Origin of the sequence: Burkholderia sp. BE12, from assembly GCF_002959955.1 — a bacterium.
In the GTDB taxonomy this organism is placed as follows: domain Bacteria; phylum Pseudomonadota; class Gammaproteobacteria; order Burkholderiales; family Burkholderiaceae; genus Burkholderia.
This window is the reverse complement of the sequence record NZ_PREY01000020.1, coordinates 1-54,419: the sequence shown is the minus strand read 5'-3', so window position 1 is coordinate 54,419 and position 54,419 is coordinate 1. Positions and strand designations below refer to the sequence as shown.

Sequence of the window (54,419 nt, the reverse complement as noted above, 5' to 3'; positions counted from 1 at the left end):
GCCGCAGCCTCGATCGCGAACGCGGTCACGCGTCGGCCGCGGCGCCGCAGGCGGCCGACGCTAGCGCCGCGGTCGCCGTGCGCTGAGACGCCGAGCGCGATAGAGCGCCCCGGAATTATCCATCTCACTGATTCCGGCATCGCTTTTTAATCGATTTGATTTATGCGATGCCCATCCCTATTCTCGATCGCATGACGGCGCGGGGCTCTGCCGCGCCGCTTTCCTCGACCCCTCGGAATTTCCCATGCAAGCGAACCGCCACCAGGTCCGGATCGACGCGCTGATCGACGCGGCGCAGGACATCCGCTGTTTCCGGGTCTCGCGCGTCGACGGCCAGCCGTTCGACGCGTACGAACCGGGCGCCCATATCGACGTCACCGCGCCGTCCGGCATCACGCGACAATACTCGCTGTGCGGCAACCCCGACGAACGCGGCAGCTATCTCTTCGCGGTGAAGAAGGAAGCGCGGTCGCGCGGCGGCTCGCGTTCGCTGCACGACGACGTGAGCGTCGGCGCCGAATTGTCGATCGGCACGCCGCGCAACCTGTTTCGTCTGACGGATGACGCGAGCGAGCACGTGCTCGTCGCGGCCGGCATCGGCATCACGCCGCTGCTGTCGATGGCGTATGCGCTGAACCGGCGCGGTGCGCGCTACCGGTTACATTACTTCGCGCGCAGCCGCGACCACGCCGCCTTCGTCGACGAACTGTCGGCCGAACCGTTCGCCTCGCACGTGACGTTCCATTACGGCGTCGAGCCCGACGCGCTCGCGGCCGAACTCGGCGGCTGCGTCGCATCGATCGATGCGCACGCACATGTCTATACGTGCGGCCCGGGGCCGTTCATGGACGCGGTCGTCGCCGCGGCCGCCAAGCGCGTTTCCGACGAGGCGATCCATCTCGAACGCTTCGCGGCGGAACCCGCAACCGCCGATGCGAATGGAGACGTCGACGCGGGCACCGGCCCGGCCGACGGTTTCGAAGTACGCCTTCAGCGCAGCGGGCATTCGGTACGCGTCACGCCGGACACATCGATCGTCGACGCGCTTGCGCGCATCGGCATCGAAGTCGATACGTCATGCGGCGAAGGCGTGTGCGGCACCTGCATGGTGCCCGTCGTCGACGGCGAGCCCGATCACCGCGACCACTGCCTGAGCAAGGCCGAGCGCGCGAGCAATGCGGTGATCTGCTGCTGCGTGTCGCGCGCGCGCTCCGCCGTGCTGGTGCTCGATCTCTGAACGACGCATCCGGCGCGCGCCGGCCACGTCACGCGTCGTCGAAACGCTCGACGATCTCGGCGAGCAGCGCGCGCATCCACGCGTTGCCCTCGTCCTCGTGGAAGTGCTCGTGCCAGTGCATCGTCACCGGCGCGGGCGGCAGCGTGACCGGCAGGTCGTACAGACGGAATGCGTTGTCGCGGTTCAGGATCTGCGCGAGCCGCTTCGGCAGCGTCGCATAGAGATCGGTGACCGACAGTACGCTCGGCAGCGCGACGAAGTGCGGCACCTCGAGCGCGATGTTGCGGCCCACGCCCTGCGCGCGCAACGCGTCGTCGAGCGCGTGGTGGCTGTGCTCGACCGACTTCACGTTGACGTGCGCGGCGCGCACGAATTGTTCGAGATTCAGCGCGGCGGCCGTCGGCAGCCCTCGCCGGCGCCCGGTCATGCACACGTAGGTTTCCTCGAACAGCACTTGATGACGCGTGCGCGGCATCAGCTCCGGCAGGTTGCCGATCGCGAAATCGAGCCGGCTCGCGCGCAGCGCTTCCTCGATCTCCTCCACCGGCAGCGGCTGCACGCTCAGCGTCACGCGCGGCGCACGGTCGCGCAGCGCCTGGCAGATCGCCGGCAGGTACGCCATCTCGCCCGCATCCGACAGCGACAGCCGGAACGTGCGCGTGCTGGTGGCCGGATCGAAGCGCTCCGCGTAGCGCAGCGCGACGCGCACCATGTCGAGCGCCTTGCCGACGATGCCCGCGAGTTCGAGCGCGACTGGCGTCGGCTGCATGCCCGAACGCGTCCGCACGAACAGCGGATCGTCGAACAGCGTGCGCAGCCGGCCGAGCGAATAGCTGACCGCCGGCTGCGACAGCGCGAGCCGCTCGCCGGCTTTCGTCAGGCTGCGTTCCTCGACGATCGCCTGGAACACGCGCAACAGGTTCAGATCGAGATGATCGACCGACGTCATCGCACCCTCCTTCATTTGCCGTATTTATTCGATGATCAATTTTAGATCAATTTGACGGATATATAGCAGGAGACGAGACTGGTTCCCGGACGCTGCGCACGGCGCGGCCCGTTTTCGCGACTCTTTCCCCACGACGACGATGAGCGACATTCCCTACCAGACGATCGACACCCGCGCGTTGCATGGTCTCGCGCAGCCCGACCGCATCGCGCCCGCGATGTATCACGATCCCGCGCTGTTCGAAGCCGAGCTCGACCGCATCTTCTACCGCACCTGGATCTGGGTCGCGCACGAGAGCGAACTGCCGAACCCGGGCGACTTCATCACGACGACGATCGGCCGCCAGCCGGTGATCGTCGTGCGCGACAAGACCGGCGAGATCAACGTGCTGCAGAACCGCTGCCGCCATCGCGGCGCGACCGTGTGCGAAGCGCACAAGGGCAACGCGAAGGGCTTCACGTGCCCGTATCACAGCTGGTCGTACGCGCTCGACGGCACGCTGCGCGCGCTGCCGTACGGCGACGGCTACGAAGGCGTGTGCGAGAAAGGCGATCTGCCGCTCGTGAAGCTGCGCGTCGGCGTGTACCAGGGGCTGATCTTCGCGAGCTTCGACGATGCGATCGAGCCGCTCGAGGATTTCCTCGGCGGCGCGAAGCCGTGGATCGACCTGTTCATGAAACAAGGCGCCGGCTACCCGATCAAGGCGAACGGCGAGCACAAGTTCAGGTTCAAGGGCAACTGGAAGATCCAGCTCGAGAACACCACCGACCTCTACCACTTCCCGGTCGTGCACAAGTCGTGGATGAAGTCGATCGACGACGAGACGGCCGCCGCGATCACGAGCTTCATGACGAGCGAGGACGCGTTCTGCCGCGCGCTCGGCAACGGCCACAGCCTCGCGGTGCTGATGCCCGAGCTGATCGATCTCGACGAGGACGACGGCGCGCCGCTGCCCGAGCGCTTTGCACCGCTCGCCGCGAAGCTCGCCGAGCGCCATTCGCCGGACGAAGTGCGCCGCATCGTGCGCTCGCTGATGGGCGTCGGCTTCAATCTGAACCTGTTCCCGAACCTAGCGCTGTCGATGGCGTTCTTCCGCGTGCTGCGGCCGATCTCCGCGAACGAAACCGAGATCCGCCACGTCGCGCTCGCAATGGACGGCGGCCCGGACGAAGCGAACCGCGAGCGGCTTCGCATCCATGAACACTTCCAGGGCCCGTTCGGCTTCGGCAGCCCTGACGACGCGGAAGCCTGGGAACGCGTGCAGCGCGGCGCGCACGCAGGCCGCGACGTGCCGATCCTCGTGAATCGCGGGCTGAACCGCGAGACGACCGCCGCGAACGGCGAAAAGACCGCGCACGCGACCGACGAAACCGGCATGCGCGAGGCCTACCGGCAATGGCACAACATGATGGAGCAGCAATGATGGACGACCGCAACGCTCTCTTTTCCGAGCAGACCTTCGCCCGCGCGGTCGAATTCGTGTGGCGCGAAGCCGAGATGCTCGACCGCCGCGACTACCGCGCGTGGCTCGACCTGTGGGATCCGGCCGGGCACTACGTGGTGCCGATCGATCCCGACACGACCGATTTCGCGGCGACGCTGAACTACGTGTTCGACGACCGGGACATGCGCGAGAAGCGCGTGCAGCGGATGGTGTCCGGCTATTCGGCGTCGGCCGTCGACGCGGCGCGCACGGTGCGCACCGTGTCGCGCTTCACGCTGGAAAGCAGCGGCGCCGACACCGTCGAGCTGAAATCGGCGCAGGTCGTCGTCGCATACAAGCGCGGCGTCGCGACGCTGTTCGCGGCCGACGTCACGCACAAGCTGCACGTCGATGCCGACGGCGAGATGCGGATTGCCGAGAAAGTCGTGCGCCTGATCGACTCGACCGAGGCGCTCAGCGCGATCGGCTTCCTGCTGTAAGCCGTGACCGGTTCACCGCTGCACGTGCAAAGGTGAACCGGTCACCTTCACCTTTCCGGACCACCATGCCCACACTCGAAGTTTTCCTGCCGGCCGGCCATGACGACGCGCGCAAGGCCGAGCTGATCGCCAGGCTGACCGGTGCGACCGTCGACGCGATCGGCGCACCAGTCGAATCGGTGCGTGTGCTGCTCACCGAATTGCCCGCGGCACATATCGGCCTCGGCGGCCGCAGCGCCGCGGACGGCGCGCCGCCATCGCTGCCGGTGATCGTCGCGATCCTGATCGCGGGGCGTACCGACGAACAGAAACGCGCGCTGATCGCCGCGCTGTCCGACGCCGGCGCGAACGTGCTCGACGCGCCGCTGCACGCGACGCGCGTGATCATCAAGGACATCCCGAACACGGACTTCGGCATCGGCGGCCGGACCGCGCGGGCGCTGGGGCGCTGACCATGCGCCGCGCGTCGCTGGCCCACCGTGATGCGACGCAGCCGCTAGGCCGGTGCGTCGGCGAGCGGCAGCGTCACGCGGCAGTCGAGCCCGCCGCCCGCGGCCGGGCTCGCGGCAATTCGCCCGCCGTGGCGCGTGACGATGCTCTTGCACAGCGACAACCCGATCCCGTTGCCGCCCACCTTCGACGACGAGAAGCCGTCGAACAGCCGCTCGTGCGCACCGGCTTCGATGCCCGGGCCATTGTCGATCGCCCGCAACTCCGCATGGCCGGCCACGTTCGCGGTGCCGAGCGTCAGCGTGCGCGACACGCGCTCGCAGCTGGCGAACGCCTCGATCGCATTGAACGCGAGATTCAGGATCACCTGCCCGATCAGCACGCGCTCGCAGCGGATCGGCAGCGGCGCGTCGGCCTGCACGATCGCGACCGTCACGCCGGCCTCCTTCGCGCGCAGCTCGATGAAGTACGCGACGTCCGCGAGGATGTCGCGCAGGTCGGCCCGCGCCACGGCCGGCTCGCGCTTCACGATGAATTCGCGCACGCTCTTGATGATCAGTGCCGCATGTTCGGCCTGCCGGTCCGCGCTGCGCAGCCCCCAGATCGCGTCGTCGACGGCGCCGTTGCCGTTCAGCCGCCGCACCGCGCCTTCGATGAAATTGCGCACGGCCGCGAGCGGCTGGCTCAGTTCGTGCGCGATCACGGTCGCCATCTCGCCCATCGCGTTGTAGCGGCCCGCGTATTCGAGCATCCGCGCCTCGGCGCGCCGCGCGTCCTCGATCGCGACTTCGTCGCTCACGTCGCGGAACTGCACGAGCAGCCCGTCGAGATCGTCCTCGATCTCGACCTGCCGGCACAGGATGCGCAGCCAGCATGCCGAGCCGTCGCGCCGCACGATCCGGTAGCGCTGCGGCGCGGACGGATGCGCCGACGGTGCATCGCGCAACTGCGCGACGAGCCGGTCGCGATCGGCCGCGCAGCAATAGTCGAGCACCTCGCCGGGCGGATCGTCGGGCGCGAGCCCGAGCAGGCGGCGGCCCGACTCGCTGATGAACTGCACGCCGCCGTGCGGCGTCACGACCGCGATGCCTTCGTCGAGATCCTGCATGAACTCGCGCAGCCGCGCCTCGTAGCGACGCAACTGCTGGCGAACCGCCTCTTCCGCGCTGATGTCGCGGAACTGCACCATCACGACGTCGCGCCCGCGCAGCGGCACGTAGGTCGCGGTGGCCTCGGACAGCATGTCGACGCCCGTACGCGATCGATAGCACCATTCGTACACCTGCGGCCCATCCACGAGCGCACGATCCCAAGCACTGACCGCGATCTCGCGGCGGTACTTCGGCTCGGGGCGCGTCATGTCCGGCGCCTTCAGCGGCAGCAGTTCCTCGACGGAAAAGCCGAGCGCGATGCACGCGGCGCGATTCGCCCACACGATCGCCCTGGTGCGCGCGTCGTGCAGCAGCACGCAAGTGGTCAGCGCGTCGAGCAGCCGGTGGAAATCGTCTTCGTCGGGAAAACTCATGATCGGATTCGGAAAAAGGCGCGCGGCATCGCACGGCCGGAAACCCAACATAGCACCGGCGCGCGCCGCTCGCATCTGAAGATTTCTTTAGGCCGGCACGGAGCGTCACCAGTCGCGCGGCCCAACGCACCAATTGCTGCGTGTTTTCGGCGTTTCTAGACTGGTTGCATCGTCTTTGCATCGTCTTGCCCCCGCAACCGACACCGACATCGCCCCATCCCCAGGAGACTTTCATGCCGCAAGCCGCCCTCGCCATCGAATCCGCGCCGACCTCGCCGCCCGCGGCAAGTCCCGCGGCCGGGCAGTTGTCGCCGCTCGACGCGGTGATCGAAACCGTCGCCGCGCGCCGCGAGGAATTCGACCGGCTGTCGCACGTGCCGCGCGACGTCGTCGTCCTGTTCAAGCAGGCCGGCATCTATCGCGCGGGCACGCCGCGCCGCTTCGGCGGCGACGCGCTCGCACCGAGCGCGTTCCTCGACATGATCGAACGGATCGCGACCGCCGACGGCTCGGCCGCGTGGGTCGCGAGCTTCGGCTCCGCGAACGTCTACCTCGCCGCGCTGCCGCTCGAGACCCAGGCCGAGCTGTACGCGAGCGGCCCCGATCAGGTGTTCGCGGGCGGCCTGTTCCCGGTGCAGCCCGCGCTGGCCGCGCCCGGCGGCTGGCGCGTGAACGGCACGTGGAAATTCGCGAGCGGCTGCAAGGGCGCCGACTGGCTCGGCGTCGGCATCGCCGTGCCGGGCGCGCAGGACGCCGCACCGAACAAGCCGCGCACGGCGGTGTTCCGCGCCGCCGACGTCGAGATCGTCGAGAACTGGAGCGTGGTCGGCATGCAGGGCACCGGCAGCCACGACCTGCGCGTGAACGACCGCTTCGTGCCCGAGGCGTGGACCTTCGTGCGCGGCGGCGAGCCCACCGTCGACGAGCCGCTGTACCGCTACCCGACCGTCGCGTATGCGGCGCAGGTGCTGGCCGTCGTCAATCTCGGCCTCGCACGCGCGGCGCTCGACGTCGTGAACCGCATGTCCGGCGGCCGCCAGACGACGACCGGCGCGCCGCGTCTCGCCGATCGCGCGTATTTCCGTATCGAGCTCGCGAAGGCCGAGGCGCAACTGCGCTCGGCGCGCGCGTTCTTCTACGATGCGACCGACTCGGTCTGGCAATCGATCCTCGCGGGCAATCCGGTGACGCCCGACCAGGTCAGCCTGCTGCGGCTCGCGGCCACGCAGATCGCCCGCGAAGGCGCGAGCGTCGTCGAGCGCGCGTACCGCCTCGGCGGCACGGCGGCGATCTATCGCACGCATCCGCTGCAGCGGCTGCTGCGCGATGCGATGGTCGTCACGCAGCACGCGTTTCTCGCCGAAGGCAACTTCGACGGCGCCGGTGCGGTTTTTACCGGCGTCACGCCGTTTCCCGGCTATCTGTAACCTGCATCGACCGACACTGTTGACGAACGCGCATGAAGCCAGATCCGACGCACCGTCGCCGGCCGGTTCATGCGCCAGACCGATTCCTCTGGAGAACCCGATATGTCCGATTCGAATCCGCTGCCGCTGCGCGTCCTGTTCTGCTGCGGCGTGTCGCAGAATTTCTTCGACCTGCCGCGCGAGCAGATCGGCGAAGTGTGGCAGGCGTACGGCGCGATGCTCGCGGCCGTCGAAGCGATGCCCGGCGTGCGCGTGCTCGGCGTGATGGACGACGACCGCCTCGTGGTCGGCCAGGCCGACGGCGCGCCGTGGACCTTCTACATCATGGCCGACGTCGCCGATTTCGACACGACGGTCGCCGTGTGCAACCTGTACCGCACGACGCCCGTCGGCGAATACAACCTGTGGCGCTACGGCAAGATCGAGGCACGCGTGGGCCGCGCGCTGACCGTGCCGCCGGCCGCGAAGCCCGCGGCATGAGGCGCGCGATGACCGATATGTCACCTGCTGCGATCGATGCGCTCGCGCAGCGCGTCGCGGCGCTCGACGCCGAGCGCGCGGTGCGTGCGACGCTCACGCGCTACATGGCGCTGTGCGACGTACCCGAAGAGGCCGGCGCCGGCCCGTCGCTGGCCGACCTGTTCACGGCCGATGCCGTGTGGGAAGGCATCGGCCCGCAATACGCCCGGAAGTTCGGCCGCCTCGAAGGCACCGCCGCGATCGTCGCGATGCTCGGCCGCTATCTGCCGCCCGATCCGCATTTCTCGGCGAACCTGCACTTCCTGACGTCGGAGTCGATCGAGATCGGCGCCGGCCACGCAAGCGCGCGCGGCCGCTGGATCATGCTGCAGGCGTCGCGCTACGCGGACGGCTCGGCCGAACTGATCGCCGCGCGGCTGACCGTCGATTTCGCGCCGGCCGCCAACGGCTCCGCGTGGCTGATCCGCCATTTCCGCACCGAACGCGTGCTCGACGGCCCGTGGCCGCTCGCCGCCGCGCCACGGTCCTGATGTTTCCCGCTGCTTTCGCACGATACCGACCATGACAGGCTTCATCGACACCTTCACGCTCGGCGGCCCCGGCCCGACGATCGCGATCAAGGACACGATCGACATCGCGGGCCATCCGACCCGCGCGGCCAGCCGCGCGCTCGCCGATGCGCCGCCGGCAATCCGACACGCGGACGTGGTCCGCCTGCTGCTCGACGCCGGCTGGCAGATCGCCGGCAAGGCGAACATGCACGAGCTCGCGTTCGGCATGACCGGCATCAACGACTACACGGGTACGCCAGTCAATCCGCAGGACGCCGCGCGCATTCCGGGCGGCTCGTCGAGCGGCTCCGCGTCGCTCGTCGGGCTCGGCGCCGTCGACGCGGCGCTCGGCACCGATACCGGCGGCTCGATTCGCGGGCCGGCCGCATGCTGCGGCGTGGCCGGGCTGAAACCGACGTTCGGCCGCGTGTCGCGGCGCGGCGTCGCGCCCGTCGACACGACGCTCGATTGCGTCGGGCCGTTCGCCCGCGAGATTCGCACGCTCGTCGCGGCGATGGCCGCGATCGCGCCCGACTTCGACCGTGCGCAAGCGGCCGCTAGCGCAGCCGGCTGCACGGTCGCGCAACTCGCCGTCGAAGCCGATCCGGCGATCGCCGCCGCGCTCGACGCGGCCGTCCGCGCGTCGGGCCTGCGTTCGCACACGATCATGCTCGATGCAATGCCGGCCGCGTTCGCGGCGGGGCTCACCGTGATCAACGCGGAAACCTCGCGCGCGTTCGGCCATCTGATCGAAACGGGCCGGCTCGGCGCCGATCTCGACGCGCGACTGCGCACGGCCGCGACGACGACCCCGGCCGCGCTCGCGGAAGCCGAAGCCGTGCGCGCACGCTTCACCGCGCAGGTCGATGCCGCGCTCGAACACGCGGACGTGCTGGTGCTGCCGACGCTGCCCGCATTGCCGATCACGCTGCAGCAGGCGCGCGACGGCGTATCGGTCATCGCGATGTCGTCGCTGATCCGGCCGTTCAACCTCAGCGGCCATCCGGCGCTCAGCCTGCCGCTGCCGCTCGCCGGTTCGCCGCTGAAGGCCGGCTTGCAAATCGTCGGGCGCAAGGGCGCGGACGAACGGGTCTGCGCGATCGCGGCACACTTCGAAGCGGCACTGGCCGCATGAACCACGATGCGGGCGCCGCTTTCACCGGCGTGCGCCCGCGAACCACGGAACTCCACACCATGTCAGACCGAGTCGTCCTCGTCACCGGCGCCGCGCGCGGGCTTGGCGCCGTCATCGCCGAACGCTTCCATGCGGCCGGCTATCGCGTCGCGCTGGCCGACATCGCCGCCGACGCCATTCACGCGCATGCGCGCGAACTCGACCCGAGCGGCGAGCGCGCGATCGCGTTGCCGCTCGACGTCACGTCGAAACGCGATTTCGAAGCGGCGCGCGATGCGCTCGTCGCGCGCTGGGGCATGATCGACGTGCTCGTCAACAACGCGGGCGCATCGAAGGTCGTGCCGGCGATGGACATCACGGCCGAGCAGTTCGACCAGGTGATCGACGTGAACCTGCGCAGCGTGCTGTTCGGCTGCCAGGTGTTCGGCCAGTACTTCGCGCAGCGCGGCGCGGGCCGCATCGTCAATATCGCGTCGCTCGCCGGGCAGAACGGTGGCTCGGCGACGGGCGCGCACTATGCGGCCGCGAAAGGCGGCACGCTGACATTGACCAAGGTATTCGCACGCGATCTCGCCGCGCGGGGCGTCACCGTCAACGCGATCTCGCCGGGGCCGCTCGATCTGCCGATCGTGTACGAAAGCGTCGCGCCCGACAAACTGCGTCAGGTGCTCGCGAGCCTGCCGGGCGGCAAGCTCGGGTCGGCCGGTTTCGTCGCGGATGCCGCCGTGCTGCTCGCGTCGGGCGACGCGCATTTCGCGAACGGCGCATGCTGGGACATCAACGGCGGGCTGTACATGCGCTGAATGCGCCGAGCCTCATCGCGACGACTCCCCGTCGTCGCCCCACACCACCATCACGTCGCGCACCAGCGCGGCGATCGACGTCGCGCCGAGCTTCTCCTTGATGCTCGCGCGATGCACGTCGACGGTCTTCACGCTGATCGACAGATCCGACGCGATCTGCTTGCTGCCCTTGCCGTCCACGACGCCGCGCAGCACTTCCTTCTCGCGCGCGGTCAGCGCATCGAGTCGCTGGCGCAGCACGCGGTGGCGCTGGCTCACCGCGTGCCGCTGCTGCGCGAGCCGCAGCGCACGCTGCACGCGCTCGAGCATCTGCTGCGAGTTGTACGGCTTCTCGACGAAATCGATCGCGCCGTTCTGCAGCGCGCGCACCGACATCGGAATGTCGCCGTGCCCGCTGACGAAGATCACCGGCAGCGTCGCGCCGCGCGCATTCAGTTCGGCCTGCACGTCGAAGCCGCTTTTCTCCGGCATGCGCACGTCGAGCACGAGGCAGGCGGGCAGGTTCACGTCGAAGCGTGCGAGAAAGTCGGCGGCGTTCGCGAATCCCTCGGACGCGATGCCGACCGATTCGAGCAGCCACGCGAGCGACGTCCGCATGCCGCTGTCGTCGTCGACGATGTATACGATCGGTGCGGGTGACGTCATCGCGGGTGTCTCGCTGAATATCGGTATCGGTATCGCACGCGCCGCGCGTGAAGCCGATTGCCGGCTTGTTGCGCGCGTCGTTCGCTGGGGATGTGCGGCACATCATAACGAGCCGAAAACCCGCTGAACACCCCTTCACGTGCCGCACGAACGCGCAATCCCGGTTTTTTTCGCGCGCGGCGACGCGCATCTAGGTAGAACCTTTAGACGCGTTGGCAGGAACGCCATCCCGATCGTCAATCGTGCGAATGGTCGGCCGCATTTTCGCGACGTACGCTTGGGTCATCGTCGGCGATCCGGCGCTGCGCTCGCCGCGCTGCAGCGTTCGCCGTTTTCGTCCAATCAGGAGCGCCCATGTCTTCCACGACCGATATCCAGCGACCGGCGCGCGTCGAACCGACCGACGCGCAGAAGGCCTTCCGCCAGGCGATGGCCCACCTCGGCGCGGCCGTCAACGTGATCACCACCGCCGGGCCGCACGGCCGCTGCGGGATCACCGCGAGCGCCGTGTGCTCCGTCACCGATGCGCCGCCGACGCTGCTCGTGTGCCTGAACCGGTCGAGCGCGATGCACGCGGCCTTCGAGCGCAACCGCCAGGTGTGCATCAACGTGCTGCCGGCCGAGCACGAGCTGCTCGCGCGACACTTCGCGGGACTCACCGACCTGCCGATGGAACAGCGTTTCCAGTTGCCCGTGTGGGATCGCGGCGAACAGGACGTGCCGGTGCTGCGCGATGCGCTCGCGAGCCTGCAGGGCACGATCGCGGAGATGAAGGAAGTCGGCTCGCATTCGGTGATGTTCATCGAGGCGACGTCGATTCGCGTGCGCGACGACGGCGACAGCCTCATCTACTTCAGCCGCGCGTTTCATCGCGTGTCGCGCACCGCATGTGTGCGGTGACGGGCCCTTGACTACGCGGACGTGCGCAGCGCGCGCTGCCCGGCCGCGAATGCAGCGCCCGCGAACAGCGTCAGCGCGGAATACACGAGCCCGCGCGCGAGCCCCGCACTGTCCGACACCCAGCCGATCGCGACCGGCCCCGCGATCTGCCCGAACGCGAAGACCGTCGTGAATGCGCTGATGCCCTTCGCCCAACCGTTCGGCGGCAGGTTGTGCCGCACGAAGGCCGTCGTCGACGCGACCGCCGACAGGAACGTCGCGCCGAACAGCAGACCCGAGGCGAATGCGGCGGCCGGATGCACGAACAGCGCGGGCATCAGCGTCGCGACGCCGAGCAGCGCGTTGAGCACGGCGAGCGCCTGACCGCCGCGCATCCGGTCGAGCAGCCCCGACCACAGCCGCGCCGACACCACGGTCGCGATCCCGAGCATCACATAGAACGCGGCGACCACCGTGCCGCTCATCCCCGCCCCGCGCAGCAGCGCGACGATGAACGTCATGTAGCCGATGTAGCCGACGCCGAACAGGCCGTAGCCGGCCAGCGCGAGTGCGAAGCGAGCCGGGCTCGCGGTCGCCGCCGGGCTCGCGCCGCCGGCCTGTGCGACCGGCGCCGCATGCACGCGCTCGATGCGACGCGCGGCCGACACGGCCGCCGCCGAGAACAGCACGCACGCCGCTGCAAGCGCGAGCCACGCCGGCTGCCAGCCGTGCACGCGCGGCACGAGCGTGGCCGGCACGAGCAGCGACGACGCGACGATGCCCCATCCGGTGCCGCCGTAGTAAAGACCGAGCAGCAGCCCCGCATCGCGCGGCGACGCGGACGCGAGCCGCGCGGCCAACACGCCGCCGCTGATGAAGATCAACGCGCTGCCGACACCCGTCGCCAACCGCTGCGCCAGCAACGCGTGCATGTCCGCCGTGAACCCGCCCACGGCCATCAGCACGGCGGTCAGCACACAGCCGGCCGCGAGCAGCGTGCCCGCGCGCCAGCGCCGCGACAACAGCGGGAATGCGAGCGCGCCGATCAGGTAGCCGGCCGCGTTCGCCGTGTTCAGCGCGCCGGCCTGCGCGAAGGTCCAGCCGAGATCGGCCTTCATCGGCGGCAGCAGCAGCGCATACGAAAAGCGTGCGAGGCCGAGCGCGATCGCGCTGCCGAGCGACAGGCAGATCGCGAGCCGCCACGCGGCCATGCGGCCGGGATCGGTTGCGCCGGCGTCCGGCCGCGAGCGGCCGGCACGCTCCGGTTGCGGCACTGCGCGCATCGGGGTGTCTCCATCGTTGTCATGCCACCAGGGTGGCCGCGCATACGGCCGCAGCCACCGCGCAGGATCGTCAGATGGTGCCAGAAAACCGTGCGCACCGCCGCACGGGGGCCGGCGCGCATTGGCCGGCCGCCATCGCCTTTCGTGAATCACGCGATCCGAAATAATCCCGTCAATTACATGTCCAATTCAAAAAAATCGCCGGAATCGTTTAATCGGCCTGAATCCCGATTATTGAAAAATCACGTCCGTCCCGTTATTCGATTTATTGACCATTTCCGGCATTCGCTGGGAAAAGCCCGTGTTTAGCACGCTTCCGCTAAAAACCTTGCAACGCATTGCATTCGCAAATTCGTCAGACTAATATCGACGCCACTTGTCCGGTATTCACAAAATGCCGAACGAGAAGCGGCATGATTTTTTTTGCCGCACTTTCATGTTGAATCACTCATGTTCATCACAGGAGAATTGACATGCAGGAAACCCAGCAAATCGAATTGCTTGACTGGATGCAGGAAGACACACACCCCGAGGCCGTCGACATGATGGTCGAGGACGCCGTGGTGCCGTTCGGCACGGCGCTCTGGCCGGTCTGAGCGGGCCACCCGTTCTCGCGGAAGGGCTGCGGCCCTTCCGCCGCTTCCGGAGATACGCATGCTGAACCTCCACCGCGCGCTCGGCTTTCACCCGGCGCTGCGCGACAAGCTGGCACGCGGCGAATCGGGAAAACTGCTGGTCGGCTATGACACCCGCAACCGCGACATCGCGTTGCGCGCCTTTTCCGCCCTGCCCGATTCGCTCGCCGCGACCACCCTCTGCCTCGAAAGCACCCCGCCCGCCGACATTGCCGCCGCGCTCGGCGACGCCGACCTGTTCGTGCTGCTGTACGACTCGTCGTGCCTGCCGACGCCGTCGCCGAGCGGGCCGCCGTTCCTCGCCGCCATCCGCCCCGCGATCGTCGAGCACTGGAGCAAGTCGGTTTTATTCAAGGATTACGGCCCGCATCTCGACGAGGCGTTCGCCGAATCGCTCGACGACATCGCCGCGCGCAACGGCCGGCTGATCGAGGCCGCCGCACGCGCGTCGCAGATCCGCTTCATCGACGAAGCCGGCAACGCGCTGACGGGGTCGCTCGCGCCGGACCAGAAATGGACGAGCGTGGACGGCATGGGCAACCTCGACGTCGTGCCCGGCGAGATCGCGACGCACGTGACCGACCTCAACGGCTCGGTCGTGTTCAGCGGCACGTTTCTCGGCACCGTGCCGTTCGCGATCAAGTACAAGGTGGCCGAGCGGCTCGCGACGCTGCATGTCGAACGCAGCACGATCGTCGATTTCGACACCGACGATGCGGGCTTCCGGCGCGATTTCTCGACCTATCTCGACCGGCACGCGAATCACCGGCGAATAGAGGAATTCGGCATCGGCACGAACCTCGGCATTCGCGGCCTGTACGGCCGCAACGCGGGGTTCGAGGAACGCCATCCGGGCCTGCATCTGGGGCTTGGCGGCGGCGAAAACGGCAGCCACCATCTCGACCTGATCTTCGCGCGCGGCACGCTCGCGCTCGACGAACGGATCGTGTTCGACGGCGCGTTCGCCGTCTGACGCGGCGGCGGGTTGCTCAGGCTTCGGCGGCCGCCGCGTCGCCGAGCCACTTGAACATCACGAAGCAGTCGACGAAGCCGAGCCGCGCGTGACGGTATGCGCGCGGCAACCGGCCGACGATTTCGAATCCCAGCTTCTGCCACAGCGCGACCGCGACATCGTTCGTCGCGACGACCGAATTGAACTGCATCGCGAGGAAGCCTCGCTCGCGCGCCACCTGCTGCGAGTGCTCGCACATCAGGCGCGCGACGCCGCGTCCGCGCGCGGCCTCGCTCACCATGTAGCCGCAGTTGCTCACGTGCTTGCCGGGGCCGCCCGCGTTCGCTTTCAGGTAATACGAGCCGAGCACCACGCCGTCCTCCTCGGCGATCCACGTGCAGAGCGGCGCGTCGAGCCACAACGCGCGTGCCGCTTCCGGCGTCGGTTCGGGATCGAATGCGTAGGTTTCCTGAGCAGCGACGATGGCGCGGTAGGTCGGCCAGAAGCGCGCGAAATCGTCCTCGGTCATCGGGCGGATCGTGATCATGCGGGAGGCTCTCGTCAAGGTGATGTAGGCAGGCAAGACAGGCAGACGAGCGATCGTACCGCGATTCATCGCGGGTCGCCTTCTCGCCGTGCAGCGCTGCGATACGCGCCCGCGGCGTGTCGTACCGGCGTTTGAACGCCTGCGAGAAACTGGATGGATCGCTGAAGCCGGGGAGTGCCCCCGGGCGCGTCTCCCGCCATCACGCCATCGATACCAGCCGTTCGGCCGAATCGTCATGCGCCATACCGGATGAAAGAATGACCGTCGTCCGGGAAGCCGGCTTCACGCCCTGACATCCCGAGCCATGAAGACGCCGCATGCGCGGCGGCCGCAAATCCATTGCGACGCGAACCGCCTCGTTCCATTTACTTTTTTGTAGCTTATAAGTTACAATGCTCTCCAAGTTCGAACTGCTTCGCTATCAACGCGACGATGGTCGCGAGCCTTTCACCGAATGGCTGAACGCCGTGCGTGACAAGCTCGCGCAGGCACGAATCCGCGAGCGCCTGCGCCGCGTGCAGACCGGCAATTTCGGCGATTGCGAGCCGGTCGGCGAAGGTGTGATCGAACTGCGCGTCCATGTCGGCGCCGGCTACCGCGTGTACTTCGGCCGGCACGGGGGCGCCTTGGTGCTGCTGCTGTCGGGCGGCGACAAGGCCAGTCAGTCCGACGACATCAGGCGCGCCAAGGAACACTGGTCGAACTGGAAACGGAGGCAAATGTGAACAAGCTCAAAGGCGCGGTATCGCACCACGACGCGGAAGTCGCCGAACTCGGTGCCGACCGCGAACTCGCGGTCGCCTATCTGCGCGTCGCGATGGAATCGCTCGACGATCCGGACAACCGCGCGGCCGGCCTGCTCGCGCTGCGCACGGTCGCGGAAGCCTACGGTGGGCTCGGCGCCGTCGCGGCCGAAGCCGGCATCAGCCGCGAATCGCTGTATCGCACGCTGTCCCCGAACGGCAACCCGACGCTGAAAACCCTGCTCGCGGTGCTCAAGACGGTCGGCCTGCGCCTGTCCGTCGTTCCCGCACAGCCATCGCACGCGTAAAGGGCGCACGTCCCGCCTGCCCCCTCACGGCGTGACCATCCAAACCAGCAGCATCGCCTCCGGCGCGGCCGTCGTCCCCGCCGGCGGATGCGCGATCGTCGGCTCGACCGCCAACGCATGCGCAATCGCCGCCGCATCGTCGATCGTCGTCGTATGCACGATCGTCATCAGCCGCGCCGGCCGGTGCAGCGTTTCGCGGTACAGCGCGCCGTACCACAGTGGCCGCGTGCCGAGCGCATCCTGCAACACGTACGGATAACGCCACAACCGCAGCACGAAGCGGCTTTCCGGGTGGGCCGGATCGACGCGGACGAACACGCGCCGCGTGCTTTCGCCATGCGTGTAGCGCGGCAGCACGGGCAGCGTGTCGACGGGCGCCTGCGGCAGCAGCCAGCGCAGCGCGGTAGCCGGCGACCACGGTGTCGCGCGTTGCCAGCCGGCCTGCGCGAGATGACGGACGAGCGTGTCCGACGTCGCGCTCCATTGCAGCGGCAGATATTCCTCGCGGTCGCCGCCGATCTCGGTGCGCCGCGTCGGCACGCGCTGCCACCCGCCGCGCAGCCACTGGTCGACGGTCATCGCGACCACATCGCCGACGTGCGGACGCGCCGCGCGATCGAGTTGCCATTGCGCGGGAACCGTCCATACGCCGGCCGTCGCGAGCACGACGACGACCGCGACGAGCGCGCCTCTCGACTGCACATGCTCGCGTACGTGCCAGTACGCATAGGCGCCGGCGAGCAACGCGAACCACGCGAGCCCGAGGCTCCATCCGCCCAGCAGCCCCGACAACCAGGTATCGCCGACGTACAGCCGCGCAAAACCGCCGAGCACGATCCACAGCACGACCGCTGTCACGACCGGAATGCGCCACAGCGCGGGCCGGTCGCGCGTGAGCACCCAGCCGAGGCCGCTGCTCGCGAGGATCGCGAAGGCGGCGTCGGCATCGGGCAGCGGCACGTGCGGCGCGCCGGGCGGCAGGCTCGCAGGTGTCGCGCCGGACACGCCCGCGCCGAACACCGGCACCAGCACGACGGCGACGCCGACCGTCGCGAGCCACCATGCAGCCGTCAGCCAGCAGCGATGGATCAGCAGCCAGACGAGAAACGCGGCCGCGACGATCAGGCCCGTGTCGTGTCCGTGCAGCACGGCGAGCGCGCTCATCGCGGCGTCGACGGGCGGCGTGCGCAGGTTCTGCAGGAACGCGTACAGCGCGATGTCCGCATGCATCAGCGGATCGTTCGCGACGACGTCCTGCACGATCCCCGCGAACAGCCACACGCAGCCGATGAACAACAGCGCGAGCACGGGCACCGCGCCCGGCAACCCGCGCAGGTACGCGATCCCGTCGTGCAGCCGCGCACCGAACCGCGGCCAGCGGCGCGCGCATGCATGCACGGTTTCGGCGAGCGCGCGGCACAGCAGCGGCCAGCCTCGCCGCAGCGCGACGCGCACGCCGATCCACACGAGCGCGACCAGCGCGGCCACGACCAGCAGGATCGCGGCGACCCGCACGCTGATCGCCGCGGCCAGCGCGGCCGACGCGCCGAACAGGATGCCGGGCGCGACGTGGACAGGCGCCCATACGAGCGCCGAGATCACGTTGACCGGATAGAACGACCGGCGCGGCAGCGTCGCGCAGCCGACGACGACCGGCACGACCGCACGCACCGGCGCGAGAAAGCGCGCGAGCACGATGCTCTTCATGCCGTGACGCAGCACGAATTCCTCGCCGCGCGCGTAGGCGCTTCCATAGCCCAAGCGCGTCCATGCGTTGCGGATCATCCCGCGGTAACGTCGCCCGACTTCGTAGCTGATCCCGTCGCCGATCACCGCGCCGACGGCCGCGACGCCGATCGTCGCCCATGCGTCGAGCGCGCCCGCACCGATCAACGCACCGGCCGCGAACATCACGGCGCCGGCCGGCACGATCGTGCCGATCAGCGCGATCGCCTCGGCGCAGGCGGCCGCGAACACGATCGCCAGCACGAGCAGCGGATGCGCGCCGATCGCGCCGATCCATGCGTGGATCGTGTCGCTCATCGCATATGCCCGAACGGTGCGGCCCGGTGTACGAGCAACGAGCCGGCGGGGGAATTGGATACGTTCATCGCGACATGAGCACGCTCGCGCCGGTGTCGGGGTCAGGGATCAATCGAACTCGTGTTGCCGTGCGTCGGCCTCGAGCGGCGCGTCGTGGTAGCCGACCGTGGCAACCTCGTGCAGATAGCGCGCAAGAAACGCGCCGATCGAGCCGGCGGCTTCGTATTGATGCACATGCCGGAATTCGTGCGTCAGCAGGCGGCGTGTGTCCTGCCCGCGCAGCACGTACACCGCGTGCCCGAGCGTGAGGCCGATCGTGCCGGGCGACAGCAGCCCCGTGTCGCGGGCGATCGCGGCAAGCGTCGGCGTGTCGGGAAACGGCATGCGGTCGACCGCCACCACGCGGATCCGCTCCGGTTGCGCAACGCCCACCGTGCGCGCGTCGTCGGCTTGGGCCAGCATCAGCGGCGCGCCCTGCGCGAGCCCACGCGCCGCCTCCGCTTCGGCCCAGGCGACGGCGGCGGGCAGCGCGGACTGCAGGATATCGGCCAGGTCGATCATTGCAGGGCTCCTCGGTTCGCTCAGGTCGCATCGGGCACCAGTTTAGTCCCGAATCGGACCGGTTCGCGGGGTGACTCCGACGATGCCGCGCGGGCCCGTGTCGGCTGCCACGGCCACCCGGGAATACCCTGATTCGCATGACCCGCGCACGGTACGCATTCCAGGGAATTATTTCGTTTCAGTGCACATTCCGCGACCAGCCATCCCGAAAATTTCGCGAACGCGTACCGTTTTCGGGTTCGGAGGCATATATTGATCAGAAGAACGGCCGCTGCGACAACTCCGACGGCAACACGCGGCGTCATCCCGAAGAGGATCGCTGGAAGATGATCAGGGTAATTCTGGCTGACGATCACGCAGTCATGCGGGACGGACTGCGTCACATCCTGGAGAGGGCCGGCGGTTTCGAGATCGTCGGCGAGGCGAGCGACGGCGCGGGCACGCTGGCGCTGGCGGAGCGTGCCGCCGCCGACGTGCTGCTGCTCGACCTGTCGATGCCCGCGCCGACCGGCATCGAGCTGATCCGGCTGGTCAAGCGCCATGTGCCGTCGCTGCGCACGCTGGTGCTGACGATGCACGCGGAAACCCAGTACGCGGCACGCGCGTTCAAGGCCGGCGCCACCGGTTACCTGACGAAGGACAGTGCGACCGCCGAGCTCGTCGCGGCCGTCGGCAAGGTGGCGGCGGGCGGCATCTACGTGAGCCCGTCCGCGGCCGAAAGCCTCGCTCATACGCTGCGCGCGCCGGCTCAGGCGCTGCCGCACGAGCGACTGTCCGCGCGCGAGCTCGACGTGATGCGCCGCATCGTCACGGGCCAGACCGTCACGCGGATCGCGTCCGACCTCGCGCTGAGCGCGAAGACGGTCAGCACGTACAAGACGCGGATCCTCGAGAAGATGGGGCTGCCGCACGAAGCCGCACTGGTCCGCTACGCGGTGCGCCACGATCTCGACTTCGGCGCCGACGACGCATGACGGCCGCCTTCCGCTTCCCGCCCGCGCCGCCGCAGGACGACGACGATCCGGACACGTCGCGCCTGTTCATGTCGTCGCTGCCGCCGGGCCGGCGCGAGCAGCGGCTCGCGTTCGCGACGGTGCTCGTATCGGCCGTGATCTTCGCCGCGCTCGCGCCGTTCGCGGCCATGCCGCTCGCGCCGGGCTGGGCGTTCATTCCCGTGTACCAGTCGGCGATCGTCGTCAACGACATGGTGACGGCCGGCCTGCTGCTCGGCCAGTACGCGATCCTGCGCGAAAAGCCGCTGCTCGTGCTGGCGGGCGGCTACCTGTTCACGGCGTTCATGGCCGGCACGCACATGCTGACCTTCCCCGGCCTGTTCGCGCCGACCGGCCTGCTCGGCGCCGGCGAACAGACCACCGCGTGGCTGTACCTGTTCTGGCATGGCGGTTTTCCGCTGTCGGTCGCCGCGTACGCGCTGCTGCGCGCGATGTCGCGCGGGCGCCCGGCCGCGGCCTCGGCCCCGCGGCGGCGCGCGGCGATTCCGGTCGTCCTCTGCATCGCGGCGGCGGTCGGCGCGACGGTCGCGCTCGCGCTGCTCGCGACCGCCGGCCACGACCTGCTGCCGCGCATCATGAGCGGCAACCGGATGACCGCGACGATGACGAACGCGATCACGGTCGTCTGGGGGCTGAACCTCGTCGCGCTGATGCTGATGTGGCGGCAGCGGCGCCGTCATTCGGTGCTCGATCTGTGGGTGATGACGGTGCTCGTCGCGTGGCTGTTCGACATCGCGCTGTCGTCGATGCTGAATCACGGTCGCTTCGATCTCGGCTTCTATGCGGGGCGCGCGTACGGTCTCGTCGCGTCGGGCGTCGTGCTGTTCGCGATGCTGTTCGAGAACGGCCGGCTGCATGCGCAAACGGTGCGCGCGCTGGCCGGCGCGCGCTACCAGCATCTGCTCGTCGTGCAGAAAAGCGCGCAGTTGAACGATATGAACGAACGGCTCGAACAGCGCGTCGCCGCGCGCACCGCGCAACTGAGCGCGTCGAACCGCGACCTGCGGCGCGAAGTCGAGGAGCGCGTGCGCGCGGAACGGGCGCTGCAGGCGTCGCGCGAGGAACTGCGCGAGATCGCCGCGATCAGCGCCAGCGCGCGCGAAGCCGAGCAGCGCCGCATCGCGCGCGAACTGCACGACGAACTGGCGCAGACGCTCGCGACGCTGAAGAACGATCTCGAATGGCTGATCGACCGCGTACCGCAGGACGACGCGTCGCTCGCGCGCAAGATCGCGGCGATGCATGCGCTTGCGCGCGGCGCGGTGGCCGCGACGCGCCGCATCGCGTCGGACCTGCGCCCGCTGATGCTCGACGATCTCGGCTTCGCGGCGGCGATGCAATGGCTCGTGGCGGATTTCCCGCACCGTCACGGGATTGCCTGTTCGCTGCACGTCGAGCCGCCCGAACTGCAACTCGACGAGCCGTATGCGACGGCCGTGTTCCGCATCGCGCAGGAAGCGCTCGCGAACGTCGCCCGGCACGCGGCCGCGTCGCACGCGAGCGTCGAACTCGTGTACGGCAGCGAAGCGATCGCGCTGACTATTCGCGACGACGGCGCGGGATTCGATCCCGGTGTGCCGCGCAAGTCGAGCTCGTTCGGGCTGGTGGGGTTGCGGGAGCGCGCGTATCTCGTCGGCGGCACGTTGCAGATCACGACGATGCTGGGCGAGGGCACGACGGTCGAGGTGGACATTCCGCTGCCGCACGCGCCTGTGGCGCTCGCGCATGGCGGGGCTGGGGTTTCGCGCGCGGATGACTGACCGATTGCGGAGACATCGGCGGACGCGGGCCGCCGTATCGACGGCCGCTCAATGGTAATCGTCTTCCCGTTGATGCCGCACGGCAAGAATCGTGACTTGCTCCGCGGCTTCGACTTCGAACAGGAGAACATAGCCTGACGAGCCGAAAGACACGATCAGTTCGCGTAGAAACGGATTGCCATCGTCGAGCTTGCGGCACGTGAACGGAAACATTCGAAGCATGGCCACACCTTGCTCGGTTGCCTCTGCAGCCCGCGCCGCCACGTCAACATCACGCTCGAGCAGGTATCGATACAGTCGCATCAGGTCTTCACGCGCTGCCCGCGTATATCGGACCCGGTAGATCAATCAGCCGCCTTCGCCGCGCGCGCGACTTTCAGCATGCCCTCGAGTTCGGCCTGCACGTCCGCGGCTTCGACGTATTCACCGGTACGACGCGCCTCGTCGCGCGACGCCAGACCACGGGCCACAAACTCGCGCTGCAGGCGCCGTCGCGCAATGCCATCGCGCAACGCCGACTCCATGAACGCGGACAGCGTCTCGTTTTCCGCCAGTACCGATTCCGCCTCTTCACGCAGCTTGGGATCGACCCGCAGTGCGGGCATCGTGGCTGTTTTCATCGCAATCTCCATGCATTACATATGTAATGCATGGTAGCACACCGGCATGATCGCGGGCAGTCGGCCATTTGGCATAGCCGACGCATCAAACAGAGGGTCAGGCTTGCATTCCTCTCATGCCCGCGCCGCCACCATCCCCCGCTCCGAGCGCGTCCATGCGACCAGCGCGCCGATCCCGAGCAGCGTGAGGCACACGATCGGCACGATCATCGGCCCGAACGCAGTGCCCGTCGCCTTGCCCGCGAACGGCATCAGGTTCTGGCTGAAGAAGCCGCCGAGGTTGCCGATCGAGTTGATCGCCGCGACGCTCGCGGCTGCCCGCGCGCCGGTGAAATAGCGCGGCGGCATCGACCAGAAGCACGGATACAGCAGCGGAATGCACGCGCCGCCGAGCACGAGCGCGATGAAGCGCAGCGGCGTCGACGGCAGCACGAGGCTCAGCAGGAAACCGAGCGCCCCGAGCGCCGCGACGATCGCGATCGTGCGCAGGATGCTCTTCGCCCGACGCAGCTTCGCCGGCAGCCACACCAGCAACACCACGGCGAGCGCCCACGGCAGCATGCTCAGGAACCCGTTCGTCGTGCTCGACACGCCGAACGATTTCACGAGCGTCGGCAGCCAGTACGTGACGCCGTACAGCGACGTCGACATCAGCATGTAGGTCGCCGCGAACAGCATCACGCGCGGATCGAGCAGCGCCTTCCACGGCTGACCGTGCTCGGCCTGCGCCGGCTTCTCGCGCTCCAGCGCGGCCGCGACGATCTGCTTCTCGCGCTCGTCGAGGAACGGCGCCTCGCGGAACGAAGCCGGCAGCACGCGAAACACGACGATCGCGACGATCACCGCCGGAATACCCGTCGCGACGAACACCCACTGCCAGCCCGCCAGCCCCCACACGCCGTTCAGACTCAGCAGCACGCCGCCGACCAGCGAGCCGAGCATGTTCGCAAGCGCGCTGCCGAGCGTGAAGATGCCGAGCACCTTCGCGCGGTAGCTCTGCGGAAACCACAGCGTCAGGTAATAGATCACGCCCGGATAGAAGCCGGCCTCGGCGATGCCGAGCAGGAAGCGCAGCGAGCAGAACGCGGGCATCGACGTCGTGAAGCCCATCAGCACCGTGATGAGCCCCCACGTCAGCATGATCCGCGCGAGCCATACGCGTGCGCCGTAGCGATGCAGCGCGAGCGTGCTCGGCACCTCGAACAGCAGGTAGCCGATGAAGAACAGCGACGACGCGAGCCCGAACGCGGCTTCCGTCATGCCGAGGCTGTGCACCATCTGCAGTTTCGCGAAACCGACGTTCTGCCGGTCGATGAACGCGATCAGGAACATCACGACGAGGATGGGCAGCAGGCGCCGCGCCATCTTCGACATGATGCGCTGTTCTTCGGCGGACGCGGGGTCCAGGGTGTCGGTAGCGTTCACTTCAGGCTCCTTGGGTGAATCGGTTGCGTGTCGGTTGGATCGGCGCCGCGCGTGACGAACGCGCGGGCACGGGGTGTTTCGATGAATGGGGCACGGCGGCCGGCGGCGCTCAACCCGACCGGTAGTCGTCGAGCATCGGCGCGAACATCTCGTGCCACGCGCGCGGCTTCGCCTTGATCGTGCCGGCCAGGTACAGGAATTCGACGTAGTCCATCAGCTGGTTCGGCAGCACCGAGAAGCGCGTATCGGGCGCGGCGAGCATCCGCATCACGTCGTCGTGCGACACGCCGACGCCCGACGACGCCGCGTAGAGCGCGGCCGCCGCGCGCGGGTCCTGCACGATCAGGCGGTTCGCTTCGTCGAGCGCGCCGAGAAACGCGACGGCCAGCGCAGGCTCCGCATCGACGAGCCGCTTCGGCGCGAACACGACGTCGAGCGTCAGCGGGCCCAGCACGTCGACCGAACTCACCACGCGATGAATGCCCGGCTGCCGCAATTCGAGCGTCGAGAACGGCGGCGACGTGAAATGCGCGGTCACGCCGTTCTCGCGGCGGATCAGCGCCTGCATCGCCTGCGGATGCGGCAGGTTCACGGTGATCGAATCGAGCTGCGCGAAATGCCTGGCGCCGAGCTGCCGGCTCGCGACCATCTGCAGCACGACCGCCGACAGCGACGTGCGGATGCCCGGCACCGCGATCCGGTCGGACGGCGTGAAGTCGCGCAGCGACACGAGGCCGGGACGGTTCGCGTTCAGCGACAGCGACGTGGTCGACAGCCCGCTGATGCCGATCACCTCGACGTTCGGAATGCCGCGCGCCCGCGCCCACAGTTCGATGAAACCCGGCGCGCCGGCGCCCGCGAAATCGAGCGTGCCGGCCATCATCGCGTCGTTGACGGAATTGCCGCCGTCGAGCAGCACCCATTCGACCGCGACGTCGCGCACGCCGTGGCGCGCCGCATGCCGCTCGAACAGCCGCTGCTTCTCCATGACGAGCAGCGGCAGGTACAGCACGCCATAGCCTTTCGAGATCCGCACCGTGCGCGGCTTCGCGCGCACCAGCGCCGGCGCGGCGAGCATGCCGAGCCCGGCGGCGATCAGTGCGCGGCGGCGCGGCGACGTCGTCATGCGCGTGCTGCCGTGCGGCGGACGACCGACGGCCCCGCGCAGGCCGGCGTGACGCCGCGGCGCGCGTTCGTCGTGCCCGTGACATGCTGCATGTTGCCGTCTCCTTGAATATTTCTGGTATTAATGCCGCCTTGCGTACTGCTTCCGGCTCGACACAGGTTATCGACCGAGTCTGAGAAAATGCTGACATCCCGGCCCCGGGGAAACCCCTAATCCACCTACCTGCGAACGGCACCATGCGCATTCTCGTCGTGGAGGACGATGCCGAAATCGGCGCGGCGATCCGCAGCCGTCTGGCCCGGCTCGGCCACGCCGTCGATCTCGAAACCGACGGCGCGACCGCGAACGGGCTGCTGCGCGTCGAGCGCTTCGATCTCGTCGTGCTCGATGCGAACCTGCCCGGCATGGACGGCTTCACCGTCCTGCGCAATCTGCGCGCGTCGGGCAGCACGACGCCCGTGCTGCTCGTCACCGCCCGCTCGGCGATCGACGACCGCGTGAGCGGCCTCGGCCTCGGCGCGGACGACTACCTCGTGAAGCCGTTCGACTATCGCGAACTCGACGCGCGCGTGCAAGCGCTCCTGCGCCGCAACAGCGGCCACGCGAACGACGTGCTGACGCTCGGCGGCCTCGTGATCGACCGCAGCAGCCGCCTCGCGGAACTCGACGGTCAGCCGCTGTCGCTGTCGCGCCAGGAGTTCGCGCTGCTCGAAATCCTCGCGAGCCGCCCGCAGCGCATCTTCTCGAAGGAAGAACTGCTGAACCAGTTGTTCAGCTTCGGCAACGAGCCGACCGCGAACGCGGTCGAGCAATACGTGACGCGCGTGCGCCGGAAGCTGCAGGGCAGCTCGGTCGAGATCCGCACCGCACGCGGGATGGGGTATCAGATTGCGGCGCAATAACTGGTTCCCGAAGACGCTGTTCGGGCGCACGCTGCTGTTCATCGCGCTCGTCGTCGCGACCGGCGCGCTCGCGCTCGCGGCGATCGCGCGCTACTACGCGGGCGTCGCGGCCGAACGTGCATACGACCAGTTGCTGGCGGGCGCATCGATCCAGGTCGCGGAAAACCTCTACGTGCAAGGCGGCGTGCTCGCGCTGAATCCGCCGGTCGCCGCGCTGTCGACGCTGTCGCGCTACGACCTCGTCTACTACAAGGTGGTCGATTCGCGCGGCGTCGTCGTGGCCGGCTACAACGATCTCGCGAGCCCCGCGACGCTCGCCGCCGCGAAGCAGGGGCCCGCGTTCGCGAATGCCGTCTATCAGGGGCACCGCGTCCGCACCGCGACGATCGCGCGCTACATGCCCGAGGAAAGCACGCCGGGCTGGGCGCTCGTGACGGTTGCGCAGACAACCAATGCGCGCCAGCAGCTGACGAACGACATGAGCATCAAGGTGTGGACGCTGATCCTGCTGATGAGCGTGCTCGCGATCGGCGCAAGCGGCCTCGCGATCCGGCGCGGCCTGCGCCCGCTCGCGCAGATCGGCACGATCATCGCCGCGCGCGACCCGGCCGACCTGCGGCCGGTGGCCGTCGATACGCCGAGCGAGATCGACGCGATCATCGGGTCGATCAACGGGCTGATGCGGCGGCTCGCCGAGCGGATCAACGCGATGCAGCGCTTCATCGCCGACGCCGCACACCAGATGCGCACGCCGCTCGCGCGGCTCGACGCGCAGATCGAACTGCTCGACGGCGAATCCGATCCCGCGCGTCACGCGGCGCGGCTCGATGCGCTGCGCGCGACCTGTTCGGACGTCGGCCGGCTCACCGGCCAGTTGCTCAATCATGCGATGGTGATTCATCGCACCGAGGCCGTGCCGCTGCAACCCGTCGACCTCGTCGCGCTCGCGAAAGAGGTCCTGGGCCGTACGATTCCGCTCGCCGGCGAACGCGACGTCGCCGTTGCGTTCGCGAGCGACGCGCCGCTCGCATGGATCGACGGCGATGCGATCAGCCTGCAGGAAGCGCTGTCGAACGTGCTGCACAACGCGCTGCTGCACGGCCATGCGGACGACATCGTCGTGTCGGTCGCGACCATCGGCAACGTGGATCAAGCGGTGACGCTGACCGTCACCGACAACGGGCACGGGATGCCGCGCGAGCACTGGGACGCGGCCTTGCAGCCGTTCGTGCGAATCGCGCCGGACGGCAGCGAGCGGCGCACGGGGTCGGGACTCGGGCTCGCGATCGTGCAGGAAGTGATGAAGGCGCACGGCGGGCGCGTCGGGTTCGCGTTTCCCGATGCGGGCGGGTTCGCGGTGGTGTTGACGTTTCCGCGAGCGGCAGGCACCGCCGCGGAAAACGCGCCATGGACCGTCAGCACCTGAGCGCACGGCGTAATGCAGTTGCCTGCCCGCGTCACGCCTTGTGCGTCGACAACAAAATGCTCGTCTCGGTATTCGCGATCCCGTCGATCAACCGAATCGCGCCGAGCACGCGATCGAAGTGCTCGAGCGAATCGGCATGCAGCTCGGCGACGAGATCCCAGCGCCCGTTCGTGCTGTGGATCGACGCAACGTTCGGATGCCCGCGCAGCACCTTCACCACTTCCGCGCCGCGATTGCCCTGCACCGCGATCGACATCAGCGCGCGGATCCGGTGCCGTTCGGCCGCCGGCTTGAGCCGCACCGTATAGCCGACGATCACGCCGTTTTTCTCGAGCCGCGTGAGCCGGTTCTGCACGGTCGCGCGCGCCACGCGCAATTCCTTCGCCAAGGCGACGACAGGCAGTCGCGCGTTGTCGCGCAGCAGCGCGATGAGCTGACGGTCGACGTCGTCGAGCGTGATCATGAACGGCCTTCCTGTTGAGCGTGAACCGGCCGCCAGCGTGCCGGAGGCAGCCCGTTCCGGCTAGCGCAAATTGATCAGACTGCCGGAATGAGCTGGCAATTTGCAAAGTCTACCGATGAATATGCCACTTTTGCCGTCTTTTTGTTGGCCCGACTCACGGAAATAATGTTTCCATCGACCGGCCGACGTGCCGCGCCGCCGCTTTTTCAGGAAGCCCGGATTCGCGCCGACGCCCCGCCCGGTCGACCAGAACGCCCGGACACCCGTACCGGCACCGAATATGGAGACAGACCGATGACTCGCTTCCTCGACGTTCCCGCCACCGCCCGCCTGATCGCCCAAACCGGCGTCACGACGTTCCTCCGCGAACTCGTCGACACGCTGCACGCCGATTACCTGCAGTGGGCCGATTTCGACAAGTCGCCGCGCGTCGCATGCCACTCGCGCGACGGCGTGATCGAACTGATGCCCGTCGCGAACGCATCGTTGTTCGCATTCAAATACGTGAACGGCCATCCCGTCAATGCGGCGCGCGGCATGCACACGGTGATGGCGTTCGGCGCGCTCGCCGAAGTCGATACCGGCTACCCGCTGCTGCTCGCCGAGCTCACGCTCACCACCGCGCTGCGCACGGCCGCGACGTCGGTGCTCGCCGCGCAGGCACTCGCACGGCCTGATTCGCGCACGATGGCGCTGATCGGCAACGGCGCGCAAAGCGAATTCCAGGCGATCGCGTTCCACTCGCTGCTCGGCATCGACGAAATCCGCGTGTTCGACGTCGATCCGCACGCGACCGACAAGCTCGTGCAAAATCTCGCCGCGTACCCGACGTTGCGCGTCGTGCGGGCGGCATCGACCGCCGACGCCGTGCGCGGCGCCGACATCGTGACGAGCGTCACCGCCGACAAGGCGTACGCGACGATCGTCACGGCCGACATGATCGAGCCCGGCATGCATCTGAACGCCGTCGGCGGCGATTGCCCGGGCAAGACCGAACTCGAGGCGGGCGTGCTGAACGCGGGCCGCGTCTTCGTCGAATTCGAGCCGCAGTCGCGCATCGAGGGCGAGATCCAGCAGATGCCGGCCGACTTCCCCGTCGTCGAGTTGTGGCGCGTGCTGCAGGGCGAGACGACCGGCCGCGAACGCGCGGACGAGGTCACGGTGTTCGACTCGGTCGGCTTCGCACTCGAGGATTACTCGGCGCTGCGCTACCTGTACGCACTCGCGCAGCAGCACAACGCGGGCGTCGAGATCGCCCTGATTCCGCCGGCCGTCGATCCGAAGAACCTGTTCGCGCTGATCGACGACCCCGCCGCGGCCGCCCACGGCCACGCGGCGTTCGTGACCGAAGCCGTCGCCGCGTTCGCGCGCTGACCGTCATGCGCGGGCGGCCCGTGCGCCGCCCGTTTTCCTGCCCTCCGCTTCCGCCCTTCATGAATCTCGTATCGATCCAGGCGCCGTCCGCCGTCGTGATGATCCGGCCGCACCGCTTCCTGCCGAACCCGCAGACCGCCGCCGACAACGCGTTCCAGCGCACGGCCGGCAGCGGCGCGGGCGACACGCCGTCGATGTCGGCCGCCGCGCGCGACGAAGTCACGGCCGCCGCGCGAACGCTCGCCGATGCGGGCGTGCGCGTGCACGTGTTCGACGACCACGGCGAGCGCGACACGCCCGATTCGGTGTTCCCGAACAACTGGTTCTCGACGCACCCGGGCGGCCATATCGCGCTGTATCCGATGCACAGCCCGAACCGCCGCCGCGAGCGGCGTGCGGACGTGATCGAGATGCTGAAGGCCGAGTACCGCGTGCAGGACGTGATCGACTACTCGGGCCTCGAATACGACGACGTGTTCCTGGAAGGCACCGGCGCGATGGTGCTCGACCACGTCGCGCGGATCGCGTATACCGCGCGCTCGCACCGTGCCGATCCGGTCGCGCTCGAACGCTTCTGCACCAACTTCAACTTCGAGCCGATCTGCTTCGACACGGCCGATGCGAACGGAAAGCCGATCTATCATACGAACGTGATGATGAGCGTCGCCACCGAATTCGCGATGGTCGGCCTCGACCTGATCGCCGATAGCCGCCGCCGCGGCGAGATCGCGCAACGTCTGACCGAAACGGGGCGCGCCGTGATCGCGCTCGATCCATCGCAAATCGCGAACTTCGCGGGCAATACGCTGGAATTGTCGGGAAAGGATGGCCGCGTGCTCACGCTGTCGCGGCGCGCGTTCGACTGTCTCACGCGCGAGCAGCGCACCGCGATCGAGCGCTCCGCTCGGCTGCTGCCGCTCGACGTGCCGACGATCGAACTGGCCGGCGGGTCGGTGCGCTGCATGCTCGCGGGGATTCATCTCGCGCGGCGGGCAACCGTGCCGGATGCGATCGCCGTGGCTTCGGCCGCGTCGCCACGCGAGACGACGCCGCAGCGCTGACCGGCAGGCTTGCCAAGCGCAAACGGCTGCCGATGCGATGCGCCGGCAGCCGTTCTCGTATTCGAAGGTGTTGAATCGACAATGCCGCGGAATGCTCCGGTATCCGAACGATACCGGCGCACACCGCCCCTCTCACCCCGCCAGCAGCTTCAACCCCGCAGGCAGCGTTTCGCCGAACACGCGCACCGTATCGGCTTCATCGAACGCGATCGCTTCACGAACCATGTCGATCCACGCCGCCGATGCATTCGCGGCCGACAGGCGCTTGATGACGGCCTCGCGCGTATCGTCCGGCAGGTCGCGTGAGCGGTCGCCCGTCATCCGTGCGATCTGTGCCGCCGCGAACGCAGCGGGCTCGACCTGCTTCCAGTCGAGCGCGAACAGCGCATCGAGCCAGCCGTCGACGATTTGCGCCGGCACGACGCTGTGCGCGCTGCCGTAGAACGGCCGACGCGCGCCGATCCGCCCGAGCGCCCACGCACACAACGCGCGTTCGGCCGGCTTCTGCAATTGCACGATCAGGCGCTCGGCCAGTTCGACCTTGCGCTCGACGGGCAGCCGTTCGAGCGATGCCGACAGCCGTGTCATGTCGGCCGGCCCGACCTTGGCCGGATCGAACGGCAGCTTGCGCCGCTTGTCGTCGGACGGTTCGAGGAATGCGATCGCGTCGCGCACCTGCGTCTGCGCAGCGTCGTCGAGGCCGCCGGCCACGCGCCGCCACAGCGTCCACCACTCGGACCACACCTGGGCGTCGGTCACGTATTGAATGCCGTCGTCGAACAGCGGCCACAGCTGCTCGATACGCCACCCATCGAGTGGATGACCGAAACCCGGACGCAGGCAATACCCGGCAAGGTTCAGCCACGCGCGCTCGTGATCGGCCGAGCGACGCCGCCGCCGCGCCCGTGCGAGCAACGCGTCGAACAGTTCGCGTGCGAGCGCGACGTCCCAGTCTTCGCGTGCGCCGAGTACCTGTTCGAGTTGCGCGCGCAACCGGCGCGTGTCCTTCGGCGTGACGCCCGCGGCCTTGCTGCCGAACGAGCGCTCGATCAGTTCGATCGCCTGGTCGAGACGCGGATGCCGCGCGGGCGCGGCATCGTCGCCGTGAACCGGCGCATCGCCGCGCAACTGGAATTCGAGCCGCCAGCGGCGCGCCGCGTCGTCCGTCGCGATGCAATGCATTTCGAGCGTGCCGACCTCGGTCAGCGACGCGGTGAGCTTCACCGGCGTTTCGCGTGCGTCGCCGGCCGCCTTCGCATCGACGACCGTCGCGATCGGCGGCAACCGCACGAAATCGCCGGCGTCGAGATCGACGAGATCGCCGGGTCGATACCTCGTCTCGGCCACCGTCGACACGAGGTGGAAACGCACCGGCTGCCCGAGTTGCAGCGCGAACGTGCGATCGTCGAGCCGGATCTCGCGGCCCTCTTCCGCGCCGCGCGGCAACAGGCAGACGCCGCGCGCGGCGGAATCGTCCGCGCCGTCGTCGAGCACGAGGAAATAGCTGCGCGCGGAGCCGCCGCCGATGCGCGGCGCATGCCCGGCACGCGCGAGCCCGTAGGCCACCGCGCCGCGCGCGACGGCCACGTCGGGATGCGCGTTGTGCAGCACGTCGAGCGGCGCGCCGCGCCACGCACCGAGCGTCTGAGCGAGACGACCGGCAAGCGCGCCCGCGCGGAACACGCCGCCGTTGAGCAGCAGCGTGTCCGGCAGCGGACCTTCCGCATGACGCTTCAGGAACGCGGCGACGTGGCGCGTGACGGCCGCATCGCTCGCATACGGCAAGCCGAATTCGACGATCGCCGCGCGCGCCCGGCGCGGCAGTTCGCCGGCATCGACCTGCGGAAAGAATCCGTCGACGACGATCTGCTCGACTTCCTGCCGTGTCAGCTCGGCCGAGCGTGCGCCGCCAACGAGCTTGCTGCCCGCGCCGAGCAGCGTGACGGTCACGGATGCCGGCGCGTCGTCGCCGAGGAGCCGCTCTTTCGCCGCGCGGCATCGCTCGACGAGTTGCGACAGGCTCGCGGCCGACAGCCGCGTACCAGGCTCGGTCAGCCGCGTCTCGACCAGGCGCGCGAGCGCAAGGTCCATGTTGTCGCCGCCGAGCATCAGATGGTTGCCGACGCCGACGCGCGTGAAGGTCGGCTCCGCGCCGTCGCCCGGCGAGACGTCCACGAGCGTGAGGTCGGTCGTGCCGCCGCCGACGTCGCAAATCAGCACGCGCCGCGCCGCGGCGAACGTCTCGCGCAACGTGTCGCGCTGGCCGTACAGCCAGTCGTAGAACGCGGCCTGCGGCTCTTCCAGCAATCGCAGCGCCGGCAGCTTCGCGCGTCGCGCGGCCTCGACGGTCAACGCGCGCGCGCCGTCGTCGAACGACGCGGGCACCGTCAGGATCACGTCCTGCTTCGCGAGCGGCGCATCGGGAAAGTGCGCGTCCCACGCGTCGCGCACATGCGCGAGATAGCTCGCGCTCGCATCGACCGGCGACACCTTGTCGACGCCGTCGGCCACGCCCCACGGCAGAATCGCCGCGAGCCGGTCGACCGACGCGTGCGACAGCCAGCTCTTCGCGCTCGTCACGAGCCGGCCCGGCACCTGCGCGCCGAGCGTGCGTGCGTAGCGGCCGATCACGGCCGGCGGCGCGTCGCCCGCGCCGCTGTCACGACCGGCTGACCCGCCGTCGCGACCGCCGCCCGAACGGGCGACCCCGGCGCGCGCGCCAGCCGCTTGCCACGGCAGGCGCAGCGCGTCCGGCGGCAGTTCACCCGCCGCCGGGTGATAGCGCACCGACGGCAACAGCGGCTGCGCGGCCACCGCGCCGGGCCCGACCAGTTGCTCGACGTCGAACACGCGGATCGCGTCGGAACCGGCCTCGACGTATGCGACGACCGTGTTGCTCGTGCCGAGGTCGATGCCGACCGTATAACGCTTCATCGCGCTCAGGCGGCGCCGCGCACGTCGAACTCGACCTTCCAGCGCTCGTTCGTGCCGCTCGGGATCGCCTCGAGTTCGAGCGTGCCGGCTTCGGTCACGCGCGCATGCAGCTTCACCGGCACGACTTCGCCGACCGTACGCCCTTCGGCGGGCAGCGTCGCCTGGATTTCCTCCAGTTCCTGCAGCTCTTCCGGCGACCAGTAGTCGAGCAGCGTGCCGACCTGATCCTGACGGCGCACCGACGAACCGAAGAAGCGGAACTGCACCGGTTCGCCCACGACGAGGCCGAACTCCTGCGGCGGCAGCGCCGCGTCCGAACCTTCCTCCATTCCGAACGGCGCGACGCACAGCGCCTGCACCGGCGGCTCGAGCCCCGGCACCGCGGGCATCGCCGATTCGATCGCGACGTAGTACGCGCGCGCCGTGCCGCCGCGAATGCGCACGCCGCGGCCGCGCTTCACGTAGCCGTAATACGCCGCGCCGCGCGCGACCGCGAGATCGAGATCGGCGCCTTCGAGCAGGCGCGCGGGTGGCGCGCCTTCGGCGGCGAGCCAGTCGTTGAGCGTGTCGAGCACGCGCTGCGTGAGCAGCGTGGACTTGAACACGCCGCCGTTGAACAGCACGGCGGTCGGATGCAGGAACGTCGCGCCCTGCGGCAGCGTGCGCTGCACGCCTTCGAGCGTGTCGAGCGCCGCGACCTGACGACCGAGGAACGCCGCGAGATGGCGCGTGATGCCGGCGTCCTGCGCATACGGCAAGCCGAGCTGCGTCAGGCCGACGCGCGCGCGGCTCACCGGGCGAGCGGCGGCATCGACTTGCGGGAAGAAGCCTTCGAGGATCGTCTGCGTGAGTTCCGCGCGCGTCAGTTCGGTGCGGATCGAGCCGCCGATGAGCTTCGAGCCGCGGCTCGGCACGACGAGCGGCACCGCGTCGGTCGTCGGATCGGACAGCAGCGTTTCCTTCGCCGAGCGGCACGCGTAGGTCAGCGCGCGCAGTTGCCACGGATCGGCCTGCGTGCCCTGCTGCGCGAGCTTGCGTGCGACCACGTGCGCGAGCGCGAGGTCCATGTTGTCGCCGCCGAGCAGGATGTGCTCGCCGACGGCCACGCGATGCAGTTCGAGATTGCCGTCGCGCTCGACCACCGCGATCAGCGACAGGTCGGTCGTGCCGCCGCCGACGTCGACGCACAGGATCAGGTCGCCGACCTGCACCTGCTTGCGCCAGCCGCCTTCGCTCTTCTGGATCCAGCTGTACAGCGCGGCCTGCGGCTCTTCCAGCAGCGTCATCCGCGAGTAGCCGGCGGCACGCGCGGCTTCCGCCGTCAGTTCGCGCGCGGCCGGGTCGAACGATGCGGGGATCGTGACCGTCACGTCCTGATCGGCGAACGGCGCGTCGGGATGCGCGTGGTCCCACGCCTCGCGCAGGTGCGTCAGGTAGCGGATCGAGCTTTCCAGCGGCGACACGCGCGCCACTTCCGGCGGGGCATCGCTCGGCAGGATCGCCGCGCGACGATCGACGCCCGGGTGGCACAGCCAGCTCTTCGCGCTCGACACGAGGCGGATCGGCGTGCCGGCGCCGCGCGTGCGCGCCATCTCGCCGACCGCGAAATTGCGCGCGGCCGTCCACGGCAGCGTCAGGTCGCCCTGCGTCAGTTCGCTTTCATGCGGCAGATAGAGGAACGACGGCAGCAGGTCGCGCGATTCCAGCGCGCCGGGCGCGGTGAGCTGCGCGATCGGCAGCACCTGCTGCACGATCTTTTCGCCATCGCTCGTGCTGCTGTCGACGTACGACAGCGCGCAATGGGTCGTCCCGAGGTCGATACCGATCGAATAGCGCGGATCGCTCACAGTTCCACCTCCGCCGGTGCGATCACCGATGCGTCGTGGCTGCCCGTCAGCTTCGGCAGGCGCACGTCGGACACGCGCCAGCCGCGATGGCTGACGGTGCCGGTGAACGGCGCGGAGCCGACCACGTTACCCGTCACGCGCACGGCCGTCGCGTCGAAGCCGGCCGGCAGCGTCACGCGGCTGCCTTCGGCTTCGTCGCGCACCGGCACGATCGTGAAGTGTTCGCGCAGCGCGGCGCGGCAGCCGTCGTGCACGAGGCGCGCGGCCGCGCCGATGTCGGCGTCCGCGTAGCCGGCGATGTCTTCCTCGACGAAATCGATGAAGCGTGCATCGCGTTGCAGCAGGCCGAGCAGTTGCAGTGCGGCCTGCGGGCTCGCTTCGCGCAGCTCGGGGGCCGGCGCCTTCACCGGCGCGGGTGCGACCGGCGCGGCAGCCGGCGCCGGGGTCGGCGCGACCGGAGCCGGGGCGCCGTCGCGCACGCGCAGCACGTCGGCGGCGAACTCGCGGTTGCCGAGCACGGAGAAGAACGTGCCGACGGCCAGCGACAGCCGGCCGAAGAAGGACAGGTTGGATTCGGGCATGGGGTCTGGACTCCTGTGGGCTCGCGGCACGGCGAGCGATCTCGCCTGGGCGCCCGGCGAGCAGCGTGCGGAATACGCACTGCCGCCGCCCGGCGCGTGATTCGAACGCGCCCTCGCGGGTGCGGAAAACCCGTATTTTGCCCTGTGACGGGCGAACCGGTCAGAAGTTGGGGGACGGAACACGGCGGCGCGGTGGTTTCGGCCGCGCCGGATCATGCCGGATCGCACGTCAGGCGTGATCGATCGCGATGCTGCGCCGCGTCAGCGCGTGTAACCCCGCAGAGCAGCCTTCGCTTCGAAATCGCGCGACAGCATGCCGAGCGTGACTTCGCCGAAGCGCGCCAGCAACGACGCTTCGGCATCCTTAAGCGTCGCCGAGAGATGCGCGTTGACTGCCTGCTCGACCAGGCATTCGGGCTCGTCCTCAGGCACGAGATCGGAAAACAGCGGCGGCTCGCCCACCGCGCGATAAACATCGAGCAGCGTGATGTCGTCCAGCGCGACGCTCAGCACCCAGCCGCCACCGTGCCCTTTCTCCGACTGCACGTAGCCGCAGTCGCGCAACCCGCCGAGCAGGCGCCGCACGACCACCGGATTCGTGCACAGCATCGTCGCGATCGTCTCCGACGTCAGCGGGCCGTCGGCCTGGTCCATGTGGATCAGCGCATGCAGCATGCGCGACAAACGGCTGTCGGTTCTCACAAGCGGGACTCCCCTTTCTCGAAACTTCTGAAGTTGCATGAATGATACCATCGCCCTATCATGCAACTTCTCGTGTTTCATGAGTTGGCCGCCCGCGGAGCACGGGGTCATTCACGCAGGTTCAGAAAGGAGTTGATGCATGCATTCCCATCATGAAGTGATCGTGATCGGCGGCAGCTTTGCCGGGTTGTCGGCCGCGATGCAACTGGCGCGGGCACGCCGCCGCGTGCTCGTGATCGACGCCGGTCGGCCGCGCAACCGCTTTGCCGAACACGCGCACGGCTTCTTCGGGCAGGACGGCAAGCCGCCCGCGCAGATCGTCGCCGAGGCGAGCGCGCAGCTCGCCGCGTATCCGACCGTGCAGCGTATCGACGGCGAGGCTCGCACCGCCGAACGCGACGCGGACGGGCGCTTGCACGTGACGCTGGCCGACGGCAGCCGCGCGAGCGCCGACCGGCTGATCCTCGCGACCGGCATCCGCGACGAATTGCCGGCGCTGCCGGGGCTCGCCGAACGCTGGGGCATCACCGTGCTGCACTGCCCGTACTGCCACGGGTACGAGGTCAGCGGCCGGCGGCTCGGCGTGCTCGCCACGCATCCGCTGTCGGTCCATCAGGCGATCCTGATTCCGGACTGGGGCCCGACGACGTGGTTCACGCAGGGCGTGGTCGACGCGAACGAGGAAGAAGCCGCGTTGCTCGCTGCACGCGGCGTGTGCATCGAGCGCGCGCCGGTCGTGGAGATCCTCGGCGATGCGCCGCGTATCGACGCGCTGCGGCTCGCCGACGGGCAGGTCGTGCCGATCGACGCGTTGTTCATCGGCGCGCGCACCGACATGGCGAGCGACCTCGCGCAGCAGCTCGGCTGCGCGTTCGACGAAGGGCCGCTCGGCACCGCGATTCGCGTCGATACGTGGAAGCAGACCAGCGTCGCTGGCGTGTATGCGGCCGGCGACGCGTCGAGCCTGATGACCAATGCGACGTTTGCATCGGCATCGGGCGTGGCGGCCGGCGTGGGCGCACATCGATCGCTGATTTTCGGGCTGGACGCGTAGGCGGGCGGGCAGTCGGGCGTCGCGATCGATTCGGAACACTCGATGTAGCGGGCGACGTTCCGGCGATCCTCGTCGCCGCCGCCCGGCGCCACGCCGATGGCTTCGCCGCGCGATGTGCGGTTTAATGTTCGACATCATCCGCATTAAGAGCCATGAAATGCTCGACCTCGACGACCTCCGACTCGTCCGCGCGATCGGCACGTCGCGATCCCTTGCCGCCGCCGCCCGGCTGCTCGACCTCACGCCGCCCGCGGTCACGATTCGCCTGCAGCGAATGGAGGCACGCCTGGACGCAAGGCTCGCCGTGCGACAGCCGAAAGGCATCGCGCTGACCGACGAAGGGCAGCGGCTGTACCAGGAAGCCGTCGGCATTCTCGAGCGCGTGGAGGCGCTGCCGGTCAGCATCGCGGGCGACCACGGCGACGTGCAGGGCACGCTGCGCGTCGTCGCCCCGCTCGGCTTCGGCCGCAAGTACGTCGCGCGGATCGTGCGCGACCTGCAGCGCGCGCATCCGAAACTCGACATCTCGCTCCACCTGTCGGAAAGCCCGTTGACCAGCGCATCGGGCGCCGACGTGGTCGTCCATGTCGGTAGCCTCAAGTCGTCGTCGTGGATCGGCTATCCGCTCGCGCCCAACGAGCGCTTCCTGTGTGCGAGCCCCGCTTACGCGCGCCGCATCAAGGACCTGAACCATCCGTCCGACCTGACGCGCTACGATTGCCTGTGCCTGCGCGAGAACGACGAAGACATCCCGCGCTGGCGCTTCTCGCCCGGTAGCGGCGTCAAGGGCGAATCGCGACGGTCTGCCGTCATCCGCGTCACCGGCGCGCTGTCGTCCAACGACGGCACCGTCATCACCGAATGGGCGCTGGCCGGGCTCGGCATCGTCGAACGCTCCGAGTGGGACGTCGCGCCGCTGCTCGCGAACGGCAAGCTCGTGCGGTTGCTGCCCGGCTGGAGCCTGCCGCCCGCGCCGGTGACGGCGCTGTTGCCGTCGCGCACCGGCCGCTCCGCGCGGCAGCGGGTGTTTCTCGACGCCGCGCGGCAGTTTCTCGATCCGCCGCCGTGGCGCGGCAAAGCGTGAGCCGGGGCGCAATGCGCGAGATTTTGCACGTTAAATTGGACTTAATGGCAAATTAGTCCTGCATTAAACATGATGCGGGGCAACCGCCCTACAGTGTCCACCTCGGCAACCTCGCAACAGGATCCACCGTGGACCTTCACACCCTCAATACCCCGGCCGCATTGATCGACGTCGGCCGCATGCGTCGCAACATCGCGCGCATGCAGACGCATCTGGACGCACTCGGCGTCCGGTTCCGGCCGCACGTCAAGACCACCAAATGCCGGCACGTCGTCGACGCGCAGATCGCGGCGGGCGCGCAGGGCATCACGGTGTCGACGCTCAAGGAAGCCGAGCAGTTCTTCGCGGACGGCATCCGCGACATCGTCTACGCGGTCGGCATGGTGCCCGCCAGGCTCGGCCAGGCGCTGGCGCTGCGTCGGCAAGGCTGCGACCTGAAGATCGTCGCCGACAGCCTGCCGGCGGCGCACGCAATCGCCGCCTTCGGGCGCGAGCACGGCGAACGTTTCGACGTGTGGATCGAGATCGACGTCGACGGCCACCGCTCGGGCGTCCCGCCCGAGTCCGACCTGCTGATCGACGTCGGCCGCGCACTGACCGACGGCGGCATGCTGCTCGGCGGCGTGCTGGCTCACGCGGGCTCCAGCTACGAATACGACACGCACGAAGCGCTGGTCGCGATCGCCGAACAGGAGCGCAGCCGCACCGTGCGGGCCGCGGAGCGCCTGAGGGCAGCCGGGTTGCCGTGCCCGGTCGTGAGTATCGGGTCGACGCCCACCGCGCTGGCGGCGGAACGGCTCGACGGCGTGACCGAAGTGCGCGCCGGCGTGTACGTGATGTTCGACCTCGTGATGCACAACATCGGCGTGTGCGAACTGTCCGACATCGCGCTGACGGTGCTGACCACCGTCATCGGTCACCAGGAAGAGAAAGGCTGGGCGATCGTCGACGCGGGCTGGATGGCGATGAGCCGCGACCGCGGCACGCAGCGCCAGGCGCGCGATTTCGGCTACGGCCAGATCTGCACCGAAGCCGGCGAAGTGCTCGGCGACTACGTGATGAGCGCCGCCAACCAGGAACACGGGATCGTGTCGCGCTCGGGCGCGCCGGATACGGGTATCGCGCAGCGGTTTCCGATCGGCACGCGCCTGCGCATCCTGCCGAATCACGCGTGCGCCACCGGCGCGCAACATCCCGAATATCAGGCCGTTGGCGACGACGGCGACACGCAGACGTGGCCGCGCTTCTACGGCTGGTGAGCGAAGCCGACGTCCATGCCGTGTCATCCGTGAATTGACAATTCATCCAATTCTGGACAAACTTTAAATATTCTCGATTCGTCTCGTGCCCAACAGGCACCCCGACCATGCCGACCGACGCCCGCCTCCTTCTCCTCGACCGCGATGCCGTCGAGCCCGCCCTGCAGGCCGCGCAAGTGATGGCGGCCGTTCGCGAAGCCTTCGTGCTGCACAGTGAAAGGGCCGGACGCGTATTCCCGGTGGTGCGCGAGAAGTTGCATACCGGCGGCGTGTTCGGCATCAAGTCGGGCGACGTCGCCGGTCAGGATCTGCTCGGCTTCAAGGCCGCCGGGTTCTGGCCGGGCAACCGGGCACGCGGCGGCGAGCCGCATCAGGCCACCGTCGCACTGTTCGACCCGGCGACGGGCAGGCCGCTGTGCATCATGGACGGCAACGCGATCACCACCGCGCGGACCGGCGCCGCGGGCGGCCTCGGGCTGCAACTGCTCGCGCGCCGCGACAGCACGCGGATATGCGTGTTCGGCACGGGCGTGCAGGCGCGCGTGCAGCTCGACTACGCGCTCAGCCTGCTGCCGCGGCGGTGCACGGTGCAGTACGTGAACGTCGACGGCGAGCCGGACCCGGCGTTCGAATCGCGCTTCGTCGAACGGTGCGAGATCGGCGCGGCGCGCGACCGGAACGATGCGGTCGCCCATAGCGACGTGGTGATCACGGCCACGCCCGGCGGCGGCGCGTTGTTCGACGCGGATGCGGTTCAGCCGGGCACCCACCTGACCTGCGTGGGCGCCGATACCGCGGGCAAGCGCGAACTTCCGGCGGGCGTGCTGGAACGCGCGCGCATCGTCGTGGACGATCACGACCAGGCGCGCAGCATCGGCGAGTGCCAGTGGGCGCCCGATTTGCCGCGTACGGAAATCGGTGACATCCTCGCGGGTGCGACATCGGTCGACCGTGCTGCGCACGAAATCACCGTCTTCGACATGACCGGGCTCGCGCTTCAGGACCTGACCGTCGCGCGCTTCCTGTATCGGCACGCCCTCGACAACGGCACCGGAACCTCCGTTCCGTGGCCCTGGTAAAACGACTTTCCGCTTTCGACCGCCATGCGTCTCGCCAATGTCTCCGCCCTCTCGTTCGACCTCGACGACACCCTGTGGCCGTTCGGGCCGTCCGTCGTCCGGGCCGAGGCGGCGCTTCGCGCATGGCTGATCGAGCACGCGCCCAATACCGCGAGCGTGCTGTCGACGCAACAGGCACTCGGTGCGCTACGTGAGGAATACGAACGTTCCTGCCCGGATCTCGCCGGCGACTATCGCGCGATGAGAATCGGGTCGATCCGGCTCGCGCTGGAACGCGCGAACGAAGACGTCTCGCTGACCGACCGTGCTTACGACGTCTTCTATGCGGCGCGCAACCGCGTCGAATTCTACGAAGACGCGCTGCCGGCGCTGGCGTGGTTGAGCGCCCGCTTTCCGTTGATCGCGGTCACCAACGGCAACGCGGATCTCCGGCTGACCGGCGGCGGCGAATTCTTCCGCACGACGCTCAGCGCGCGTGCATTCGGCTTCGCAAAGCCGGAACCCGAGATCTTCCATGCGGCGGCGGACGCACTCGACGTACGTCCGGCCGAATTGCTGCATGTCGGCGACGACTTCCACCTCGATATCGTCGGCGCGTTGAATGCGGGGCTTCAGGCCGCGTGGGTCGTGCGCGAGCCGCGGGCGGAAGGAGAACAGGCTTCGCCGCATCCGGCGACGCCGCATCTTACGTTGCGCGACCTGGCGATGCTGTGCCGTGCGCTCGGCGGACCCGATATGGTGTCCTGATCATGGGCGAACGAGGCGGGTCATGCCGATGCGGCGCATGACCCACCACCCGTTTCACGCCGCCTTCCTCGTCTCCGCGATCCGCTGCGGCGCCTTCGGCCGCGCATACAGCCGTTCGAGATACGCGCGCAATTGCGGGAACGGTTCGATCAAGTGGCATTCGCTCGCCCAGTCGATCAGGTAGGCCGTCACGCAATCGGCCACCGTCAGCGCATCGCCGACGATGAACTCGCGCCCTTCGAGATGCTTGTCGAGAATCACGGCCATCGTGGCGAAATCCTCGCGCGCCAGTTCGATATCGGCCGGGGAGCGCTTCTCCGGCGGATAGAGGAACGTATGCCGCGTGATCCGCCACAGCGGCTGCTCGAGCTCCGTCACCGCGAACATGACCCACCGATAGGCCTCCGCCCGCAGCGCCGGATCGACGGGCAGCAGCGCCTTCTCCGGGTACTTGTCCGCGAGATACAGCACGATCGCGGCGGATTCGGGAATCACGAGGTCGCCGTCCACCAGCACGGGCACCTTGCCGGCCGGATTGAGGCGCAGGAATTCGGGCCGCTTGTGCTCGCCCTCGAGCAGGTTGACCGACACGAATTCGAAATCCGCATCCAGTTCCTTCAGCCCCCACAGCGCCCGTTGCGAGCGGGTGCCGGCAAATCCGTAAAGCTTCATCGCCAATCTCCATCCAGAATGTCGGAAAGATGTCTGCGGCCGGGCCGCCGCGCGTCGGACGAAGCGACGTGCCGTGCCCGGCATCGCGCGTCGCTCATGCGCCGGGAATCGCCAGCACCGGCATCACGTCGATCGACACGCCCGGGAACAGCGTGAAATGCGGGTGACCTTCGAACAGCGCGGCGGCCGCGTCGTGCGACGCCGCCCGCACGACGGTAAAGCCGCTCAGTGCATTGGCCGTGTCGTGGATGCCGCCTGCGTCGATGGTCTTGGTCTTGCCGAGCGGCCCGCCCAGCTCGACGATCGCGTCGCGATGGCGCTCGACCCACGCATGCCAGGCGGCAATGCCGTCGCGCTCGCGCGTGCGCCGCTCTTCCTCCGCCAGCGCGAGCCAGGCCTTCATCGCGGGGCTATCCTTGGTCCCGAGAAATACGGCGAGATACAACTGTTGTTGCGCACTCATGCCTTCTCCTCCGATGACGGACACGGCGGGTTGCCGCGCCTCGACCTTGACAAGATAGGTTGATATCAACACAATTGCAACATGGCACGAAAAGAAAAGCTTCCCTTCGAAACGACGCTGATGGTGCGCGATTGCTGCCTGTGCCTGCACATGCAGCGCGCGGCGCGCAATCTGGCGCGCATCTTCGACGATGTGCTGCGCCCGCTGGATCTCACCAACGGCCAGTTTTCGCTGCTGATGTCGTTGAACCGGCCGCAACCGGCCCCGATGAAATCGGTCGCGTCGCTGCTCGCGATGGACCGCACCACGCTCACCGCGGCGCTCAAGCCGCTCGAGCGGCGCGGCCTCGTCACGATCGCGCAGGATCCGGAGGACCGGCGCAGCCGCCTGCTCGAGCTGACCCCGGCCGGACACGACCTGCTGGCCGAAGCGTTCCCGCTGTGGCGGCACGCGCATGCCGAGATCGAGCGGCCGTTCGCGGCGGACGAAGTCGATCAGTTGCGCGGCCAGTTGCGCACGCTGTCGATCGATCCGGGTTCGCGCGACTGAGCCGGCGCACGGATCGCGCCGCGGCGGTCGCGCGCACTTCCTGCCACGCGCTGTCAGCAGACATGGCCGGGCCCCGTCGCACCGCCCGATTCGGTGGCAATATCGCTCGGCACGACAACCGATCCGGTATCCACAAGGAGACGAACATGGGCAACAACGAGAAAGGCGCGACTTTCCGGTCGCTTCACCGTGCGGGCCAGCCGCTGGCGCTGTTCAACGTGTGGGACGCCGGCAGTGCGCGCGCGGTGGCCGACGCCGGCGCCGTCGCGCTGGCGACCGGCAGCTGGTCGGTCGCGGCTGCCAACGGTTTCGCCGACGGCGAGCAGATGCCGCGCGCACTGATGATGGAGGTGCTGGAGCGGATCGTGCGCGCGACGGACTTGCCCGTCACCGTCGATCTCGAAAGCGGCTACGGCGAGCGGCCGGAGGATGTCGCCGAGACGATCGCGATGAGCATCCGGGCCGGCGCGATCGGCTGCAATCTCGAAGACAGCGTTCCGTCGACGGGCGAACTGCGCGACGTCGACGCCGCGTCGGCCCGTCTCGCGGCGGCCCGGCAGGCGGCCGATCGCGCGGGCGCCGACTACTTCATCAACGCGCGCACCGACGTGTTTTTCCTCGCGGCAGCCGATACGCACGACGAACGCTTGCTCGATGCGACGCTGGCACGCGCCCGCGCTTATGCGGCGGCCGGCGCCGATGGCTTGTTCGTGCCGGGCCTGCGCTCGCCGGCGCTCATTCGCGCACTGACGGCCGCGTCGCCGCTGCCGGTGAACGTGATGCGCGTCGCGGAAACGCCGACGCTCGCCGATCTCGCGGAATACGGCGTGGCGCGCATCAGCCACGGGCCGTATCCGTACCTGCAGGCGATGAAGACGCTGGCGGCGCTGGTCAAGCAGGGCGTCTGACGGATTCACGGGGCGGCGGGCGTCCGCCGCCGCCCCGTCAAACGATTACATCGCATGTAATTGGCGCGCGACGCGCCCGCTTCTACGCTTCGGGTGTCGCGCCGCCCTTCCGGCAGCGCCCATCGCCCGGAGACATCATGTCCGCCTATCCGCTTCACACGATCGATTCCGCGCCGGCCGAATCGAAGCCCGTCCTCCAGCAACTCCGGCAAGCCTTCGGCGCGGTTCCGAACATCGCGGCGGCAATGGCCGCGTCGCCGGTGCTGATCAACGGCTTCATCGGCCTGTTCGAGCGCGTGCATGCGAGCAGTCTCACCGAGCCGCAGATCCAGACACTCCTGCTCACCAACGCAGTCACGAACGCGAGCGAGTGGCCGGTCGCTTTCCATACGGCGCTCGCGCTGAAACAAGGCGTGCCCACGGCCGACGTCGATGCGATCCGGCGCGGCGAGTTGCCCGCCGACGCGACCCTGGCCGCGCTGTCGGCCGCCGCGCGCGCGCTGATCGACACCCGCGGCCGCCTCGCCGATACCGACCGCCGATCGTTCTTCGATGCCGGCTTTACCGCCGAGCAGTTGCTGGAAGTCATCGCCGTGGTGGCCGCGTCGACGATCACGAACTACGTCGGCAGCGTCGCTCAGCCGGCGCTCGAAGCGCCGTTCGACGCTTTCGCGTGGCATGCACACGCCGCGTGAGTTCGATATAGTCGTTCGCGTCGATCACGGAACGACCAGGGAACGCCGATGAACACCCGCCGCCGCGCCTCGAACCCACCGCCGCACGAACTGGGCCGGTTGCTGCGCGACTGGCGCGACGTGCGCGGCGTGAGCCAGCTCGACCTGTCGCTCGACGCGGGTATCTCGCAGCGCCAGATCAGCTTCATCGAAAGCGGGCGCAGCGTGCCGGGCCGCGACACGCTGCTGACGCTCGCGCAGTCGCTCGACGTGCCGCTGCGCGAGCGCAACGCGCTGCTGCTCGCGGCCGGCTATGCGCCGATGTATTCGGAAGCGCCGTGGGATGCGCAGGAGATGCACGGCGTGATCCGCGCGCTCGAACGGGTCGTGCGCCAGCACGAGCCGTTTCCGGCGATCGTGATGGATCGTCACTGGAACGTGCTGATGACCAACGATGCGGCGCCGCGCTTTTTCGGGTGCTTCATCGACATGCCGGCGCGCGACGGGCCGCGCAACCTGCTGCGTCTGATGTTCGATCTGCACGGCATGCGGCCGTTCGTGGCCGACTGGAGCACCGTGTCGCGCAGCCTGCTGCAACGCGTGCACCGCGAATCGGTGGGCCGCGTGATCGACGACGGCACGCGGCGCCTGCTCGACGACCTGCTCGCCTGCCCCGATACGCCGCGCGACTGGAACACGCCGCCGGCGCCGGCCGCCGCGCCCTCGCTGCCGGTCGTCCCGATCGGCTTCATCCACGAAGGCGTCGTGCTGCGTTACTTCTCGCTGGTCACGACGATCGGCACGCCGCAAGGCGCGGCCGCGCAGGAATTACGCATGGAATGCATGTTTCCCGTCGACGATGCGACCGACGCGCGCCACCGGCAGTTGCTCGACGCGCACGCGCCGGTGCGCTGACGGTGCTCAGGATTCCTTGACGAAATCGATGAACGCGCGCAGCGCCGGCGGCACGAGACGCCGCCCGGGATAGTACAAAAACGGGCCCGAGAACGGCCGCCACCACGGTTCGAGTACAGGTTCGAGCGCGCCGCTGTCGAAATGCGGGCGCAGCCAGTCTTCGAACAGATACACGATGCCCGTACCGGCGATCGCCGCATCGACCATCAGCTCCGTCGCCCCGCCGATCTGCACCAGCAGCGGGCCGGCGGCCGGCTCGACCCGCACGACCTCGCCGTCGTGCTCGAACTCCCACGGCGGCATCGCGCCGCTGGCGAAGCGCCCGCGCAGGCACCGATGGTCGAGCAGGTCGCGCGGATGCCGCGGCCGGCCGTGCCGGTCGAGATAGCCGGGCGCCGCCGCGGTCGCGAATCGCTGGATGCGCGGGCCGATCGGCACCGCGATCATGTCCTGTTCGAGCCGTTCGTCGTAGCGGATACCCGCGTCGCATCCGACCGCCAGCACGTCGACGAAATTTTCGTCGGCGATCACTTCCAGCCGGATATCCGGATACGCGTCGAGAAAGCGCGGCACGATCGCAGGCAGCACGAGCCGCGATGCGCTGACCGGCACGTTGAGCTTCAGCGTGCCGGCCGGTCGGTCCCGAAATTCGTCGATACCGTCGAGCGCCGCCGCCACCTCGGTCAGTGCGGGCCCGAGGCGCGCGAGCAGGCGCTCGCCGGCTTCGGTGGGCACGACGCTGCGCGTCGTGCGGTGCAGCAGCCGCACGCCGAGCCGCGCTTCCAGCCGGCGCACGGCCTCGCTCAGCCCCGACGCGCTGAGGCCCGTCATGCGTGCGGCGTCGCGGAATCCGCTGGCGCGTGCCACGGCCATGAACGCGTTCAGATCGCCCAGATCGGTTTGCATTGTTCGCCTTTTCGTACAACCCGTGCGAATTATGCCCGCTTATCGCGCAGACGACTCATCCCTATGCTGAACGCATTCATCCCATCGACAGGAGCACGGTCATGCCCGACATTCCCTACCCCGCCACCTTCAGGCTCGGAGATCGCCACGTCAAACGGATCGGCTACGGCGCGATGCAGCTTGCGGGCCCCGGCGTATTCGGCCCGCCGAAGGATCGCGACGCGGCATTGAACGTCTTGCGCGAAGCCGTCGAACTCGGCGTCGACCATCTCGACACCAGCGACTTCTACGGCCCGCACGTCACGAACCGGCTGATTCGCGACGCGTTGCATCCGTATCGCGACGATCTCGTGATCGTCACCAAGATCGGCGCGCGACGCGGCGACGATGCGTCGTGGCTGCCCGCATTGACGCCCGGCGAGCTCGAACAGGCCGTACACGACAACCTGCGCAACCTCGGGCTCGATGTGCTCGACATCGTCAACCTGCGCATCATGTTCGACGCGCACGGGCCGGCCGAAGGATCGATCGAAGCGCCGCTGGCCGCGCTCGCCGAGCTGCAGCGGCGCGGACTCGTACGGCACATCGGCCTGAGCAACGTCACGCCCGCGCAGGTCGCACAGGGCCGGCGGATCTGCGACATCGTCTGCGTGCAGAACCACTACAACATCGCGCATCGCGGCGACGATGCCCTGATCGACACGCTTGCCCGCGACGGCATCGCCTACGTGCCGTACTTTCCGCTCGGCGGCTTCTCGCCGCTGCAGTCGTCGACGCTGTCCGGCGTCGCCGCCCGTACCGGCGCGACGCCGATGCAGGTCGCGCTGGCATGGCTGCTGCGCCGCGCGCCGAATCTCCTGCTGATTCCCGGCACGTCGTCGGTCGCGCATCTGCGCGAGAATCTCGCGGCAGCCGACGTCGATCTGCCGGCCGACGCGCTCGCGGAACTCGACCGCATCGCGGGCACCGACGCCGCCTGACGCGCGGACGATCGCCCGGCCCCGGCAGCCCGTGCAGCGCGGGCCGCCGGGCGGGTCAGGTCGCGACCACGCCAACCCGCTTCGGCACGCCGGTCACGATCGTCGCGACCGCCACCGCCAGCACGATCGCCGCGCCGACGAACACGCCTGCTGCGCCGTTCGCGTCGAATACGACGCCGCCGACGGCCGCGCCCGTCGCGATCGCGAGTTGAATCGCCGCGACGATCAGCCCGCCCGCGCTCTCGGCCTCGTCGGGCACGGTGCGCGTGACCCACGTCGACCAGGCGACCGGCACGCCGCCGAACGCCATTCCCCACAACGCGACGAGCACCGCGTCGATCATCGGCGCGCGGCCGAGCACGACGAGCGCGATGCCGAGCACGACCATCAGCGCGGGCATGGCGATCAGCATCGGCCGCAGCCGGTGTTCGAGCACGCGGCCCGCGAGCGACGTGCCGACGAAGTTCGCGATGCCGTAGCCGAGCAGGATCGCCGACAGCCCGTTCACGCCGACGCCCGCCACCTGTTCGAGGAACGGCCGCAGATACGTGAAGAACGCGAAATGCCCGGTGAACACGAGGATCGTCGCGAACATCCCGAGGCCGACGGTCGGCCGGCGCAGCACGTCGATCAGCGTGCGCAGCCGCGTCGTGCCGCTCGGCGGCATCGACGGCAGCGTGATCATCTGCGACACGAACGCGATGCCGCCGAGCACGGCCGCGATCAGGAACACGTTGCGCCAGCCGATCAGGTGGCCGAAGTAGCTGCCCATCGGCGCGGACGCGATGGTCGCGACCGCCACGCCGCTGAAGATGATCGACAGCGCGCGCGGCACCATCGCCGTCGGCACGAGCCGCATCGCGGTGGCCGTCGCCATCGTCCAGAACCCGCCGAGCGCGATACCGAGCACGACGCGGCCGAACAGCAGCACGCCCAAGTTCGGCGCGAACGCCACGGCGAGGTTCGATGCGACGAGCAGCACCGAGAACACGAGCAGCACGCGCCGCCGGTCGATCGTGCGCGTGAGCGCCGAGATCAGCAGGCTCGTGACGAGCGCGACCGTGGCGGTGGCCGTGACGGCCTGTCCGGCCACGCCTTCGGTCACACCGAGGCTGTCGGCCATCGGCGTCAGCAGGCTCGCCGGCAGGAATTCGGCCGTGACGAGCCCGAACACGCCGAGCGCCATCGCGAATACCGCGCCCCAGGCCGGTTCGCGGGTGGCCGCCGTCGAGGCGGCCGAGGAGATTCCGGGATTCATGCGTGGTTCCGTGTCGGTTAGGGAAAATACTGATAAGGGCGTATCGTAAGGAACAGCGACAGGACGGTCTATGACATACAATCCGTTCTTGTTGATCGAACGTCCGTATCTCGATATGTCCGAGTCCCTTTTGCCCCCGATTCCAGACGTGCACGACCTCGTCAGCGAGCTGCTGCTGGGGATGCGCCTGAGCGGCGTCCAGTACCGCCGCATCCAGGTCGCGCGGCCGTTCGGACTGAACTTCGGCCATGCGCCGGGCCGCGCGCAGTTCCATTTCGTCGTGCGCGGGCCGGTGCTGCTGCGCGACGCGTCGGGCGACACGATGCGGCTCGAGGGCGGCGACGCGATCCTGTTGCCGCACGGCGGCATGCACGCGCTGGTGTCCGATCCGGATGTGCCGTGCCGCGAGATCAACGGCTTCGAGGTCGCGAAGATCTGCGATACGGTCGCGTCGGTGGCGTCGGCCGGCGTCTCGCCCGCGACCTGCGCGACCACGGAACCCGGCGCCGGCGACGCGCTGATCTTCAGCGCGTGCATGGAACTCGACCTCGGCGGCATGCAGCCGCTGGTCGGCACGATGCCCGAGTTCATGCACGTGGGCACGCTGCTCGCGCGCTACCCGGAAATCCGCCCGATGCTCGATGCGATGGAGCGCGAAGCGTGCACCGCGCGCGCGGGTTTCGCGGGCATCCTCGCGCGGCTCGCGGACGTGGTCGCAGCGTTCATCGTGCGCGGCTGGGTCGAGTGCGGATGCGGGGACGCGACGGGCTGGGTGCAGGCGCTGCGCGAGCCGAAGCTCGGCCGCGCGATCGTCGCGCTGCATCGCGACCCGGGCCGCAACTGGAGCGTCGCGGAACTCGCGACCGAAGCGGGCGTGTCGCGCTCGGTGTTCGCCGAGCGCTTCCTCGCGGCCACCGGGATGACGCCCGTGCGTTACCTGACCGAGCTGCGGATGCGGCTCGCCGCGCAGTGGATCGCGCGCGACCGCGAGACGATCGAAGCCGTCGCATACCGGCTCGGCTACGGTTCGCTCGCCGCATTCAGCCGTGCGTTCAAGCGCGTGGTCGGCAAGCCGCCGGGCGCCGTGCGCGCGGACGGCGACGTGCCCGCCGAAGCGTAACGCCCGACGCGCGGCCCCGACGCCTGTGGCGGTGGCGGCCCGCCGGGCGTCACTTCAGCGCGTCGAGCCGGTCGACCAGCGCCGTCGCGCACTGCACGGCGAGCGTCGCGCACTGCTGCGCATCGACTGCCGCGCCGGTCGCGACCGTCCCCTGCACGATCCGCCCCAGCAATTCCTTCGCGAGTTCGGCGATTTCGCGGTCCCGCTCCGTCATGATGTCCCTCCTGCGCGTCGGCGATTGCGGTCATTCGCCTGTCCGGAGCGAACGCCGTGCCCGCGCCGCTCAACGTTGCTTCGCCCGCACGACGATCTGCACCTGCGTGTCGCGTTCGATGCGCTCCAGCGACGCGCGCAGCGCGGCGAACTCGTCCGGCGTGCACACCTGCCGGCCGAAATCCGCCTTCATCCGCCGCGTGACCTGCACGACCCGCGCGGCCGCATCGAACACGTAATGCGACGTGAAGTCGACGAAACGGTCGTGCACGGCCGCATCGGCCGGCAGATCGGTCACGGCGACGCCCGCCGGCAACGCGATCTGGCCGGTCTCGTCGAACGTGCCGCCGAGGCAGCCCCACGGCTGCGTGCGCACGGGCTCGGCCAGCCAGGTCTCGACCTGCGTCGCGATGCCGCCCGTCAGACTCGACAGCGCGGGCAACGCGGTCGTGCCGTCCGGCCACACGAAATGATCGAGCGTGCCGGTAACGGTCACGTCGAACGGGCCCTCGGACACGCGCCGGTCGCTGGTCGACAGGTGCGCGCGGCCGCGCAGGCCGCTTTGCCGCAGGCGCTCGTTCGCGAGTTGCGCGATGCGGTCGCGCGACGCGCGGCGAAACAGGTTGCGTTCGAGTTCGGCCGTCCAGCCTTCGTCCTCGACGTAAGCCTGAAAACGCGCGGCGCCGGGCTGCGCGGCATCGATCGCAAGGCGCGCGGTGCGGGCGCGCGGCTGCGTGGCCGGCGTGCGCGACAGCACGCCCGTATCGACCAGCAGCGCGGGCCGATCCATCACGATCGGCGGCAGGTAGCCGAACGCGATGCCGGCCGTCGTCGTATCCGCGTAGCGCCCGAGATCGGGCAGCCACGTGATCGCATGATTGATCGCGCCGCCGCCGTAGCCGGGCACCGATGGCAGCGTGTACACGGCGCCGAGATTGATCAACACCGGTTCGCTGCGAATGCCGACCGCCGCCAGCAACGCGCCGAACAGCGCGACATGATCCTTGCAGTCGCCGTAGCGGTTGCGCAGGATGTCGGTCACGCGATGCGGCGCGGCGGCCGTTTCGCCGAGAAACAACCCGACGTAGCGCACGTTCGCCTGCACCCAGTCATACAGCAGGCGCGCCTTGTCGCGCGGATCGGCGGCCTCCGCCGTGAGCGCACGCGCCAGTTGCACGACGGCCGGATCGTTCGCGCTCGGGTCGACGGCTGCGTCGCGGTAGCGCACGGCGAACGCCGCGTAGTCGGGCAGCGTCGACACGACGAGCCGGTCGCCGTAGGTCGGGTAGCCGACCGCGCCGCTCTCGATGCGATCGTACGCGCCGTGCCGGTAGTCGAATTCGTAGCGCGTGCGGCCGTTCGCCGTGACCGGCGGCAGCGCGACGTAGCCGCGTGCGTCCGCATACAGCGGCATGTCGGCCGGCACGTCGAAGATCAGCCGCTGGCGGTCGACCGGCTCGCGCGACGGCTCGACGTAGTAGCCGAAGTAGCCGCGATTGACCGGCTTCGTGCGGGTCTTGCGGAACGCGACGCGCGTGCTCGACCCGGCTTCGACGCCGGGAAACACGACGGTGCGCAGCAGCCCGTCCTGGAACGTCGGCGCGCCGGCCGAGCGCGGCTCCTGCACGTCGCGGATGCCGTCCGCGCCGACCGGATGCGCGACGCCGTCGCGGTCGATCGTCTCGGCCGCGAGCAACTCCACCTTCTCGAGATTCTTGTCGAACCACACGTAGCGCTGCGCGACCGCGTCGATACCGTTCGCGTCGTTCGCGCGCAGCGTCGAATCGTCGTGCTCGTCGAGCGAACCGTCGTGCTGGATCACGAATTCGTGGACGTCGCTGACGAGCGTGACGGGCGCCGTCTCGCCCGCGTCGTGCGAATCGCCCGTGTCGCGCGTATCGGCCACGGCCGTACCCGCGCCGAGCGCCACGGCGCACGCGAACAGGCAGCCGGTCCATCGGGAAGGAAAACGCACCACGTCGAAACTCTCCGCGCGTTCGTTACCGGGCGTTGGCGCCACGCGCCGGAGCGACAGCCCGACCCGCATGACGCACGCATGACGGCCGCCCGCGCCACCCGCGGGCGTGTGCCGTCGTGCGGCCCAGTGTGGGTGACGTGCCGGCGAGCGTCAAGCCGCCGGGCGCAAGGCCGGCGCGCGACCCGGCAAGCCGTGACGGCCGGCCTCGCGGGCGCCGCGGGATGGCATGTCGCGGTGCGTAGCCTTATCCGGGGCGATCATTTTTTATATCATGTTGTGATATATAATTCAGTCAGGCACATCGGGCGTGCGACGTCGGCGGCACGAGCAAGACACCGCCGCACACGACACGCCGACATGGGGAAGGAGACATCATGCTGATCAACAACGATTTCGAAATCGGTTACCTCGTGATTGCATTCGCGCTGCTGGGCGTGATCCTGTTCGGCGCGTTGCTGACGGCGCTGCATCTCGAACGGTGGCATCCGAAACTGATCGGCGCCGCGCTCGGCGCGCTGCTCGGCATCGCGTTGATCGAAGCGATGCCGATGCTGACGTGACCGCGACGCGGCAGCCGTTCGTCCGGTCGGCCGCCGCGCGGGGCCGGAACGTCCCACGCCCGCCACGGAGACGCTCATGGCATCGCCGCTCCGTCTGACCTATCGCCAGTGCGAGATCCGCGCGGTCGCGTTCGTCGATCCGGTGGCCGGCGAAGGGCTCGAACTCGGCGCGCTGTACCAGCCGCTCGCCGTCGTGTGCTGGCGCGATGCGCGCGGCCGCCACGAAACGCACCTGCTCGACCCGAAGCATCACGTGTTCCGCGACGACGCGGACGCGCTCAGGGTGTCGATCGCACTGGCCAAGCGCTTCATCGACACGAAGCTCGCCAGCACCTGCCTGCCCGCCGGCTGACGGCCGGTCGCGCATCCCGCGTCCCCATTCCGCCGGAGGCGACATGGAAAACGGTATCGTCCAGACCCTCGTGCTGCTCGCGATTCTCGTGTTCGCGGTGCTGTTCTTCGCGACCCGGCGCGGCCGCGACCGCACGCGCGACAGGCTGCTGCACCGCTCGGCGCGGCGCTCACAGCGCTCGCATACGCATCGTCATCCGTAACCGCGCAGGCAATTCCGGCGCGCAAAAAAATCGGCCGACGGCACGCGCGTCGGTCGAGACGCGAAGCCATCGGCCTTTCAGCGGAGGTTCGGTTCCGCGGGCGGCACGCGCGCGCTGCGCGCCTACACACCCCACATCACGTGCCGGCCCTGTTCATGAGCCGCACGCATCATGTCCAGCAGCGGCCACGCGCGCTGCGCGAGCCCGTTCGCATGCGGCGACGCACCATCGCGCAACCCCAGCGTCGAATACTCGTGAGCCCGTTCGCGCGCCGCATCGTCCTTGACCGCCTGTTCGAGCCGCGCGATCGCGCCCGGCAATTCGTCGGTGGAAATCACACCGCGTATGTCGAGCCCCTTGCCGACCAGCCCGAGCAGGTACTGCGCCAGATCGCGCAACATCACGATATCGGGGGCGGCGGAGGACCGAAACGTTATCAGCATCGTCATTTTCCCTTGTCGTCGCCGCGAACCCGTACGGCGCATCGCGCCGCCGGTCGCGGCGAGGCCCGTCGGCCATCCCGCCGCGCGTGAGCGCCGCCCGGTTCTTCTGAACCGGACGTTCGCCCGGCACGAGGCGCGCGTGGCGCGGCCGGGTTCGTTGGCGGCGTCGAGGCAGGATGGCGCGAAGGCCTGCTTTTATTTTATATCACAATGTGATGTATTCAAGCGTGCAGCTCGTGAATGACTGCAATCGGGCAGCACCTCTGCCACGACGCGGCATTCGCCGGGCAACGCATCTCGCGTCGATGCGTTACTTGCAGTCGCCGACTCGCTTGCCGCATCTCTCCCGGCAAGGATTTGCCGTTCGATTGATCGCGGCAATGCGTCGCGCGTCTTAGCAAAACTTGTCCGGCCGTCCGGATCGCCGGATGCGACCCGGCCGCCTACCTCGATGCCGTTGCGGCGACGGTGCGCGACGTAACCGTCGAGCGCTTCTGTAACTGCATGCCGCGTGGGCGGATCAAGCACGTCGGCCGCCAACCGCCCCGCTTTCCGGCATGCAGCCGCGGCCCACGCCCGGTAGCCCGGCAGCGCTTTCGGCATGTAAGCGAACGGCGCCGGCAACCCTGCGCCGGATCGGCTGCCGGCCGGCGCCGGCGGCGGCACGTCGAGCCTGCGTCGCGAAGCGATGCT

59 protein-coding genes (1 of these 59 running past the window's edge) are annotated in these 54,419 nt (G+C 68.9%); 35 read left to right on the top strand and 24 right to left on the bottom strand.

The window, feature by feature from the left end; genetic code table 11:
* Together C4B30_RS22290 and C4B30_RS22285 are read left to right on the top strand one after the other, a co-directional pair.
* A protein-coding gene (locus C4B30_RS22290; protein WP_105133006.1) for a spinster family MFS transporter crosses the window boundary here: on the top strand, positions 1–86 show its 3' portion. The gene continues 1,312 nt to the left of window position 1, outside the view; the window shows 86 of its 1,398 coding nt (coding positions 1,313–1,398); its start codon lies beyond the left edge, outside the window; the stop codon is at positions 84–86.
* Positions 87–244: 158 nt separating this feature from the next.
* The gene (locus C4B30_RS22285; protein ID WP_105133005.1) at positions 245–1,237 is read left to right on the top strand and encodes a PDR/VanB family oxidoreductase; all 993 of its coding nucleotides are present in this window, start codon (positions 245–247) and stop codon (positions 1,235–1,237) included.
* Between the two features lie 28 nt (positions 1,238–1,265).
* Here the strand turns inward: C4B30_RS22285 and C4B30_RS22280 are convergent, their stop codons facing one another.
* Positions 1,266–2,186, bottom strand: coding sequence for a LysR family transcriptional regulator (locus C4B30_RS22280; protein WP_089502298.1), 921 nt, complete (start codon positions 2,184–2,186; stop codon positions 1,266–1,268).
* A gap of 139 nt (positions 2,187–2,325) precedes the next feature.
* Between C4B30_RS22280 and C4B30_RS22275 the strand changes: the two genes are divergently transcribed.
* The 3 genes from C4B30_RS22275 (at position 2,326) to C4B30_RS22265 (ending at position 4,561) form a co-directional block, all read left to right on the top strand.
* Positions 2,326–3,609 (top strand): aromatic ring-hydroxylating oxygenase subunit alpha, encoded by a 1,284-nt coding sequence (locus tag C4B30_RS22275; protein ID WP_105133004.1) that lies wholly within the window; start codon positions 2,326–2,328, stop codon positions 3,607–3,609.
* The gene (locus C4B30_RS22270) at positions 3,606–4,109 is read left to right on the top strand and encodes an aromatic-ring-hydroxylating dioxygenase subunit beta (RefSeq protein ID WP_105133003.1); all 504 of its coding nucleotides are present in this window, start codon (positions 3,606–3,608) and stop codon (positions 4,107–4,109) included. Before C4B30_RS22275 ends, C4B30_RS22270 begins: the two co-directional genes overlap by 4 nt.
* 65 nt (positions 4,110–4,174) lie before the next feature.
* Entirely contained in the window at positions 4,175–4,561 is a 387-nt protein-coding gene (locus C4B30_RS22265) for a tautomerase family protein (RefSeq protein WP_105133002.1), read from the top strand.
* Positions 4,562–4,605: 44 nt separating this feature from the next.
* Here the strand turns inward: C4B30_RS22265 and C4B30_RS22260 are convergent, their stop codons facing one another.
* Positions 4,606–6,159 (bottom strand): sensor histidine kinase, encoded by a 1,554-nt coding sequence (locus C4B30_RS22260; RefSeq protein ID WP_105133001.1) that lies wholly within the window; start codon positions 6,157–6,159, stop codon positions 4,606–4,608.
* A gap of 158 nt (positions 6,160–6,317) precedes the next feature.
* On the opposite strand from C4B30_RS22260, the gene C4B30_RS22255 reads away from it, so the two are divergent.
* The 5 genes from C4B30_RS22255 to C4B30_RS22235 all read left to right on the top strand — a co-directional run bounded on the left by C4B30_RS22255 (position 6,318) and on the right by C4B30_RS22235 (position 10,480).
* Entirely contained in the window at positions 6,318–7,511 is a 1,194-nt protein-coding gene (locus tag C4B30_RS22255) for an acyl-CoA dehydrogenase family protein (RefSeq protein WP_105133000.1), read from the top strand.
* Positions 7,512–7,613: 102 nt separating this feature from the next.
* Complete coding sequence (locus C4B30_RS22250; protein WP_006490490.1) at positions 7,614–7,991, top strand: hypothetical protein; 378 nt, start codon at positions 7,614–7,616, stop codon at positions 7,989–7,991.
* Positions 7,992–7,999: 8 nt separating this feature from the next.
* Complete coding sequence (locus C4B30_RS22245; RefSeq protein ID WP_105133054.1) at positions 8,000–8,521, top strand: nuclear transport factor 2 family protein; 522 nt, start codon at positions 8,000–8,002, stop codon at positions 8,519–8,521.
* Between the two features lie 31 nt (positions 8,522–8,552).
* Entirely contained in the window at positions 8,553–9,677 is a 1,125-nt protein-coding gene (locus C4B30_RS22240) for an amidase (RefSeq protein ID WP_105132999.1), read from the top strand.
* Between the two features lie 59 nt (positions 9,678–9,736).
* Positions 9,737–10,480, top strand: a complete 744-nt coding sequence (locus C4B30_RS22235; RefSeq protein WP_105133053.1) for an SDR family NAD(P)-dependent oxidoreductase — start codon at positions 9,737–9,739, stop codon at positions 10,478–10,480.
* Between the two features lie 12 nt (positions 10,481–10,492).
* Here C4B30_RS22235 and C4B30_RS22230 read toward each other — a convergent pair whose 3' ends face one another.
* Positions 10,493–11,125, bottom strand: a complete 633-nt coding sequence (locus C4B30_RS22230) for a response regulator transcription factor (RefSeq protein WP_105132998.1) — start codon at positions 11,123–11,125, stop codon at positions 10,493–10,495.
* Between the two features lie 354 nt (positions 11,126–11,479).
* On the opposite strand from C4B30_RS22230, the gene hpaC reads away from it, so the two are divergent.
* Complete coding sequence (gene hpaC, locus C4B30_RS22225; protein ID WP_105132997.1) at positions 11,480–12,025, top strand: 4-hydroxyphenylacetate 3-monooxygenase, reductase component; 546 nt, start codon at positions 11,480–11,482, stop codon at positions 12,023–12,025.
* Between the two features lie 11 nt (positions 12,026–12,036).
* On the opposite strand, the gene C4B30_RS22220 is transcribed toward hpaC, so the two are convergent.
* Positions 12,037–13,287: a YbfB/YjiJ family MFS transporter gene (locus tag C4B30_RS22220; protein ID WP_105132996.1), complete on the bottom strand. Its 1,251-nt coding sequence runs from the start codon at positions 13,285–13,287 to the stop codon at positions 12,037–12,039.
* 473 nt (positions 13,288–13,760) lie between these two features.
* Between C4B30_RS22220 and C4B30_RS36090 the strand changes: the two genes are divergently transcribed.
* Together C4B30_RS36090 and C4B30_RS22215 are read left to right on the top strand one after the other, a co-directional pair.
* A complete protein-coding gene (locus C4B30_RS36090) occupies positions 13,761–13,883 on the top strand; it encodes a hypothetical protein (protein WP_006479692.1) in 123 nt (40 codons plus the stop codon).
* A gap of 58 nt (positions 13,884–13,941) precedes the next feature.
* A complete protein-coding gene (locus C4B30_RS22215; protein WP_027782319.1) occupies positions 13,942–14,895 on the top strand; it encodes a leucyl aminopeptidase (aminopeptidase T) in 954 nt (317 codons plus the stop codon).
* Positions 14,896–14,911: 16 nt separating this feature from the next.
* Here the strand turns inward: C4B30_RS22215 and C4B30_RS22210 are convergent, their stop codons facing one another.
* Entirely contained in the window at positions 14,912–15,421 is a 510-nt protein-coding gene (locus C4B30_RS22210; protein ID WP_105132995.1) for a GNAT family N-acetyltransferase, read from the bottom strand.
* A gap of 392 nt (positions 15,422–15,813) precedes the next feature.
* Here C4B30_RS22210 and C4B30_RS22205 point away from each other — a divergent pair, with 392 nt between their 5' ends.
* Entirely contained in the window at positions 15,814–16,146 is a 333-nt protein-coding gene (locus C4B30_RS22205; protein ID WP_027782317.1) for a type II toxin-antitoxin system RelE/ParE family toxin, read from the top strand.
* Complete coding sequence (locus C4B30_RS22200; protein WP_006479699.1) at positions 16,143–16,472, top strand: helix-turn-helix domain-containing transcriptional regulator; 330 nt, start codon at positions 16,143–16,145, stop codon at positions 16,470–16,472. The genes C4B30_RS22205 and C4B30_RS22200 overlap by 4 nt, the downstream gene beginning before the upstream one ends.
* Positions 16,473–16,496: 24 nt before the next feature.
* Here the strand turns inward: C4B30_RS22200 and C4B30_RS22195 are convergent, their stop codons facing one another.
* Complete coding sequence (locus C4B30_RS22195; RefSeq protein ID WP_105132994.1) at positions 16,497–18,515, bottom strand: VTT domain-containing protein; 2,019 nt, start codon at positions 18,513–18,515, stop codon at positions 16,497–16,499.
* A 108-nt stretch (positions 18,516–18,623) separates the two neighbouring features.
* Positions 18,624–19,076 (bottom strand): hypothetical protein, encoded by a 453-nt coding sequence (locus C4B30_RS22190; RefSeq protein WP_105132993.1) that lies wholly within the window; start codon positions 19,074–19,076, stop codon positions 18,624–18,626.
* Between the two features lie 326 nt (positions 19,077–19,402).
* Between C4B30_RS22190 and C4B30_RS22180 the strand changes: the two genes are divergently transcribed.
* The gene (locus C4B30_RS22180) at positions 19,403–20,050 is read left to right on the top strand and encodes a response regulator (RefSeq protein ID WP_027782313.1); all 648 of its coding nucleotides are present in this window, start codon (positions 19,403–19,405) and stop codon (positions 20,048–20,050) included.
* Positions 20,047–21,849 (top strand): sensor histidine kinase, encoded by a 1,803-nt coding sequence (locus C4B30_RS22175; RefSeq protein WP_105132992.1) that lies wholly within the window; start codon positions 20,047–20,049, stop codon positions 21,847–21,849. Before C4B30_RS22180 ends, C4B30_RS22175 begins: the two co-directional genes overlap by 4 nt.
* 48 nt (positions 21,850–21,897) lie before the next feature.
* Here the strand turns inward: C4B30_RS22175 and C4B30_RS22170 are convergent, their stop codons facing one another.
* The 4 genes from C4B30_RS22170 to C4B30_RS22155 all read right to left on the bottom strand — a co-directional run bounded on the left by C4B30_RS22170 (position 21,898) and on the right by C4B30_RS22155 (position 25,020).
* Positions 21,898–22,197 carry a type II toxin-antitoxin system RelE/ParE family toxin gene (locus C4B30_RS22170; RefSeq protein ID WP_105132991.1) on the bottom strand — a complete coding sequence of 100 codons (300 nt, stop codon included), beginning with the start codon at positions 22,195–22,197 and terminating at the stop codon, positions 21,898–21,900.
* Entirely contained in the window at positions 22,194–22,469 is a 276-nt protein-coding gene (locus C4B30_RS22165) for a YlcI/YnfO family protein (RefSeq protein WP_027782310.1), read from the bottom strand. Before C4B30_RS22165 ends, C4B30_RS22170 begins: the two co-directional genes overlap by 4 nt.
* 114 nt (positions 22,470–22,583) lie before the next feature.
* Positions 22,584–23,894 carry an MFS transporter gene (locus C4B30_RS22160; RefSeq protein WP_027782309.1) on the bottom strand — a complete coding sequence of 437 codons (1,311 nt, stop codon included), beginning with the start codon at positions 23,892–23,894 and terminating at the stop codon, positions 22,584–22,586.
* A 109-nt stretch (positions 23,895–24,003) separates the two neighbouring features.
* Positions 24,004–25,020, bottom strand: coding sequence for an ABC transporter substrate-binding protein (locus C4B30_RS22155; RefSeq protein WP_105132990.1), 1,017 nt, complete (start codon positions 25,018–25,020; stop codon positions 24,004–24,006).
* A gap of 236 nt (positions 25,021–25,256) precedes the next feature.
* Between C4B30_RS22155 and C4B30_RS22150 the strand changes: the two genes are divergently transcribed.
* Together C4B30_RS22150 and C4B30_RS22145 are read left to right on the top strand one after the other, a co-directional pair.
* On the top strand, positions 25,257–25,922 hold the full coding sequence (locus C4B30_RS22150) for a response regulator transcription factor (protein WP_105132989.1): 666 nt from the start codon (positions 25,257–25,259) through the stop codon (positions 25,920–25,922).
* Complete coding sequence (locus tag C4B30_RS22145; RefSeq protein ID WP_105132988.1) at positions 25,909–27,348, top strand: sensor histidine kinase; 1,440 nt, start codon at positions 25,909–25,911, stop codon at positions 27,346–27,348. Before C4B30_RS22150 ends, C4B30_RS22145 begins: the two co-directional genes overlap by 14 nt.
* 31 nt (positions 27,349–27,379) lie before the next feature.
* Here the strand turns inward: C4B30_RS22145 and C4B30_RS22140 are convergent, their stop codons facing one another.
* Positions 27,380–27,811: an Lrp/AsnC family transcriptional regulator gene (locus C4B30_RS22140; RefSeq protein ID WP_006479718.1), complete on the bottom strand. Its 432-nt coding sequence runs from the start codon at positions 27,809–27,811 to the stop codon at positions 27,380–27,382.
* 294 nt (positions 27,812–28,105) lie between these two features.
* On the opposite strand from C4B30_RS22140, the gene C4B30_RS22135 reads away from it, so the two are divergent.
* Positions 28,106–29,185 carry an ornithine cyclodeaminase gene (locus tag C4B30_RS22135; protein WP_105132987.1) on the top strand — a complete coding sequence of 360 codons (1,080 nt, stop codon included), beginning with the start codon at positions 28,106–28,108 and terminating at the stop codon, positions 29,183–29,185.
* Between the two features lie 59 nt (positions 29,186–29,244).
* Positions 29,245–30,246 carry a citrulline utilization hydrolase CtlX gene (ctlX, locus tag C4B30_RS22130; protein ID WP_234015453.1) on the top strand — a complete coding sequence of 334 codons (1,002 nt, stop codon included), beginning with the start codon at positions 29,245–29,247 and terminating at the stop codon, positions 30,244–30,246.
* A gap of 132 nt (positions 30,247–30,378) precedes the next feature.
* Here the strand turns inward: ctlX and C4B30_RS22125 are convergent, their stop codons facing one another.
* The 4 genes from C4B30_RS22125 to C4B30_RS22110 form a co-directional block, all read right to left on the bottom strand.
* A complete protein-coding gene (locus tag C4B30_RS22125) occupies positions 30,379–33,180 on the bottom strand; it encodes an Hsp70 family protein (RefSeq protein ID WP_105132986.1) in 2,802 nt (933 codons plus the stop codon).
* Between the two features lie 5 nt (positions 33,181–33,185).
* Entirely contained in the window at positions 33,186–35,027 is a 1,842-nt protein-coding gene (locus C4B30_RS22120; protein ID WP_105132985.1) for an Hsp70 family protein, read from the bottom strand.
* A complete protein-coding gene (locus tag C4B30_RS22115) occupies positions 35,024–35,608 on the bottom strand; it encodes a DUF2760 domain-containing protein (protein ID WP_027782302.1) in 585 nt (194 codons plus the stop codon). Before C4B30_RS22115 ends, C4B30_RS22120 begins: the two co-directional genes overlap by 4 nt.
* 261 nt (positions 35,609–35,869) lie before the next feature.
* A complete protein-coding gene (locus C4B30_RS22110) occupies positions 35,870–36,310 on the bottom strand; it encodes an RrF2 family transcriptional regulator (RefSeq protein WP_027782301.1) in 441 nt (146 codons plus the stop codon).
* Positions 36,311–36,449: 139 nt separating this feature from the next.
* Here C4B30_RS22110 and C4B30_RS22105 point away from each other — a divergent pair, with 139 nt between their 5' ends.
* From C4B30_RS22105 to C4B30_RS22085, 5 genes are all read left to right on the top strand, one after another.
* On the top strand, positions 36,450–37,364 hold the full coding sequence (locus tag C4B30_RS22105) for an NAD(P)/FAD-dependent oxidoreductase (RefSeq protein ID WP_105132984.1): 915 nt from the start codon (positions 36,450–36,452) through the stop codon (positions 37,362–37,364).
* Between the two features lie 124 nt (positions 37,365–37,488).
* The gene (locus tag C4B30_RS22100) at positions 37,489–38,448 is read left to right on the top strand and encodes a LysR substrate-binding domain-containing protein (RefSeq protein WP_105132983.1); all 960 of its coding nucleotides are present in this window, start codon (positions 37,489–37,491) and stop codon (positions 38,446–38,448) included.
* A gap of 128 nt (positions 38,449–38,576) precedes the next feature.
* Entirely contained in the window at positions 38,577–39,707 is a 1,131-nt protein-coding gene (locus tag C4B30_RS22095; RefSeq protein WP_105132982.1) for a DSD1 family PLP-dependent enzyme, read from the top strand.
* Positions 39,708–39,814: 107 nt separating this feature from the next.
* On the top strand, positions 39,815–40,786 hold the full coding sequence (locus C4B30_RS22090; RefSeq protein WP_105132981.1) for an ornithine cyclodeaminase family protein: 972 nt from the start codon (positions 39,815–39,817) through the stop codon (positions 40,784–40,786).
* A gap of 24 nt (positions 40,787–40,810) precedes the next feature.
* On the top strand, positions 40,811–41,533 hold the full coding sequence (locus C4B30_RS22085; RefSeq protein ID WP_105132980.1) for an HAD family hydrolase: 723 nt from the start codon (positions 40,811–40,813) through the stop codon (positions 41,531–41,533).
* A gap of 54 nt (positions 41,534–41,587) precedes the next feature.
* On the opposite strand, the gene C4B30_RS22080 is transcribed toward C4B30_RS22085, so the two are convergent.
* Positions 41,588–42,205 (bottom strand): glutathione S-transferase family protein, encoded by a 618-nt coding sequence (locus C4B30_RS22080; RefSeq protein ID WP_027782295.1) that lies wholly within the window; start codon positions 42,203–42,205, stop codon positions 41,588–41,590.
* A 94-nt stretch (positions 42,206–42,299) separates the two neighbouring features.
* Positions 42,300–42,668, bottom strand: a complete 369-nt coding sequence (locus C4B30_RS22075) for a YciI family protein (RefSeq protein ID WP_027782294.1) — start codon at positions 42,666–42,668, stop codon at positions 42,300–42,302.
* An 81-nt stretch (positions 42,669–42,749) separates the two neighbouring features.
* On the opposite strand from C4B30_RS22075, the gene C4B30_RS22070 reads away from it, so the two are divergent.
* The 4 genes from C4B30_RS22070 (at position 42,750) to C4B30_RS22055 (ending at position 45,714) form a co-directional block, all read left to right on the top strand.
* Positions 42,750–43,217, top strand: a complete 468-nt coding sequence (locus C4B30_RS22070; protein ID WP_105132979.1) for a MarR family winged helix-turn-helix transcriptional regulator — start codon at positions 42,750–42,752, stop codon at positions 43,215–43,217.
* 146 nt (positions 43,218–43,363) lie between these two features.
* Positions 43,364–44,125: an isocitrate lyase/PEP mutase family protein gene (locus tag C4B30_RS22065; RefSeq protein ID WP_027782292.1), complete on the top strand. Its 762-nt coding sequence runs from the start codon at positions 43,364–43,366 to the stop codon at positions 44,123–44,125.
* A gap of 137 nt (positions 44,126–44,262) precedes the next feature.
* Positions 44,263–44,820, top strand: coding sequence for a carboxymuconolactone decarboxylase (locus C4B30_RS22060; RefSeq protein ID WP_105132978.1), 558 nt, complete (start codon positions 44,263–44,265; stop codon positions 44,818–44,820).
* A gap of 48 nt (positions 44,821–44,868) precedes the next feature.
* Positions 44,869–45,714 (top strand): helix-turn-helix domain-containing protein, encoded by an 846-nt coding sequence (locus C4B30_RS22055; protein ID WP_105132977.1) that lies wholly within the window; start codon positions 44,869–44,871, stop codon positions 45,712–45,714.
* Between the two features lie 6 nt (positions 45,715–45,720).
* Here C4B30_RS22055 and C4B30_RS22050 read toward each other — a convergent pair whose 3' ends face one another.
* Entirely contained in the window at positions 45,721–46,620 is a 900-nt protein-coding gene (locus C4B30_RS22050; protein ID WP_027782289.1) for a LysR family transcriptional regulator, read from the bottom strand.
* 101 nt (positions 46,621–46,721) lie between these two features.
* Between C4B30_RS22050 and C4B30_RS22045 the strand changes: the two genes are divergently transcribed.
* A complete protein-coding gene (locus C4B30_RS22045; protein WP_089501244.1) occupies positions 46,722–47,600 on the top strand; it encodes an aldo/keto reductase family oxidoreductase in 879 nt (292 codons plus the stop codon).
* A gap of 55 nt (positions 47,601–47,655) precedes the next feature.
* Here C4B30_RS22045 and C4B30_RS22040 read toward each other — a convergent pair whose 3' ends face one another.
* Positions 47,656–48,858, bottom strand: a complete 1,203-nt coding sequence (locus C4B30_RS22040) for an MFS transporter (protein ID WP_105132976.1) — start codon at positions 48,856–48,858, stop codon at positions 47,656–47,658.
* A 70-nt stretch (positions 48,859–48,928) separates the two neighbouring features.
* On the opposite strand from C4B30_RS22040, the gene C4B30_RS22035 reads away from it, so the two are divergent.
* Positions 48,929–49,978 carry an AraC family transcriptional regulator gene (locus tag C4B30_RS22035; RefSeq protein WP_105132975.1) on the top strand — a complete coding sequence of 350 codons (1,050 nt, stop codon included), beginning with the start codon at positions 48,929–48,931 and terminating at the stop codon, positions 49,976–49,978.
* A 49-nt stretch (positions 49,979–50,027) separates the two neighbouring features.
* Here the strand turns inward: C4B30_RS22035 and C4B30_RS35705 are convergent, their stop codons facing one another.
* Positions 50,028–50,192: a hypothetical protein gene (locus tag C4B30_RS35705; protein WP_179235100.1), complete on the bottom strand. Its 165-nt coding sequence runs from the start codon at positions 50,190–50,192 to the stop codon at positions 50,028–50,030.
* Between the two features lie 69 nt (positions 50,193–50,261).
* A complete protein-coding gene (locus tag C4B30_RS22030; protein WP_105132974.1) occupies positions 50,262–52,169 on the bottom strand; it encodes a DUF3857 and transglutaminase domain-containing protein in 1,908 nt (635 codons plus the stop codon).
* Positions 52,170–52,543: 374 nt separating this feature from the next.
* Between C4B30_RS22030 and C4B30_RS22025 the strand changes: the two genes are divergently transcribed.
* The 3 genes from C4B30_RS22025 (at position 52,544) to C4B30_RS35700 (ending at position 53,283) form a co-directional block, all read left to right on the top strand.
* Positions 52,544–52,729: a hypothetical protein gene (locus C4B30_RS22025; protein WP_027782284.1), complete on the top strand. Its 186-nt coding sequence runs from the start codon at positions 52,544–52,546 to the stop codon at positions 52,727–52,729.
* Between the two features lie 76 nt (positions 52,730–52,805).
* Positions 52,806–53,081: a hypothetical protein gene (locus C4B30_RS22020; RefSeq protein WP_027782283.1), complete on the top strand. Its 276-nt coding sequence runs from the start codon at positions 52,806–52,808 to the stop codon at positions 53,079–53,081.
* Positions 53,082–53,124: 43 nt separating this feature from the next.
* Positions 53,125–53,283, top strand: a complete 159-nt coding sequence (locus C4B30_RS35700) for a hypothetical protein (protein ID WP_199779080.1) — start codon at positions 53,125–53,127, stop codon at positions 53,281–53,283.
* A gap of 122 nt (positions 53,284–53,405) precedes the next feature.
* Here the strand turns inward: C4B30_RS35700 and C4B30_RS22015 are convergent, their stop codons facing one another.
* The gene (locus C4B30_RS22015) at positions 53,406–53,726 is read right to left on the bottom strand and encodes a DUF1840 domain-containing protein (RefSeq protein ID WP_105133052.1); all 321 of its coding nucleotides are present in this window, start codon (positions 53,724–53,726) and stop codon (positions 53,406–53,408) included.
* A gap of 195 nt (positions 53,727–53,921) precedes the next feature.
* The coding region (locus tag C4B30_RS35895) for a hypothetical protein (RefSeq protein WP_234015452.1) at positions 53,922–54,419 on the bottom strand (498 nt) is incomplete at its 5' end.

What these genes read in the sequence shown, in the direction of transcription:
- C4B30_RS22135 (WP_105132987.1), top strand. Translation starts at nt 28,106, where the DNA reads ATGACTCGCTTCCTCGACGTTCCCGCCACCGCCCGCCTGATCGCCCAA.
- C4B30_RS22025 (WP_027782284.1), top strand. Translation starts at nt 52,544, where the DNA reads ATGCTGATCAACAACGATTTCGAAATCGGTTACCTCGTGATTGCATTC.
- C4B30_RS22210 (WP_105132995.1), bottom strand. Translation starts at nt 15,421, where the DNA reads ATGATCACGATCCGCCCGATGACCGAGGACGATTTCGCGCGCTTCTGG.
- C4B30_RS22280 (WP_089502298.1), bottom strand. Translation starts at nt 2,186, where the DNA reads ATGACGTCGGTCGATCATCTCGATCTGAACCTGTTGCGCGTGTTCCAG.
- C4B30_RS22105 (WP_105132984.1), top strand. Translation starts at nt 36,450, where the DNA reads ATGCATTCCCATCATGAAGTGATCGTGATCGGCGGCAGCTTTGCCGGG.
- C4B30_RS22195 (WP_105132994.1), bottom strand. Translation starts at nt 18,515, where the DNA reads ATGAGCGACACGATCCACGCATGGATCGGCGCGATCGGCGCGCATCCG.
- hpaC (WP_105132997.1), top strand. Translation starts at nt 11,480, where the DNA reads ATGTCTTCCACGACCGATATCCAGCGACCGGCGCGCGTCGAACCGACC.
- C4B30_RS22050 (WP_027782289.1), bottom strand. Translation starts at nt 46,620, where the DNA reads ATGCAAACCGATCTGGGCGATCTGAACGCGTTCATGGCCGTGGCACGC.
- C4B30_RS22270 (WP_105133003.1), top strand. Translation starts at nt 3,606, where the DNA reads ATGATGGACGACCGCAACGCTCTCTTTTCCGAGCAGACCTTCGCCCGC.
- C4B30_RS22055 (WP_105132977.1), top strand. Translation starts at nt 44,869, where the DNA reads ATGAACACCCGCCGCCGCGCCTCGAACCCACCGCCGCACGAACTGGGC.
- C4B30_RS22125 (WP_105132986.1), bottom strand. Translation starts at nt 33,180, where the DNA reads ATGAAGCGTTATACGGTCGGCATCGACCTCGGCACGAGCAACACGGTC.
- C4B30_RS35705 (WP_179235100.1), bottom strand. Translation starts at nt 50,192, where the DNA reads ATGACGGAGCGGGACCGCGAAATCGCCGAACTCGCGAAGGAATTGCTG.
- C4B30_RS22155 (WP_105132990.1), bottom strand. Translation starts at nt 25,020, where the DNA reads ATGACGACGTCGCCGCGCCGCCGCGCACTGATCGCCGCCGGGCTCGGC.
- C4B30_RS22035 (WP_105132975.1), top strand. Translation starts at nt 48,929, where the DNA reads ATGACATACAATCCGTTCTTGTTGATCGAACGTCCGTATCTCGATATG.
- C4B30_RS22085 (WP_105132980.1), top strand. Translation starts at nt 40,811, where the DNA reads ATGCGTCTCGCCAATGTCTCCGCCCTCTCGTTCGACCTCGACGACACC.
- C4B30_RS22090 (WP_105132981.1), top strand. Translation starts at nt 39,815, where the DNA reads ATGCCGACCGACGCCCGCCTCCTTCTCCTCGACCGCGATGCCGTCGAG.
- C4B30_RS22230 (WP_105132998.1), bottom strand. Translation starts at nt 11,125, where the DNA reads ATGACGTCACCCGCACCGATCGTATACATCGTCGACGACGACAGCGGC.
- C4B30_RS22070 (WP_105132979.1), top strand. Translation starts at nt 42,750, where the DNA reads ATGGCACGAAAAGAAAAGCTTCCCTTCGAAACGACGCTGATGGTGCGC.
- C4B30_RS22250 (WP_006490490.1), top strand. Translation starts at nt 7,614, where the DNA reads ATGTCCGATTCGAATCCGCTGCCGCTGCGCGTCCTGTTCTGCTGCGGC.
- C4B30_RS22140 (WP_006479718.1), bottom strand. Translation starts at nt 27,811, where the DNA reads ATGATCACGCTCGACGACGTCGACCGTCAGCTCATCGCGCTGCTGCGC.
- C4B30_RS22260 (WP_105133001.1), bottom strand. Translation starts at nt 6,159, where the DNA reads ATGCGAGCGGCGCGCGCCGGTGCTATGTTGGGTTTCCGGCCGTGCGAT.
- C4B30_RS22075 (WP_027782294.1), bottom strand. Translation starts at nt 42,668, where the DNA reads ATGAGTGCGCAACAACAGTTGTATCTCGCCGTATTTCTCGGGACCAAG.
- C4B30_RS22180 (WP_027782313.1), top strand. Translation starts at nt 19,403, where the DNA reads ATGATCAGGGTAATTCTGGCTGACGATCACGCAGTCATGCGGGACGGA.
- C4B30_RS22165 (WP_027782310.1), bottom strand. Translation starts at nt 22,469, where the DNA reads ATGAAAACAGCCACGATGCCCGCACTGCGGGTCGATCCCAAGCTGCGT.
- C4B30_RS22150 (WP_105132989.1), top strand. Translation starts at nt 25,257, where the DNA reads ATGCGCATTCTCGTCGTGGAGGACGATGCCGAAATCGGCGCGGCGATC.
- C4B30_RS22205 (WP_027782317.1), top strand. Translation starts at nt 15,814, where the DNA reads ATGCTCTCCAAGTTCGAACTGCTTCGCTATCAACGCGACGATGGTCGC.
- C4B30_RS22115 (WP_027782302.1), bottom strand. Translation starts at nt 35,608, where the DNA reads ATGCCCGAATCCAACCTGTCCTTCTTCGGCCGGCTGTCGCTGGCCGTC.
- C4B30_RS22065 (WP_027782292.1), top strand. Translation starts at nt 43,364, where the DNA reads ATGGGCAACAACGAGAAAGGCGCGACTTTCCGGTCGCTTCACCGTGCG.
- C4B30_RS22240 (WP_105132999.1), top strand. Translation starts at nt 8,553, where the DNA reads ATGACAGGCTTCATCGACACCTTCACGCTCGGCGGCCCCGGCCCGACG.
- C4B30_RS22265 (WP_105133002.1), top strand. Translation starts at nt 4,175, where the DNA reads ATGCCCACACTCGAAGTTTTCCTGCCGGCCGGCCATGACGACGCGCGC.
- C4B30_RS22255 (WP_105133000.1), top strand. Translation starts at nt 6,318, where the DNA reads ATGCCGCAAGCCGCCCTCGCCATCGAATCCGCGCCGACCTCGCCGCCC.
- C4B30_RS22100 (WP_105132983.1), top strand. Translation starts at nt 37,489, where the DNA reads ATGTTCGACATCATCCGCATTAAGAGCCATGAAATGCTCGACCTCGAC.
- C4B30_RS35700 (WP_199779080.1), top strand. Translation starts at nt 53,125, where the DNA reads ATGGAAAACGGTATCGTCCAGACCCTCGTGCTGCTCGCGATTCTCGTG.
- C4B30_RS22020 (WP_027782283.1), top strand. Translation starts at nt 52,806, where the DNA reads ATGGCATCGCCGCTCCGTCTGACCTATCGCCAGTGCGAGATCCGCGCG.
- C4B30_RS22060 (WP_105132978.1), top strand. Translation starts at nt 44,263, where the DNA reads ATGTCCGCCTATCCGCTTCACACGATCGATTCCGCGCCGGCCGAATCG.
- C4B30_RS22275 (WP_105133004.1), top strand. Translation starts at nt 2,326, where the DNA reads ATGAGCGACATTCCCTACCAGACGATCGACACCCGCGCGTTGCATGGT.
- C4B30_RS22045 (WP_089501244.1), top strand. Translation starts at nt 46,722, where the DNA reads ATGCCCGACATTCCCTACCCCGCCACCTTCAGGCTCGGAGATCGCCAC.
- C4B30_RS22015 (WP_105133052.1), bottom strand. Translation starts at nt 53,726, where the DNA reads ATGCTGATAACGTTTCGGTCCTCCGCCGCCCCCGATATCGTGATGTTG.
- C4B30_RS22220 (WP_105132996.1), bottom strand. Translation starts at nt 13,287, where the DNA reads ATGCGCGCAGTGCCGCAACCGGAGCGTGCCGGCCGCTCGCGGCCGGAC.
- C4B30_RS22080 (WP_027782295.1), bottom strand. Translation starts at nt 42,205, where the DNA reads ATGAAGCTTTACGGATTTGCCGGCACCCGCTCGCAACGGGCGCTGTGG.
- C4B30_RS22190 (WP_105132993.1), bottom strand. Translation starts at nt 19,076, where the DNA reads ATGATCGACCTGGCCGATATCCTGCAGTCCGCGCTGCCCGCCGCCGTC.
- C4B30_RS22285 (WP_105133005.1), top strand. Translation starts at nt 245, where the DNA reads ATGCAAGCGAACCGCCACCAGGTCCGGATCGACGCGCTGATCGACGCG.
- C4B30_RS22175 (WP_105132992.1), top strand. Translation starts at nt 20,047, where the DNA reads ATGACGGCCGCCTTCCGCTTCCCGCCCGCGCCGCCGCAGGACGACGAC.
- C4B30_RS22245 (WP_105133054.1), top strand. Translation starts at nt 8,000, where the DNA reads ATGACCGATATGTCACCTGCTGCGATCGATGCGCTCGCGCAGCGCGTC.
- C4B30_RS22215 (WP_027782319.1), top strand. Translation starts at nt 13,942, where the DNA reads ATGCTGAACCTCCACCGCGCGCTCGGCTTTCACCCGGCGCTGCGCGAC.
- C4B30_RS36090 (WP_006479692.1), top strand. Translation starts at nt 13,761, where the DNA reads ATGCAGGAAACCCAGCAAATCGAATTGCTTGACTGGATGCAGGAAGAC.
- C4B30_RS22235 (WP_105133053.1), top strand. Translation starts at nt 9,737, where the DNA reads ATGTCAGACCGAGTCGTCCTCGTCACCGGCGCCGCGCGCGGGCTTGGC.
- ctlX (WP_234015453.1), top strand. Translation starts at nt 29,245, where the DNA reads ATGAATCTCGTATCGATCCAGGCGCCGTCCGCCGTCGTGATGATCCGG.
- C4B30_RS22040 (WP_105132976.1), bottom strand. Translation starts at nt 48,858, where the DNA reads ATGAATCCCGGAATCTCCTCGGCCGCCTCGACGGCGGCCACCCGCGAA.